This window comes from Aeromicrobium panaciterrae, assembly GCF_039537165.1.
GTDB classification, from domain to species: Bacteria; Actinomycetota; Actinomycetes; order Propionibacteriales; family Nocardioidaceae; genus Aeromicrobium; species Aeromicrobium panaciterrae.
Genome location: NZ_BAAAZZ010000002.1, coordinates 2,373,082 through 2,429,996 on the forward strand (window position 1 = coordinate 2,373,082; position 56,915 = coordinate 2,429,996).

Annotated in this window: 54 protein-coding genes (1 of these 54 running past the window's edge); 31 read left to right on the top strand and 23 right to left on the bottom strand. The window is 68.0% G+C overall.

All coding sequences use genetic code 11. From position 1 onward, the window contains the following. The 3 genes from ABD683_RS12530 to guaA form a co-directional block, all read left to right on the top strand. Positions 1 to 753, top strand: partial view of a succinic semialdehyde dehydrogenase gene (locus ABD683_RS12530; RefSeq protein ID WP_344770287.1) — the final stretch only. It extends 822 nt beyond the left edge of the window; only the last 753 of its 1,575 coding nucleotides appear in the window; the start codon falls outside the window, past its left edge; the stop codon is at positions 751 to 753. Next, positions 750 to 2,444, top strand: a complete 1,695-nt coding sequence (locus ABD683_RS12535; protein WP_344770288.1) for a GMC oxidoreductase — start codon at positions 750 to 752, stop codon at positions 2,442 to 2,444. Before ABD683_RS12530 ends, ABD683_RS12535 begins: the two co-directional genes overlap by 4 nt. A 213-nt stretch (positions 2,445 to 2,657) precedes the next feature. Further along, positions 2,658 to 4,217: a glutamine-hydrolyzing GMP synthase gene (guaA, locus tag ABD683_RS12540; protein WP_344770289.1), complete on the top strand. Its 1,560-nt coding sequence runs from the start codon at positions 2,658 to 2,660 to the stop codon at positions 4,215 to 4,217. A 3-nt stretch (positions 4,218 to 4,220) separates the two neighbouring features. Here the strand turns inward: guaA and ABD683_RS12545 are convergent, their stop codons facing one another. Then, on the bottom strand, positions 4,221 to 4,763 hold the full coding sequence (locus tag ABD683_RS12545; RefSeq protein ID WP_344770290.1) for a sugar O-acetyltransferase: 543 nt from the start codon (positions 4,761 to 4,763) through the stop codon (positions 4,221 to 4,223). Between the two features lie 95 nt (positions 4,764 to 4,858). On the opposite strand from ABD683_RS12545, the gene ABD683_RS12550 reads away from it, so the two are divergent. From ABD683_RS12550 to ABD683_RS12560, 3 genes are read left to right on the top strand one after another with little or no spacing between them, the layout of a single operon-like run. Next, positions 4,859 to 5,485, top strand: coding sequence for a hypothetical protein (locus ABD683_RS12550; protein ID WP_344770291.1), 627 nt, complete (start codon positions 4,859 to 4,861; stop codon positions 5,483 to 5,485). Between the two features lie 36 nt (positions 5,486 to 5,521). Next, positions 5,522 to 5,668: a hypothetical protein gene (locus ABD683_RS12555; protein WP_344770292.1), complete on the top strand. Its 147-nt coding sequence runs from the start codon at positions 5,522 to 5,524 to the stop codon at positions 5,666 to 5,668. Then, entirely contained in the window at positions 5,665 to 6,099 is a 435-nt protein-coding gene (locus ABD683_RS12560) for an SRPBCC family protein (RefSeq protein WP_344770293.1), read from the top strand. Before ABD683_RS12555 ends, ABD683_RS12560 begins: the two co-directional genes overlap by 4 nt. 1 nt (position 6,100) lies before the next feature. On the opposite strand, the gene ABD683_RS12565 is transcribed toward ABD683_RS12560, so the two are convergent. Beyond that, complete coding sequence (locus ABD683_RS12565) at positions 6,101 to 6,979, bottom strand: hypothetical protein (protein ID WP_344770294.1); 879 nt, start codon at positions 6,977 to 6,979, stop codon at positions 6,101 to 6,103. Between the two features lie 53 nt (positions 6,980 to 7,032). On the opposite strand from ABD683_RS12565, the gene ABD683_RS12570 reads away from it, so the two are divergent. Next, entirely contained in the window at positions 7,033 to 8,508 is a 1,476-nt protein-coding gene (locus ABD683_RS12570; RefSeq protein ID WP_344770295.1) for an FAD-dependent oxidoreductase, read from the top strand. Between the two features lie 64 nt (positions 8,509 to 8,572). Here the strand turns inward: ABD683_RS12570 and nhaA are convergent, their stop codons facing one another. Next, a complete protein-coding gene (gene nhaA, locus ABD683_RS12575; RefSeq protein ID WP_344770296.1) occupies positions 8,573 to 9,829 on the bottom strand; it encodes a Na+/H+ antiporter NhaA in 1,257 nt (418 codons plus the stop codon). A gap of 59 nt (positions 9,830 to 9,888) precedes the next feature. Between nhaA and ABD683_RS12580 the strand changes: the two genes are divergently transcribed. From ABD683_RS12580 to ABD683_RS12590, 3 genes are read left to right on the top strand one after another with little or no spacing between them, the layout of a single operon-like run. Next, positions 9,889 to 10,398 carry a VOC family protein gene (locus tag ABD683_RS12580; RefSeq protein ID WP_344770297.1) on the top strand — a complete coding sequence of 170 codons (510 nt, stop codon included), beginning with the start codon at positions 9,889 to 9,891 and terminating at the stop codon, positions 10,396 to 10,398. 17 nt (positions 10,399 to 10,415) lie between these two features. Next, positions 10,416 to 11,885 (top strand): gamma-glutamyltransferase, encoded by a 1,470-nt coding sequence (locus ABD683_RS12585; protein WP_344770298.1) that lies wholly within the window; start codon positions 10,416 to 10,418, stop codon positions 11,883 to 11,885. Between the two features lie 10 nt (positions 11,886 to 11,895). Then, positions 11,896 to 12,882: a glycerophosphodiester phosphodiesterase gene (locus ABD683_RS12590; protein WP_344771600.1), complete on the top strand. Its 987-nt coding sequence runs from the start codon at positions 11,896 to 11,898 to the stop codon at positions 12,880 to 12,882. On the opposite strand, the gene ABD683_RS12595 is transcribed toward ABD683_RS12590, so the two are convergent. Genes ABD683_RS12595 through ABD683_RS12605 form a run of 3 tightly spaced genes read right to left on the bottom strand, consistent with a single transcriptional unit; the run spans position 12,833 to position 14,485 of the window. Further along, positions 12,833 to 13,093 carry a PspC domain-containing protein gene (locus ABD683_RS12595; protein ID WP_344770299.1) on the bottom strand — a complete coding sequence of 87 codons (261 nt, stop codon included), beginning with the start codon at positions 13,091 to 13,093 and terminating at the stop codon, positions 12,833 to 12,835. The two genes, ABD683_RS12590 and ABD683_RS12595, sit on opposite strands and share 50 nt — an antisense overlap. After that, positions 13,068 to 13,331: a hypothetical protein gene (locus ABD683_RS12600; RefSeq protein ID WP_344770300.1), complete on the bottom strand. Its 264-nt coding sequence runs from the start codon at positions 13,329 to 13,331 to the stop codon at positions 13,068 to 13,070. Before ABD683_RS12600 ends, ABD683_RS12595 begins: the two co-directional genes overlap by 26 nt. After that, complete coding sequence (locus ABD683_RS12605) at positions 13,328 to 14,485, bottom strand: PspC domain-containing protein (RefSeq protein WP_344770301.1); 1,158 nt, start codon at positions 14,483 to 14,485, stop codon at positions 13,328 to 13,330. The genes ABD683_RS12600 and ABD683_RS12605 overlap by 4 nt, the downstream gene beginning before the upstream one ends. 130 nt (positions 14,486 to 14,615) lie before the next feature. Here ABD683_RS12605 and ABD683_RS12610 point away from each other — a divergent pair, with 130 nt between their 5' ends. After that, positions 14,616 to 15,869, top strand: coding sequence for a PspC domain-containing protein (locus tag ABD683_RS12610; protein WP_344770302.1), 1,254 nt, complete (start codon positions 14,616 to 14,618; stop codon positions 15,867 to 15,869). Next, on the top strand, positions 15,866 to 16,507 hold the full coding sequence (locus ABD683_RS12615) for a response regulator (protein WP_344770303.1): 642 nt from the start codon (positions 15,866 to 15,868) through the stop codon (positions 16,505 to 16,507). Before ABD683_RS12610 ends, ABD683_RS12615 begins: the two co-directional genes overlap by 4 nt. Before the next feature lie 66 nt (positions 16,508 to 16,573). Here ABD683_RS12615 and ABD683_RS12620 read toward each other — a convergent pair whose 3' ends face one another. Next, a complete protein-coding gene (locus tag ABD683_RS12620) occupies positions 16,574 to 17,002 on the bottom strand; it encodes a DUF2000 family protein (RefSeq protein WP_344770304.1) in 429 nt (142 codons plus the stop codon). A gap of 49 nt (positions 17,003 to 17,051) precedes the next feature. Between ABD683_RS12620 and ABD683_RS12625 the strand changes: the two genes are divergently transcribed. Continuing rightward, the gene (locus ABD683_RS12625) at positions 17,052 to 17,849 is read left to right on the top strand and encodes a helix-turn-helix transcriptional regulator (protein WP_344770305.1); all 798 of its coding nucleotides are present in this window, start codon (positions 17,052 to 17,054) and stop codon (positions 17,847 to 17,849) included. A 32-nt stretch (positions 17,850 to 17,881) separates the two neighbouring features. Next, complete coding sequence (locus tag ABD683_RS12630; protein ID WP_344770306.1) at positions 17,882 to 20,968, top strand: AfsR/SARP family transcriptional regulator; 3,087 nt, start codon at positions 17,882 to 17,884, stop codon at positions 20,966 to 20,968. Here ABD683_RS12630 and ABD683_RS12635 read toward each other — a convergent pair. Continuing rightward, a complete protein-coding gene (locus ABD683_RS12635; protein ID WP_344770307.1) occupies positions 20,965 to 21,786 on the bottom strand; it encodes an ABC transporter permease in 822 nt (273 codons plus the stop codon). The genes ABD683_RS12630 and ABD683_RS12635 overlap by 4 nt on opposite strands. Beyond that, entirely contained in the window at positions 21,783 to 22,757 is a 975-nt protein-coding gene (locus ABD683_RS12640) for an ATP-binding cassette domain-containing protein (RefSeq protein ID WP_344770308.1), read from the bottom strand. The genes ABD683_RS12635 and ABD683_RS12640 overlap by 4 nt, the downstream gene beginning before the upstream one ends. Before the next feature lie 103 nt (positions 22,758 to 22,860). Between ABD683_RS12640 and ABD683_RS12645 the strand changes: the two genes are divergently transcribed. Next, positions 22,861 to 24,564 carry a cation:proton antiporter gene (locus ABD683_RS12645; RefSeq protein ID WP_344770309.1) on the top strand — a complete coding sequence of 568 codons (1,704 nt, stop codon included), beginning with the start codon at positions 22,861 to 22,863 and terminating at the stop codon, positions 24,562 to 24,564. Positions 24,565 to 24,612: 48 nt separating this feature from the next. Further along, entirely contained in the window at positions 24,613 to 26,049 is a 1,437-nt protein-coding gene (gene zwf / locus ABD683_RS12650) for a glucose-6-phosphate dehydrogenase (protein WP_344770310.1), read from the top strand. Here zwf and ABD683_RS12655 read toward each other — a convergent pair whose 3' ends face one another. After that, on the bottom strand, positions 26,050 to 26,400 hold the full coding sequence (locus ABD683_RS12655) for a GntR family transcriptional regulator (RefSeq protein WP_344770311.1): 351 nt from the start codon (positions 26,398 to 26,400) through the stop codon (positions 26,050 to 26,052). 64 nt (positions 26,401 to 26,464) lie between these two features. Between ABD683_RS12655 and pcrA the strand changes: the two genes are divergently transcribed. Beyond that, positions 26,465 to 28,801, top strand: coding sequence for a DNA helicase PcrA (gene pcrA / locus ABD683_RS12660; RefSeq protein ID WP_344770312.1), 2,337 nt, complete (start codon positions 26,465 to 26,467; stop codon positions 28,799 to 28,801). A 58-nt stretch (positions 28,802 to 28,859) separates the two neighbouring features. Here pcrA and ABD683_RS12665 read toward each other — a convergent pair whose 3' ends face one another. Beyond that, entirely contained in the window at positions 28,860 to 29,789 is a 930-nt protein-coding gene (locus ABD683_RS12665) for a hypothetical protein (RefSeq protein ID WP_344770313.1), read from the bottom strand. Positions 29,790 to 29,925: 136 nt separating this feature from the next. After that, the gene (locus ABD683_RS12670; protein WP_344770314.1) at positions 29,926 to 30,711 is read right to left on the bottom strand and encodes a M23 family metallopeptidase; all 786 of its coding nucleotides are present in this window, start codon (positions 30,709 to 30,711) and stop codon (positions 29,926 to 29,928) included. Positions 30,712 to 30,869: 158 nt separating this feature from the next. Here ABD683_RS12670 and ABD683_RS12675 point away from each other — a divergent pair, with 158 nt between their 5' ends. From ABD683_RS12675 to sucD, 3 genes are all read left to right on the top strand, one after another. Continuing rightward, positions 30,870 to 31,157: a hypothetical protein gene (locus ABD683_RS12675; protein ID WP_344770315.1), complete on the top strand. Its 288-nt coding sequence runs from the start codon at positions 30,870 to 30,872 to the stop codon at positions 31,155 to 31,157. Between the two features lie 85 nt (positions 31,158 to 31,242). Next, the gene (gene sucC, locus ABD683_RS12680) at positions 31,243 to 32,415 is read left to right on the top strand and encodes an ADP-forming succinate--CoA ligase subunit beta (protein WP_344770316.1); all 1,173 of its coding nucleotides are present in this window, start codon (positions 31,243 to 31,245) and stop codon (positions 32,413 to 32,415) included. 2 nt (positions 32,416 to 32,417) lie between these two features. Then, the gene (gene sucD / locus ABD683_RS12685; protein WP_344770317.1) at positions 32,418 to 33,314 is read left to right on the top strand and encodes a succinate--CoA ligase subunit alpha; all 897 of its coding nucleotides are present in this window, start codon (positions 32,418 to 32,420) and stop codon (positions 33,312 to 33,314) included. Between the two features lie 55 nt (positions 33,315 to 33,369). On the opposite strand, the gene ABD683_RS12690 is transcribed toward sucD, so the two are convergent. Next, a complete protein-coding gene (locus ABD683_RS12690) occupies positions 33,370 to 35,181 on the bottom strand; it encodes a SigE family RNA polymerase sigma factor (RefSeq protein ID WP_344770318.1) in 1,812 nt (603 codons plus the stop codon). 81 nt (positions 35,182 to 35,262) lie between these two features. Here ABD683_RS12690 and ABD683_RS12695 point away from each other — a divergent pair, with 81 nt between their 5' ends. The 4 genes from ABD683_RS12695 to ABD683_RS12710 are packed head-to-tail and all read left to right on the top strand — an operon-like array spanning position 35,263 to position 39,458. Further along, positions 35,263 to 36,474: a cell division protein PerM gene (locus ABD683_RS12695; protein WP_344770319.1), complete on the top strand. Its 1,212-nt coding sequence runs from the start codon at positions 35,263 to 35,265 to the stop codon at positions 36,472 to 36,474. After that, positions 36,410 to 37,012, top strand: a complete 603-nt coding sequence (purN, locus tag ABD683_RS12700) for a phosphoribosylglycinamide formyltransferase (protein WP_344770320.1) — start codon at positions 36,410 to 36,412, stop codon at positions 37,010 to 37,012. The genes ABD683_RS12695 and purN overlap by 65 nt, the downstream gene beginning before the upstream one ends. Further along, entirely contained in the window at positions 37,009 to 38,559 is a 1,551-nt protein-coding gene (purH, locus tag ABD683_RS12705) for a bifunctional phosphoribosylaminoimidazolecarboxamide formyltransferase/IMP cyclohydrolase (protein WP_344770321.1), read from the top strand. The genes purN and purH overlap by 4 nt, the downstream gene beginning before the upstream one ends. 2 nt (positions 38,560 to 38,561) lie before the next feature. Then, a complete protein-coding gene (locus ABD683_RS12710; RefSeq protein ID WP_344770322.1) occupies positions 38,562 to 39,458 on the top strand; it encodes a DMT family transporter in 897 nt (298 codons plus the stop codon). 26 nt (positions 39,459 to 39,484) lie between these two features. Here ABD683_RS12710 and ABD683_RS12715 read toward each other — a convergent pair whose 3' ends face one another. Further along, positions 39,485 to 39,661, bottom strand: coding sequence for a hypothetical protein (locus ABD683_RS12715; protein WP_344770323.1), 177 nt, complete (start codon positions 39,659 to 39,661; stop codon positions 39,485 to 39,487). A gap of 99 nt (positions 39,662 to 39,760) precedes the next feature. On the opposite strand from ABD683_RS12715, the gene ABD683_RS12720 reads away from it, so the two are divergent. Beyond that, positions 39,761 to 40,108, top strand: a complete 348-nt coding sequence (locus ABD683_RS12720) for a hypothetical protein (protein WP_344770324.1) — start codon at positions 39,761 to 39,763, stop codon at positions 40,106 to 40,108. Here the strand turns inward: ABD683_RS12720 and ABD683_RS12725 are convergent. After that, positions 40,094 to 40,639, bottom strand: coding sequence for a YbaK/EbsC family protein (locus ABD683_RS12725; protein ID WP_344770325.1), 546 nt, complete (start codon positions 40,637 to 40,639; stop codon positions 40,094 to 40,096). The genes ABD683_RS12720 and ABD683_RS12725 overlap by 15 nt on opposite strands. 36 nt (positions 40,640 to 40,675) lie before the next feature. Here ABD683_RS12725 and ABD683_RS12730 point away from each other — a divergent pair, with 36 nt between their 5' ends. Continuing rightward, a complete protein-coding gene (locus ABD683_RS12730; RefSeq protein ID WP_344770326.1) occupies positions 40,676 to 41,527 on the top strand; it encodes a bifunctional methylenetetrahydrofolate dehydrogenase/methenyltetrahydrofolate cyclohydrolase in 852 nt (283 codons plus the stop codon). After that, positions 41,524 to 41,802 (top strand): DUF3017 domain-containing protein, encoded by a 279-nt coding sequence (locus ABD683_RS12735; protein ID WP_344770327.1) that lies wholly within the window; start codon positions 41,524 to 41,526, stop codon positions 41,800 to 41,802. The genes ABD683_RS12730 and ABD683_RS12735 overlap by 4 nt, the downstream gene beginning before the upstream one ends. 105 nt (positions 41,803 to 41,907) lie before the next feature. Here ABD683_RS12735 and ABD683_RS12740 read toward each other — a convergent pair whose 3' ends face one another. Then, positions 41,908 to 42,897 (bottom strand): malate dehydrogenase, encoded by a 990-nt coding sequence (locus ABD683_RS12740; protein ID WP_344770328.1) that lies wholly within the window; start codon positions 42,895 to 42,897, stop codon positions 41,908 to 41,910. Positions 42,898 to 43,016: 119 nt separating this feature from the next. Here ABD683_RS12740 and ABD683_RS12745 point away from each other — a divergent pair, with 119 nt between their 5' ends. Both ABD683_RS12745 and katG read left to right on the top strand, forming a co-directional pair. Then, positions 43,017 to 43,457, top strand: coding sequence for a Fur family transcriptional regulator (locus ABD683_RS12745; RefSeq protein ID WP_344770329.1), 441 nt, complete (start codon positions 43,017 to 43,019; stop codon positions 43,455 to 43,457). Between the two features lie 34 nt (positions 43,458 to 43,491). Then, complete coding sequence (katG, locus tag ABD683_RS12750; RefSeq protein ID WP_344770330.1) at positions 43,492 to 45,726, top strand: catalase/peroxidase HPI; 2,235 nt, start codon at positions 43,492 to 43,494, stop codon at positions 45,724 to 45,726. A gap of 175 nt (positions 45,727 to 45,901) precedes the next feature. On the opposite strand, the gene aqpZ is transcribed toward katG, so the two are convergent. Beyond that, complete coding sequence (aqpZ, locus tag ABD683_RS12755) at positions 45,902 to 46,636, bottom strand: aquaporin Z (RefSeq protein ID WP_344770331.1); 735 nt, start codon at positions 46,634 to 46,636, stop codon at positions 45,902 to 45,904. 137 nt (positions 46,637 to 46,773) lie between these two features. Here aqpZ and ABD683_RS12760 point away from each other — a divergent pair, with 137 nt between their 5' ends. Continuing rightward, entirely contained in the window at positions 46,774 to 48,999 is a 2,226-nt protein-coding gene (locus ABD683_RS12760; protein ID WP_344770332.1) for an NADP-dependent isocitrate dehydrogenase, read from the top strand. Between the two features lie 124 nt (positions 49,000 to 49,123). Here ABD683_RS12760 and ABD683_RS12765 read toward each other — a convergent pair whose 3' ends face one another. Beyond that, complete coding sequence (locus ABD683_RS12765; RefSeq protein WP_344770333.1) at positions 49,124 to 50,308, bottom strand: winged helix DNA-binding domain-containing protein; 1,185 nt, start codon at positions 50,306 to 50,308, stop codon at positions 49,124 to 49,126. A 70-nt stretch (positions 50,309 to 50,378) separates the two neighbouring features. Between ABD683_RS12765 and ABD683_RS12770 the strand changes: the two genes are divergently transcribed. Next, a complete protein-coding gene (locus tag ABD683_RS12770) occupies positions 50,379 to 51,599 on the top strand; it encodes an MFS transporter (RefSeq protein ID WP_344770334.1) in 1,221 nt (406 codons plus the stop codon). Here the strand turns inward: ABD683_RS12770 and ABD683_RS12775 are convergent. From ABD683_RS12775 to ABD683_RS12795, 5 genes are all read right to left on the bottom strand, one after another. Further along, on the bottom strand, positions 51,561 to 52,526 hold the full coding sequence (locus ABD683_RS12775; RefSeq protein WP_344770335.1) for a sulfate/molybdate ABC transporter ATP-binding protein: 966 nt from the start codon (positions 52,524 to 52,526) through the stop codon (positions 51,561 to 51,563). The genes ABD683_RS12770 and ABD683_RS12775 overlap by 39 nt on opposite strands. Next, on the bottom strand, positions 52,523 to 53,374 hold the full coding sequence (locus ABD683_RS12780) for a sulfate ABC transporter permease (RefSeq protein ID WP_344770336.1): 852 nt from the start codon (positions 53,372 to 53,374) through the stop codon (positions 52,523 to 52,525). Before ABD683_RS12780 ends, ABD683_RS12775 begins: the two co-directional genes overlap by 4 nt. Beyond that, complete coding sequence (gene cysT / locus ABD683_RS12785) at positions 53,367 to 54,206, bottom strand: sulfate ABC transporter permease subunit CysT (RefSeq protein ID WP_344770337.1); 840 nt, start codon at positions 54,204 to 54,206, stop codon at positions 53,367 to 53,369. Before cysT ends, ABD683_RS12780 begins: the two co-directional genes overlap by 8 nt. Before the next feature lie 18 nt (positions 54,207 to 54,224). Then, positions 54,225 to 55,283 (bottom strand): sulfate ABC transporter substrate-binding protein, encoded by a 1,059-nt coding sequence (locus ABD683_RS12790; RefSeq protein WP_344770338.1) that lies wholly within the window; start codon positions 55,281 to 55,283, stop codon positions 54,225 to 54,227. A 129-nt stretch (positions 55,284 to 55,412) separates the two neighbouring features. Next, positions 55,413 to 56,915: a DHA2 family efflux MFS transporter permease subunit gene (locus ABD683_RS12795; RefSeq protein ID WP_344770339.1), complete on the bottom strand. Its 1,503-nt coding sequence runs from the start codon at positions 56,913 to 56,915 to the stop codon at positions 55,413 to 55,415.

Here is a 56,915-nt window from a genome sequence, read left to right on the forward strand (position 1 = left end):
GCCGACATCGACAAGGCCGCCGCCGGTGCCGTCGAGGCATGCTTCTCGTCGGCCGGTCAGCTGTGTGTCTCGATCGAGCGCCTGTACGTTCCCGAGGACCGTTTCGAGGAGTTCAAGACGGCCTTCGTGTCACGGGTGCAACACCTGGCGCTGGGTGCCGCGCTCGACTGGGATGCCGACCTGGGCTCGCTGGTGTCGCAGTCCCAGCTCGAGACCGTCACGGCACACGTCAAGGACGCTGTCGCCAACGGAGCGACGGTGCTCGCCGGAGGCAAGGCTCGCCCGGACCTCGGTCCGTACTTCTACGAGCCCACAGTTCTCGAAGGCGTCACCGAGTCAGCGGAGTGCTTTGCCGGAGAGACCTTCGGGCCGCTGGTGTCGCTCTACCCCTACAAGACGACAGAGGAGGCCATCGCGCTCGCCAATCAGGGCGAGTACGGCCTCAACGCCAGCCTGTGGGGCAAGCCCCGCGAGGCCAAGGCGATCGCCACTCGCATCAAGGCAGGCACAGTCAACATCAACGAGGGCTTCGCGGCGACGTTCGGCAGCGTCGATGCGCCCATGGGTGGCATGCGCCAGTCCGGTCTCGGCCGTCGCCAGGGCGCCGAGGGCATCCTGCGCTACACAGAGCCGCAGTCGATCGGCGTCCAGCGTCTGATGCCGATGACCGGTCCGAGCGCGCTGCAAGCCCGTACGTGGGCCAAGCTGCTGACGCTGGGCCTCAAGGTCCTCCGCAGGACGCCGCGCGCATGAGCAAGGCGTACGACTACGACGTCCTGGTCATCGGCTCCGGGTTCGGTGGCAGCGTCTCGGCGCTGCGGCTGACTGAGAAGGGCTACAAGGTCGCCGTGCTGGAGGCGGGCAAGCGCTACTCCGATGACGACTTCGCCAAGAGCTCGTGGCGCCTGCGCAAGTTCCTGTGGCTCCCGCAGCTCGGCTGCTACGGCATCCAGCGCATCGACAAGCTCAAGGACGTGCTGATCCTGTCGGGTGCCGGCGTCGGCGGCGGCTCGCTGGTCTACGCCAACACCCTGTACGAACCCCTCGACCCGTTCTACAAGGATCCGGCGTGGGGTCACATCACCGACTGGAAGACCGAGCTCGCGCCCTACTACGACCAGGCGAAGCGGATGCTGGGCGTCACGGTCTACCCCTACACGTCCCCGGCCGACGAGGTCGTCAAGAAGGTCGCCGAGCGCATGGGCGTCGGCGGCACGTTCCACCACACGCCGGTCGGCGTGTTCTTCGGCGAGCCGGGGGAGCGGGTCGACGATCCGTTCTTCGGAGGCGCCGGGCCCGAGCGCAACGCGTGCCTCAACTGCGGCGAGTGCATGACGGGTTGTCGCCACAACGCCAAGAACACCCTGGTCAAGAACTACCTCCACCTCGCCGAGAACGCCGGAGCCGAGGTGCACCCGCTCACGACGGCCACCGCCGTACGTCCGCTGCCGGGTGGCGGCTACGAGATCGAGACGCGCCGCACCAACAAGCGGTTCCGCCGACGCAAGACGATCACCGCCGAGCAGGTCGTGTTCTCCGCCAGCACGATGGGCACCCAGAAGCTGCTACACAAGATGAAGGACACAGGCCACCTGTCCGGGATCTCCGACCGGCTGGGACTGCTGACGCGTACCAACTCCGAGGCACTCCTCGGGTCGATCGCGGACGGCAAGGACATCGACTACAGCGAGGGCGTCGCGATCACCTCGTCGTTCCACCCCGACGAGTTCACCCACATCGAGCCCACCCGCTACGGCAAGGGCTCCAACGCGATGTCGCTGATGCAGACCGTGCTCACCGACGGCAGCAGCGACAAGCCGCGCTGGCGCGTCTGGCTCAAGGAGATGTGGACCCAGAAACGCAACCTGTTCAAGCTGTACGACCTGCGCCACTGGTCGGAGCGCACGGTGATCGCCCTCGTCATGCAGACGCACGACAACTCGATCACGACCTACACCAAGCGCGGCATCACCGGCCGGCGCAAGCTGACCTCGAAGCAGGGTCACGGCGCCCCCAACCCGGCGTTCATCGAGCCAGGGCACCGCGCGGTGCAGATGATGGCCGAGGAGATGGGTGGCACGCCCGGCGGCACGATCGGAGAGCCGTTCAACGTCCCGCTGACGGCGCACTTCATGGGTGGCTGTGCGATTGGCGAGACACCAGAGAACGGCGTCGTGGACCCCTACCAGCGACTCTTCGGCCACGAGGGCCTGCACGTCGCCGACGGCTCCACGATCAGCGCCAACCTCGGCGTCAACCCGTCACTGACGATCACGGCGCAGGCGGAGCGGGCGATGTCCTACTGGCCCAACAAGGGCGAGGCGGATCCGCGCCCCGCGGTCGGCGAGAAGTACCGCAAGATCGCGCCGATCGCGCCCCAGAACCCCGTCGTGCCCGCGGACGCCCCAGCAGCGCTTCGCTTGCCGATCATCGGAGTCAGCTGAAGCAGGCGTTTCCCCTGCAATGGCAGGGGAAAGTGTCCGTAACGCACAGAACCCGACCGGGAGGGAGCTCACGGGTCGGGCCCTGTTGTGCCAACTAGAAACCGGCACATGATCTAACGGGAGGGAGTTTTGTTAGATCCACCCTGTAAAACGAGGCGATACACGCATGGTTACGTCGTTACTCAACTATTTTTCCGCCGATAGACTGGGCGCGTGACCCCCGAACATGACCTTGTCCTTGTCGTTGATTTCGGGGCGCAGTACGCGCAGCTGATCGCCCGTCGCGTACGTGAGGCGAGGGTCTATTCCGAGATCGTCCCGCACACCATGCCGGCGGCCGAGATCCTGGCCCGCAAGCCCGCCGCGATCATCCTTTCGGGCGGCCCTTCCTCGGTCTACGAAGCCGGCGCTCCGAGCCTGGATCCGGAGTTGCTCAAGGGCGACGTTCCCGTGTTCGGCATCTGCTACGGCTTCATGGCGATGGCCCAGGCACTGGGCGGCAACGTCGCCAAGACGGGTCAGCGGGAGTACGGACGTACGGCGGTCTCGGTCCTCGAGCCCGGCACGCTCCTCGCCGGCCTGCCCGAGACGCTGACGTCCTGGATGTCGCACGGTGACGAGGTCATCGGCGCTCCCGAGGGGTTCACGGTCAACGCCAACTCCCCGCGAGCCACGGTCGCCGCGTTCGAGGACACCGGCCGCCGCCTCGCCGGCGTGCAATGGCACCCCGAGGTCATGCACAGCGAGCACGGCCAGCGCATTCTCGAGCAGTTCCTGGTCGAGATCGCCGGCTGCCGGCAGACCTGGACCAGCAGCAACATCGTCGAGGAGCAGGTCGAGCTCATCCGCCAGCAGGTCGGCGACTCGCGAGTCATCTCCGCGCTCTCAGGTGGCGTCGACTCCGCCGTGTCCACTGCGCTGGTGCAGCGCGCCATCGGCGACCAGCTGACCGCGGTGTTCGTCGACCACGGACTGCTCCGCGAGGGCGAGGCCGAGCAGGTCGAGAAGGACTACGTGAAGGCCACCGGCGTCGACCTGAAGGTCGTCGACGCCAAGGACCAGTTCCTCGGCTTCCTCGCCGGTGTCTCCGACCCCGAGGAGAAGCGCAAGATCATCGGCCGCGAGTTCATCCGGGTGTTCGAGGCCGCGGAGCGCGAGGTTCTTGCGACACCCGGCCCGCCGGTGAAGTTCCTCGTGCAGGGCACGCTCTATCCCGATGTCGTCGAGTCAGGTGGGGGAGCGGGTGCCTCCAACATCAAGAGCCATCACAATGTCGGTGGCCTGCCCGAGGATCTCGAGTTCAGCCTGATCGAGCCGCTGCGCACGCTGTTCAAGGACGAGGTGCGCGACGTCGGCCGCCAGCTCGGCATCCCCGAGGCCATCGTGGGCCGTCACCCGTTCCCCGGTCCGGGACTCGCGATACGCATCGTCGGCGCCATCGACGCCGATCGGCTGCGCATCCTCCGCGCGGCCGATCTGATCGTCCGCGAGGAGACCACGGCGGCCGGCCTTGACGGAGACATCTGGCAGTTCCCGGTCGTCCTGCTCGCCGACGTCCGCTCGGTCGGCGTCCAGGGCGACGGGCGTACGTACGGTCACCCGATCGTGCTGCGACCGGTCTCCAGCGAGGACGCCATGACGGCCGACTGGAGCCGCCTGCCGTACGACGTGCTGGAGCGCATCTCCACACGCATCACCAACGAGGTCGACGAGGTCAACCGCGTGGTCCTCGACATCACCAGCAAGCCCCCCGGCACGATCGAGTGGGAGTAGGTCTCACCAGCTCCGGATGACGGCGCCCTTCGGGCCCGCCACGAGGGTCTGGGCCGGCACGTCCTCGGCGACAACTGCGCCAGCGGCGATCACCGAGTCGCGGCCGATCGTGACGCCGGGCAGGATCGTTGCGCCGGCGCCAATCCACACGTTCTCCTCGACGTCGATCGGCTCGCCCGTCAGCCAGATGCGCCGATCGTCGGTGTCGACCGGGTGTCCGCCGGTGATGAATGTGACCTTCGGAGCAATCATCGTGCGCGAAGCGATGCGAATGCCGGCGTAGTCGAGGAATGTGCACCCCTGGTTGATGAACACATGCTCCGCAAGATCGAGATTGCGGCCGTGATCGGTGAAGAACGGCGGATAGATGGTCACGCGATCCGGCAGTGGCCTCCCGAGGATCTGCTCGAACAGTGCCGACTTGCCTGCCTCGTCCTCAAACGGGAGCACGTTCAGGCGAGAGGTCAGCGCGGTGACCTCAAGAACCCTCTCGGACATGGCCTTGAACTCGGGACTGTGGATGCGGATGAGGAAGTCGTTGGGCATCCCACGATGGTCTCCCGATGTCCGTGAGCCGAGTGGAAGACACGCTCCATCCGAGGCCTTGTTAGGCTCGAAGGAGTCAATCGGAGGGCAACAACGTGAGTGGAACGGCTTCGCCGCAGCAGAAAAAGCTGCTGATCGGGCTGCTTGCTGTCGCCGTCCTGGCCGTGGGCGGGTTCGCCGCCTGGCGGCTGACCAGCGGCGACAGTGGCGACGACGACAAGGTCACCCCTGAGACGAGCTCGGTGACCCAGCTGCCGACCGAGGACCCGTCGCCCGCCCCGTCGCCGACGGCAACACCGCGCTGTGAGGGGCCCGACACCTCGTTGCAGAACGCTCCGGAGACCAGCCTGCTCCCCGACTGCGGTGAGCCTGTCGTGACGCATGACGAACAGAAGAAGTCCGGTCTCGGCCTGGGCTGCGGCGGCACCTACCCCGTGATCCTCTACAAGACCACGACAAGTGGCGCCAAGACGTCGATCTGCGGCACCGACGCCACCGGCGAGAAGTTCCGCATGGTGACCCAGGAACGGGGCGGACCGGTCCTCGACATGGCTGCCAGCTACGACTCGCAGCGCGATGCCTTCGTCGCACGCAAGGACGGCACGTCATACTCCGTGCTGGCCTACAACGGGTCGCTCGTCGTCACCAAGAACGGTCAGTCCACGACCCAGACGTCCGACAACGACTGGATCTCGCTCGACAACGAGAGTGACGATCTGTGACGGTTTCGGCGTCGCCCCGGCGGGTACGTCTCGTGCATGACGAACGATCCCGGTTCGACCAACCCTGACACGAGCTCAGATCCTGCGCTCGACGACGGCGACTCCGACTGGTCGTCCGAAGGCGGTGCGACCGAGCGCGGCCCGGCGACCGATCATGACGCCCATGATGACGACGACTCATGACGACCAACAGTCGGCTCGTGGATGCGACGCCGGCCCAGGTCTGGGACGTGCTGTCCGACGGTTGGCTCTACCCCGTCTGGGTCGTCGGAGCCGCCCGTATGCGCGAGGTCACCGAGGACTGGCCCGGCGTCGGCGCCAAGCTGCACCACTCGGTCGGGATGTGGCCGGTCATGCTCGACGACAACACGGAAGTCCTCGACTCGTCGGTCGGACGCCGGCTGAGGCTCAAGGCCCGCGCCTTCCCGGCCGGCGCCGCCGAGGTGGAGATCCGGTTGGCGGCTGAAGGCGCCCGGACCCGCGTGACGATCACCGAGAAGGTCGTCGACGGGCCGGCAAGGCTCGTCCCTCCGCCGGTCGAGTCGGCGGCGATGAAGTGGCGCAACACCGAGACACTCAGACGCCTCGCCTACGTCGTCGAGGGCCGCCGCTGACTCAGCTCAGCCGGTCGAGGCGTTCCTTGGCGCGGGCCAGCTCCTTGTGAGCGGTGTCGCGGGCCTTCGTCGCCTGTGTGACGGCACGCTGGAGTCCGCGTGAGTCGGCATCCGCCTCCGCCACGTCGTCTTGCAGGACGTTGAGCTCCTCCTTGAGATCGCGGATGCGCTGGTGCAGCTCGGCTCGGGCGAGCTCGTTGGCCTCGTACGCTGACTCGCTCTCCTTGAGCTCGGCGTCCGCCCGGTTGGCGGCATCGGCTGCCTCGGCGACCAGGTCGCGGGCCTCCTCCGTACGGGCGGCACGCGGATCGGGAAGGTCCGGCACGGACTTCAGGCGGCGCTCCCGGGGCCGGGAGTCACGGGGCTCGAGCTCGACGTCGGGCAGTGCGACGCTGTCGGACAGGTCGATGAACCCCATACCGGCGCCGGACAGTGCGCTGACCAGCAGGCCTGCTTGTACGGCTCTCGCCGCGTCGGGGTCCGCCAGGGCTGCCTTGATCGTCTCGTCGACGCCGTTCATGACTGCCGGTGCATGTGACAGGTCGTGCTCCTCGGCGAGCTCGACGGTCTCGGCGGCGATGCGACGCAACAACGTCTTGCGCTCGGCGTTGAGCTCCCTCAGCCGCCCGCCATCGCCCTGCTCCTGGGCCTCACGGAGATCCTCGCCGAGCTCGACGACCTCCTGCAGGAGCTCGTCGGCCTCGCGCGCCAGCAGGTTGACCAGCGCCGCCGCGGCGCTGGGCTTGCGCAGCTCGCCGATCGCCTTGCTCAGGGCCAGGTCACCCGCCGCCCGGGCGGCGGCGACGCGCTCCTTGCGTGCCGCGACGAACTCCCCCAGAGGCACGGAGTAGAGGTCGTGGGCGATCGAACCGAGATCCATGACGCCACCTTAGGGCTGGTTTGCGGCTGACCCGCTCGGGTACGTCTCCTCGTATGACCTCGCTGTGGCTGGACCGTTCCCAACCCGTTGCCGATGACCTCCTTCCGGCAGATGGCCGCGTCGACGTGCTCGTCGTGGGTGGTGGCATCACCGGGCTGACGACCGCCCTGTTCCTCGCGCGTTCGGGTGAGCACGTCGCACTGGTGGAGGCACGGACGATCGGCGCGGTCACGACGGGCAACACCACCGCCAAGGTCTCGCTGCTCCAGGGCACCCGGCTGTCCACGATCCTGCAGCGACAGTCGAGGCAAGTCGCCCAGGCGTACGTCGATGCCAACCTCGAGGGGCAGCAGTGGTTGCTGCGGTTCTGCGAGGACCACGACGTGCCCTTCCAGGTGCGCGACGCCATCACGTACGCCGGGACGGCCGACGACGTCGATGCGGTTCGTGCCGAGCACGAGGCTGCGGGCTCGCTTGGCCTGGACGTCGGTTGGGCCGACTCCCTGGACGTACCGTTCCCCGTGCATGGCGCCGCCGTGCTGCCGAACCAGGCGCAGCTCGATCCCATGGACGTCCTCTCTGCGCTCGCGGCGCAGGTGAAGTCGCACGGCGGAACGATCCACCAGCAGTGTCGTGTGGTCGCAGTCTCGAAGACCGGAAGCCCGCGTGTCGAGCTCGACAGCGGTGAGTCCCTTCAGGCCGGGACGGTCGTGCTGGCCACGGGCACACCGATCCTCGATCGGGGCCTCTACTTCGCCAAGCTCGAGCCGCAGCGCTCGTACGCGCTCGCCTTCACGCATCCCAGTCCGCCCACCGCGATGTATCTGTCGGCCGGCAGCTCGACCCGGTCGCTCCGCGATGCTCCCGGGCTGGAAGGGGACTTCCTGCTGGTCGGAGGCAGCGGTCACACGGTGGGACGGGGTGGCTCCGAGCTGGCGCACGTCGACGAGCTGCGTGGTTGGACGGCGCGTCATTTCCCGGAGGCCGTGGAGACCCATGTCTGGTCGGCGCAGGACTACGGGTCGCACGACGCGATCCCGTACGTCGGGAAGCTGCCGCGAGGTCTGGGCAACATCCATGTCGCGACCGGCTACGGCAAGTGGGGCATGACGAACGGAGTCGCCGCCGCGCGCAGCATCTCCGGGCAGATCCTGGGCAGCACTCCGTCATGGTCGAAGGTTCTCCGGCGCCGGATCACGCGACCCGCTGGGGTGCTGCACGGCGCGTCGATCAATGTCGGAGTCGCGGTGGCGGGGACGAAGGGTTTGGTGTCCGCCGAGCTCCACAGGTCACCCGACTCGACGGCCGAGGGAGATGGCGAGGTCGGCAGGCGGGGACTCGTACCCACCGGCACGTCCACCGTGGACGGCCGTACGCGCAAGGTCGCCGCGATCTGCACCCACCTCGGGGGCATCCTCGAGTGGAACGACGCCGAGTGCACGTGGGACTGCCCGCTCCACGGTTCGCGTTTCTCACCCGATGGCGAGGTGCTCGAGGGCCCGGCCACGCGGCCGTTGCGGCGGCGGTAGTTCAGACTGTTCCCACAGGGATTTTCACACGTGTGCACACTTCCTTCGGACTAGTCACATCTGGTCACTGGAACAAGTCGGGGACGCCGTCGCCGTCAGCGTCGATGTGCTCGCGCGCGTCGATGTCGCGATAGCGACGGTTGCGGGCGGTCAGCACGATCGCGGCGGCCAGCGCGGAGATCACGGAGCCGACCAGCACGCCGATCTTGACGTGCTCATCGGCGACGTTGCCCACGCCGTACGCCAGCTCGCCGATCAGCAGCGACACCGTGAACCCGACGCCGCCGAGCATCGCGACACCGAACACATCAGGCCAGCCGAGGTCCTCGTCGAGCTGTGCGCCGGTGAACGTCGACATCAACCAGGTGGCCAGGAAGATGCCAACCGTCTTGCCGATGAACAGGCCCGCAATGATGCCCAGCGTGATCGGCTCGGTCATGGCGTCCGTGAAACCCTGCCAGCCCTCGACGTGCACGCCGGCGGCAAAGAACGCGAACACTGGCACGGCCACGGCAGCTGACAGCGGGCGGAACTGGTGCTCGAAGTGCTCGGCGAGCCCGACACCGTCGCCGCCGTCGCTGCGCAGGACCGGTACGGCGAAGGCCAGCAGGACGCCCGCGACCGTCGCATGCACGCCGGAGGCGTGAACCAGCGCCCAGGTGACCCCGGCGAGTGGCAGCAGGATCCACCACGATCGGACGCGGCGTTGGACCAGGACGGTGAACGCGGCCAGGGGGAGCAGTGCGAGCAGCAGGTAGCCGAGGTGCAACGACGAGGTGTAGAAGACCGCGATGATGATGATCGCGATGAGGTCGTCGACGACGGCGAGCGTGAGCAGGAACGTACGCAGGCCGCTGGGCAGGTGACTGCTGATCACCGCCAGGACGGCCAGTGCGAAGGCGATGTCGGTCGCGGTCGGGATGGCCCAGCCCCGCAGCGACTCCCCGAGGTTGAACAGGACAAAGACGACTGCGGGTACCGCCATGCCGCCGAGCGCCGCGACGACGGGGAGCGCTGCACGCTGCGGGTCGCGGAGGTCGCCGGCGACGAACTCGCGCTTGAGCTCGAGACCCGCGACGAAGAAGAAGATGGCCAGCAGGCCGTCGGAGGCCCACCCGCCGACGGTCAGGTGGAGGTGCAGCGACTCCGGCCCGAACGCCGTGTCACGAAGGTTGGCGTAGGAGTCTCCGACATTGGCGGCGATGATCGCGGCCGCCGCGGCCACCAGCAGCAGCACCCCGCCGAGGGTCTCCTGACGCAGGATCTCAGCTATTCGTGAAGCCTCAGGCCACGAGCGCCTTCCGAACAGTCGAGAGACCATGCGATCACTCTAACGTCGTGCTAAGATAGGTGAAGATTCAACTATATAGGAGACCGATCATGCCCGTCACCCGCCTCAACCACGCGGTCCTCTACGTCCGTGACGTGGACGCCAGCGTCGCGTTCTACGCCAAGACCCTCGGGTTCACGACGGTCATGTCGTTCCCCGGTGCGGCCTTCCTCCAGGCCAGCGGAAGCACCAACGACCACGACCTCGGGCTGTTCCAGATCGGCGCGCAGGCCGGACCGTCAGGCGCCGGGCGTACGACCGTCGGGCTCTACCACCTGGCGTGGGAGGTCGACACGCTCGACGAGCTCGCCGCCACCCGCCAGCGCCTCGCGGACGCGGGCGCCCTGGCCGGTGCCACGGACCACGGCACGACCAAGGCGTTGTATGCCAAGGACCCCGATGGCATCGAGTTCGAGGTCAGCTGGCTGGTGCCCGCCAACCAGCTCACCCAAGACGTGCTCGACTCGCGCACGACCATGAACCCGCTCGACCTCGAGGCCGAGATCGCCCGCTTCGGCGGGCAGACCCTCGGCGGGATCGGTGTCTCGATCAACGCCTGACCGATAGCCTTCCGCTCATGCCGGATGTCGCGATCGCCGCGCCCAACGAGGCAGCCGCAGACGCCGGTGAGCGGATCGCCCATGCGGGCGGCAACGCGACCGACGCCGCGATCGCGGCCGCCTTGGTGACGATGGTCAACGAGGTCGGCATCGTCTCGCTGAGCTCCGGCGGTTTCATCACGGTGCAGCCGGCAGACGGCAGCGACCCGCACACCGTCGACGGCTGGATGGACATGCCGGGACGTGATCGTACGCTCGGCGGCGGCACGTGGGACATCGACACCGACTACGGCGGTGGGGTGACCGTCACGATCGGTGCGGGATCAGTCGCGTGCCACGGGTCGGTCGCAGCCTTCGGCGAGGCTCACGCGCGGTGGGGGAGCGTGCCGTGGCGAGAGCTCGTGGCGCCGGCGATCGAGGTTGCTCGTGGCGGGTTCCAGCTCGGCTCGGCGTCGCGCTACTACCTCGAGTACGTCCACGACGACATCTTCGGCTGGGACGAGCAGAGCCGAGCCGCCGTGCACGATGACGACGGTGCGATCACGGAGGGGCTCATCGAGCTGCCTGACCTCGTCGGCGCCCTCGAGCTGATCGTCCAGGAAGGCCCGTCGGCGCTCCATACCGGTGACCTGGCGCGGTTGATCAGCGACGACGTGATCGACCGCGGCGGCATCCTCGGCCCCGACGACCTCGCGGCCTACCGTCCACGTGTCCGCCCATCGCTGACGTCGACGGTGGGTGAGTGGCAGCTCGGCACCAATCCGCCGCCGTCGGTGGGCGGAGTCTGCGTCGCGGCGATGCTGCGGCTGCTCGAGGGTCACCCCAGCGCCGACGTCGAGCACCTCGTACGCGTGCAGCGCGCCGTGCTCGGACACCGCCTTGACACCCTCGACCACAGCGACGACCTCGAACGGGACGCCGCAGCGTTCCTCGACCTCGTCGACCGCGACCACCTCGCCGTGCTCGAGTCAGGCTCGACCGCACATGTCTCGGCGACCGACAGCGACGGCGGCGCCTGTGCCGTGACCGTCTCGTCGGGCTACAGCTCCGGCATGATCGCCAAGGGCACCGGCATCTGGCTCAACAACTGCCTCGGCGAGCAGGAGCTCAACGCCAAGGGGCTTCACGGGCTCGAACCCGGCACCCGGCTGCTCTCCAACATGGCACCGACCGTGGGCCACCACCCCGACGGCTCGTCGATCGCGATCGGGTCGCCGGGTGCCGACCGCATCACCACGGCGATCGTTCAGGTGCTGGCGGGCTTCATCAACGGCGGGCTCGGCCTGCAGGATGCCGTCAACCATCCGCGCGTCCATGTGCACCGAGCCGGCCGGCCCGACGAGGACGTCAAGGTCGAGCGCACGCCGACGATGTACTTCGGCGGTGTCGGTGTGACCCTCCGCAAGCCCGACGGGCGACTGGTCGCCGCGGCCGATCCGCGACGCGACGGAGCCGTACGCCTCATCCATGGCCGCGATGGTGTGTGATGGACACGTGATGCTGCCACTCGTGATTGCCCACCGGGGCGTGCCGGGCGAACGCCTCGAGCACACCCGCCCGTCCTACCTCCTCGCGATCGAGCAGGGCGCCGACTTCATCGAGCCCGATGTCGTCAGCACCAGCGACGGGATCCTCGTCGTACGCCACGAGAACGAGATCGACGGCACGACCGACGTCGCCGACCGGCCGGAGTTCGCCGACCGCAAGGCGACCAAGATCGTCGACGGGGTCTCGCACACCGGCTGGTTCACCGAGGACTTCACGCTCGCCGAGCTCAAGACCCTGCGCTGCAAGGAACGCATCCCCGACCTGCGACCCGGCAACGTGGCGCTGGCCGGCACCGAGGAGATCCTCACCCTCGACGAGGTGCTCGACATCGCCGAGACGGCGGGCGGCGAAGCACCGGTCGGTGTCTACATCGAGACCAAGCACCCGAGCTACTTCGAGAGCATCGGCATCAGCCTCAACGACATGCTGATCGAGACGCTGGAGCGACGCGGGTTCAACGACGAGGACTCGACTGTCGTGATCCAGTCGTTCGAGTCGGCCAACCTGCGCGCGCTGCGGCCGCGTACCCCCGCAATGCTCGTGCAGCTGATGTCGGTCGAGGGCCAGCCGGCGGACTTCACGGTCGCCGGCGACGCGCGGACGTACGACAACTTGCGCAGCGACGAAGGGCTCGCGTTCGTGGCGGAGTACGCCGACGCGATCGGGCCGTTCAAGGAGCTCGTGGTCAAGCCCGGCGCCGGCCCGACCGGGCTCGTCGAACGTGCGCACGCGGCAGGGCTGGACGTGCATGTCTGGACGATGCGCAACGAGAACGCGTTCCTTCCGCCCGCCATGCGGGTGGGCACAGAAAAGCTCGCCCACGGCGATGCCGTGAGCGAGCTCCTTCAGTTCTTCGACGCCGGCATTGACGGCGCCTTCTCCGACTTCACGTCGACTGCGGTGCAGGCTCGCTCCCAGTGGTTGCAGAGTCAGTAGCCTCGGCCCACACGGTCTGGGCCGCCGCCGGTCGAGCCGGCATGAGCACCCAGGCGACGATGTAGGCCAGGATGAGCGTCCCGGCGCCGAGCAGGGTGCACACGGCGACGACGAGACGGATCAGGTTGGCGTCGATGCCGGTGTAGTCGGCGATGCCTCCGCAGACGCCTCCCAGCCACTTGTCGTCAGGATTGCGGGTGAGCTTCTTCATGGTCACTTCTTTCTGAGGAGGACGGGTCGTCCTCGATGTGTGGGGTGGTGAGCTGCTTGGGCTTCCAGAACGTCGCGATGACGCCGAGGAGGCCAAGTCCGATGAGTACGGCCGAGGAGGCCAGGCTGAGCTCGCGCGGGGTGAGCCAGTCCTGCTTCCAGACGGCCCACTGGCCGACGCCGGCGAGGAACATCAGGCCGAAGGCGAGGCTGCTCCAGCGGAACGGATGACGTGTCATGACCGGATCACCTCGACATTGCCGATGTTCTGGTCGATCTCGATCGTCAGGGCCGAGCCGGCTCCCGTCGCCGGGAACAGGATCTCGTTGTCGGTGCCGTGCTCCTTGCGGCCGAACACCGAGAGCTCGCCGAGCCTGAGCTCGCCGTCGATCACGACGTTGAGTCCCTCGGGCACGATGACCTTGGTCTGACCGATGCCGTTGTCGAGCGTGATCGTGCGGCCCAGCAGCGCGGTCGGATCCGTGACCTCGGTGAGATCGAGCTCGAGGAGCCCGACGCCATGGTTGTACGAGGAGTGGACGCCCGCTGCCGTCGTGGGGGTGGGGCTCTGCTCACCGATACGTCCGTTGGGGAGCGCCGAGCCGACCGCCAGCACGAGACCGAGCACGAGGCCCAGGAAGATCAGCGGTCCGCCATAGCCCCAGAAGGTGCCGATGACCAGGCCGACGCCGGTGATGGCAAGGGCCACCGCGACGTACGACGTCCACTCGATGCCGTCATGCGTGTCGGCGTAGATGCGGGTGACGGCGACGCCGATCGCGATGAGCGACAGGGTCAGGAGCGGGAGCGCCTTCGACTTCGGCTGTTTGGCGTGGGCGATCTTCTCGGCGACCTTCTTGTCGATCTTGGCCTGGACCTCGGCGGTGATCGACTCACTCGTCGGCATCTCGGCCATGACCTGCGCCTTGATGGCCTCCTTGTCGCTCTTGCGGGGCCGTACGACGAAGACGTAGTAGAGCGCTGCCAGCGGGATCACGATCCAGCCGATGCCCCACCAGTTGCCCCAGTCGCCCAGGAGTCCGAAGACGGCGATGATGCCGGCCGCGATGAGGCCGATCCGGCGGACCTGCTCCTCGTTGTCGTCGAGCTTGAACCACTCGGCGGCGATGCTCTTGTCCTCGTCCTCGGACGGCATGAGCAGCCACGCCGCGGCATACAGGATGGCGCCCGCGAAGCCGGCGAGCGCGAGCACCACGATGACGATGCGCACGATGACGGGGTCGATGTTGAGGTACTTCGCGACACCGGAGCACACACCAGCGACCCAACGGTCGTCGGTGGAGCGCTCGACATCGGTGATGGTGCGCAGCTTGTGTGGATCGAACTCGTCGTCCGGGCCCGCGGTGCGGGGCGTTTCCTGTGTGTCGTTCATACATCCATCGTGGCTGAACGTGGACTGCCTCACCATCGGGTACGACCCTGAAACCGCTGGAACGACGATCAGGGTGGACAAGGGTCGTCCCTGGTAGCGCCTGCGCGCGCGTACGTGTGACGATCTTTGGGTGACCCAGACCAGCGCGCCCCGCTATCGCCGCGCCTACCGGCCGGCAGACCGCCGCATGGTGGGCGGCGTGGCGATGGGTCTCGCCGACCATTTGGGTGTCGGGGTGCTCTACGTGCGCCTCGCGTTCGTCGTGCTCACCTGGCTCAACGGCATCGGCATCATCGCCTACCTGCTGCTGTGGCGCTTCCTGCCGCTGCGCCAGCCCGAGCTGTCGCCGGGCCTCGAGGCCGCGACCCGCCAGGGCCTGCGCACCAGCCCCAACCGGGCAGGATCTGCCGAGATCCTCCAGACGCTGGCGATCGGCACGGTCGGGGTCGGCGTGCTGCTGTTCCTGCAGGTCACCGGTCGCGGCATCAGTGACGCGCTCGTCGGTCCCGCTCTGGTCGCAGTCGTCGGCCTGACCGTCATCTGGCGCCAGTTCGACGACGTCGCCTGGCGGCGCTGGATGCGCCAGACGAGTGGCATGGGCTTCGCGGTCCGCATCGCCGCCGGTGGTGTGCTCATCGCGCTGGCCGGAATCTTCTTCCTCACGCAGGAGCGCGGCTGGGGGGCGATGCTCGACCTGGCGTCCGCCCTCGGCGTCGCGCTGATCGGCCTCGCACTGATCCTCGGGCCGTGGATCAGCAAGCTGCTCGGCGACCTCACGGAGGAACGCCGCGCGCTCGTACGCTCGCAGGAGCGTGCCGACGTCGCCGCCCACCTGCACGACTCGGTGCTCCAGACCCTCGCGCTGCTGCAGAAGAACGCCGGCGACCAGGCCACCGTGGCGACGCTCGCCCGGCGCCAGGAGCGTGAGCTGCGGGCCTGGCTCTACGGCACCGACGAGCAGGCCGGCGACTCGCTCGTCGCGGCACTGCGGGCCTCGGCGGCCGACGTCGAGGACGCGCATCGCGTACCCGTCGAGGTCATCGCGGTCGGTGACGCACCGCTCGACCCCGACGTCAGCGCGGTCGCCAAGGCAGCGCGCGAAGCCATGATCAATGCCGCCAAGCACGCCAAGGTCGACCGCATCGACGTCTACGCCGAGGCCAACGCCGAGACCGTCCAGGTGTTCGTCCGCGACCGTGGCGTCGGGTTCGACGCCGACAAGATCGCGGAGGACCGGATGGGCGTACGCGGCTCGATCGTCGATCGCGTCGAACGCCACGGGGGTACCGTGACGATTCGCAGCAATCCCGGCCAGGGCACCGAGGTGGCCATGTCCGTGCCGGTACGCCACGCCGAACCCGTACCCGAGGAGACCAAGCAATGACCACCCTGCGCGTCGCGATCGTCGACGACCACGCGATGTTCCGGCGCGGAGTCCGCGCCGAGATCGACGGACCCGTCGAGATCGTCGCGGAGGCCGAGGACGTCGAGAGTGCCGTCGAGGTGCTGGTCGAGTCCAAGCCCGACGTCGTGCTGCTCGACGTGCACATGCCCGGCGGGGGAGGCCTCGAGGTCATCCGTCGCCTGCATGTGCGTCATCCCGACATGAAGTTCCTGGCCCTGTCCGTCAGCGATGCCGCCGAGGACGTCATCGGCATCATCCGTGCCGGCGCCCGTGGCTATGTCACCAAGAACATCTCGGGTCCGGAGCTGCTCGACGCGATCGACCGGGTCGCGGCGGGTGATGCGGTGTTCTCGCCGCGTCTTGCGGGGTTCGTCCTCGATGCGTTCGCCGGGACGATCGAGGTCGCCCAGATCGACGAGGACTTCGACCGGCTCACCGAGCGCGAGCGCGAGGTCATGCGGCTCATCGCCCGCGGCTATGCCTACAAGGAAGTCGCCAAGGAGCTCTTCATCTCGATCAAGACCGTCGAGACCCACGTCTCGAGCGTGCTGCGCAAGCTGCAGCTGTCGAGCCGTCACGAACTGACCCGCTGGGCCAACGACCGCCGCCTCATCTGACGCGATTTGTGACGTTCTAGGCGCTTCGCGCCCCGGATAGCGCCTTGAACGTCACAAATCGCGGAGTCAGCGGTGGAGTGCTGCGCCCTTGAACGACTTGTCGACGGCATTCCTGGCACCGCGTACGGCGATGCCGACCAGGTCGAGGTCCGCGGTCGCGACCTTGCGTACCGCTGCCCGGTTGTCGCGGTCGTTGCCGGTCGCGAACATGTCGCGGGTGTAGACCGCGATCGCCATGCCCCGGGCGAGCAGCTTGCCGTGCGTCGTCGTGAGGCGCTCGCTGTCGCCGGAGAGCACGACGACGGGCTGACGGATCAGCGGCAGGTACGTCTGCCCGTCGGCGTCCTCGTACGGCTCACCGATGAGCTCGGGGTCGGCCGAAGCGATGCCGCTGATGAGGAACGCGGTGACGTTGAGCGCCTGCCACGGCTCGAGGTCCTCGTGCAGCAGCACGGCGATCTTGGTGTCGAAGCGGATGGGTTCGAGGTCGTCCATGCGTCAAGCATCGGCCGCGCGGCCGCGCCCGGTCTTGTACGTTTCTGACATGTCGACCGGCGAGCGGGTCCGCGCCTGGCGTCCGGACGTGCCAGGCGTCGACGAGGTGCTGCACGCACACTTCACCGAGCACGCCTATCCGGCACACACGCACGACCACTGGACCCTGCTGCTGGTCGACACCGGTGGGGTTGAGTACGACCTGGCACATCACCACCATCAGGCTGCTCCCGGGTCACTCACGGTGCTCCCGCCGCACGTCCCGCACGACGGTCGCGCCGCCATCGCTGGCGGATTCGACAAGCGCGTCGTCTATGTCGATGACCGCTGGCTCTCGAGCGAGCTGGTCGGCGCTGCCGTACGTCAGCCGTCCCTGCGTGACGACTCGTTGACGCGTGCGATGGCTCGACTCCACGACGCGCTGACCTCACCCGGCGACGAGCTCGAGGCGGAGTCGCGACTGGCGTTCCTGAGCGAACGCATCACGCAACACCTCGACCACTCCGCGGAGCCGTTGTCGACGCGCCGCGAGTCGCGGCTTGCCCGGCTCATCCGTGACCGGCTCGACTGCGCGCCGGAGTCGACGCCGACGTTGGCGTCGATCGCGGCGGACCTCGGTGTCCACGCGTCACACGCCGTACGCGTGTTCAGCCGCGAGTACGGCATGCCGCCGCACCGGTACGTCACGGGGCGGCGCATCGACCGGGCCCGCCACCTCTTGCTCGACGGCACGCCGGTGGCCGGCGTCGCCGCGGCGGTCGGGTTCTACGACCAGGCACACCTGACGCGGCACTTCCGGCGGGTCCTGGGCGTGACGCCCGGCGCGTACGTTCGCCACGCCGCCTGACCCTGCCTGGTGCAGGGGGCACAATGAACGTCGTGCAGGTTGACGTCCTCGGGCCGGTCAGGGTGCTCGTCGAAGATCGCGAGGTCGATCTCGGCGGGCCGCGCAGCCGCGCCCTCGTCGCCCGCCTCGCAATCGACGCGGGTCATCCCGTGAGCGCGTCAGCACTGATCGACGACCTGTGGGGTGCCGACGTGCCCGCAGACGCGGTCAACGCACTCCAGTCGGTCGTGTCACGCACCCGGCGCAAGCTGCCCGACGGGTCACTGGAGTCGACGTCCGCCGGCTACGTGCTGCGCTGCGACGCGGTCGACTCCGCGGAGTTCGAACGACTCGTCGCCGCAGGTCAGGCCGGCCAGGCGCTCACGCTGTGGCGTGGAGAGGCGTTCGCCGACGTGCTCACGTTCCCGTTCGCCCAGAGCGCCGCCGGACGACTCAACGAGCTGCGCCTGTCGGCCGTCGAGGCGAGCCTCGAGGGCCGATCCGACGCCGGCGTCATCGCCGAGCTCGGCGAGCTGACCGCGGCGCATCCCTACCGCGACGGGTTCTGGCGACTCTACCTGTCTGCACTCGCATCCCACGGTCGCGCCAACGAGGCGCTGACGGCGTACGAGGAGCTCCGGGCCATGCTCGCCGATGAGCTCGGCGCCGACCCTTCGGCGGAGCTGCAAGACCTGCACGTGTCGATCCTGCGAGGAGAGGCGGCGCGACCACGGCGTACGACCTCGTCGCTGCCGGTCGGCGTGACGACCTTCGTGGGCCGCGACAAGGCGATGGCCGATCTGACCGCGGCACTCGGCACGCATCGCCTGGTGACGATCATGGGCCCCGGCGGAGTGGGCAAGACCCGCTTGTCGATCGAGACCGCCCGTCGGGCGGCCGACGCGTTCGACGAGATCTGCCTGGTCGAGCTCGCACCCGTGACCGGCGGTGACGACATCGTCTCGACGATCCTGTCGGCACTCGGCCTGCTGGAGATCTCGGTGACCGACCGTCGCACCTCGGGCGGGCCCACCGACGAGCGCACGCGGCTGATCGACGCGCTGTCCTCGCTTCGGATGCTGCTGATCCTCGACAACTGCGAGCACCTGATCGACGACGTGGCGGCGGTGACCGAGGACCTGCTCACGCACGCCGCCAAGCTGGTCGTGATCACGACGAGTCGCGAACCGCTGCGGATCCTCGGCGAATACGTCTACCCGGTCGACCCCCTGACGCATCCGGAGTCGACCGCGACCCCTGCCGAGGCGCTGGAGTTCAGTGCGGTGCAGCTGTTCGTGCAGCGAGCCCAGGCGGCTGACCCGGCATTCACGCTGGACTCGACGACCCTGCCGGGTGTGCTCGAGATCTGCTCGCGTCTCGACGGTCAGCCCCTGGCGCTCGAGCTGGCAGCGGCCCGGCTGCGTTCGTTGACGGTGGAGCAGATCGCGCACCGGCTCTCCGACCGGTTCAGGCTCCTGACGGGCGGAAGCCGTACGGCCCTGCCGCGTCATCGCACCCTGCGCGCCGTCGTCGAGTGGAGCTGGGACCTGCTCGAGGACGACGAGCGTGACCTCGCCGAGCGGATCGCGGTCTTCCCCGGGGGCGTCACGGCGGCCAGCGCAGCGGCGGTGTTCGACGAGTCAGAACGGACGATCGAGCTGCTCGAGTCGCTCGCCGACAAGTCGCTGCTGATGCCGATCAAGGCCGAGACGCCGCGCTTTCGGATGCTCGAGACGCTCCGTGAGTACGGCATCGAGCAGCTGATCGAGCGTGGCATCGTGCAGAAGGTACGTACGGCTCACGTCGACTACTTCCTCGCGTTCGCCCAGGAGCACGAGCTCGACCTGCGCGGACCTCGCCAGCTCGAGGCGTTCGCCGCCTTCGACACCGAACGAGGCAACATCAGCGCTGCCCTCCGCTTCGCAGTCGACCAGCAGGACCGTGATCGCGCGGCCCGGATGCTGGCGACTCACGGGTGGTACTGGGCGACGCGCAACCAGGACGCCGAGGTGCTGTCCTGGGCCGCCACGGTCGGCGCGCTTCCCGGCCGGTCCGATCCGACCAGTGAGATCGGCGTACGCGTCCTGCAGATCGTCGCCGCAATGGCATCGGAGAACCGTGACCTGGTCGGCGAGTACGTCGACGAGATCCTTGAGCTGTGGGACACCGGTGAGGCCAAGGGCCCTTACGTCGACATGGCGATGGCGACGATCGACTACTTCGGCAAGCTCGGGGATCGCCAGCTGGTGCCGCCGAAGGACCCGTGGACTGCGGCGGCGATCAAGCTGATGCGCGTGGTCCTCATGGACAACGCCGGAACCCTCGGAGGTGTGGCCGACACGCTCGACGAGGCGATCGAGGGCTTTCGGTCGGTGGGCGACCGCTGGGGAATTGCCACGTCGCTGGGGCAGCGGGCGACCCTCGAGGCGTATGGCGGCGATGCGGAGGCGGCGCTCAGGACGCTTGAGGAGACTGTCCCGTCGCTCGAAGCCCTCGGGGCGACGGAAGATCTCGAGTTCACCCGGATGAAGATGGTCGGGCTGCGGCTCTCGGCGGCCACCCCCGATGACCTGCCGGAGCTCAGGACGATGCTCGAGGAGCAGCTGGCCTCGGCCGAGGCCGCAGGTGTGCACCGGGCGACCTACATCGCGCGACTCTCGATGGCCAACCTCGACCGGATTGACGGCAACCCCCAGGCGGCGGTCGCGGCGATCGAGTCGTTGATCGGCGAGTGGGACGATCCTGATGACCAGATCATCGGCAGCCGGCAGATGAAGGCGACCGTGATCGCGGCCCTCGTCCTGGCGAAGACTGCTGCAGGTGATCTCGGGGGAGCGGCATCGAGCCTGGCTGAGGCAGCAGTTCATGGCCGGGCCAGCGACGACATGCCGGTCGTCTCGCACGTTGCCGTGGCGTCCGCCGTCCTGGCGGGTGCCACGGGTGATCTCGAGCTGGCGGCGCGACGCATGGGCGCGGCCGACTCGATCCGCGGCGTCGTCGATGCGATGCACCGTGATGCCCGGGAGCTGATCGTGATGCTGCGCGAGCAGATGGGCGATGTGGCCTACGAGCGCGCGTACGCCGAAGGCCTCGCCCTGGAGCAGGACGAGGCCATCGGGCTGACGCTGGGACCGGCCTAGGCCTTGCGGCGGTAGGCGCGCACGGCCAGCGGCGCGAAGATCGCCAGGATGATTCCGGCAGTGCCCAGTGCGATGAACGCGTCGTGGGCGACGGGTCCACCGGTCAGCAGACCGCGTACGGCGTCGGTGAGGTGCGTGACGGGATTGACCTTCACGAACGCCTCCAGCCAGCCCGGCATGGTGTCCGCTGACGCGAACATGCTCGAGCCGAACGTCAGCGGGAACAGCGCGAGGAACGCGAAGCCCTGCACCGATCCGGCCTCTCGGGCGATCATGCCGAGCCAGATCGCGATCCAGCACAGGCACCAGGCGAACACCAGGACCAGCAGCGCCGCGGTCAGGACCGACAGCACCGAGGTGGTCGGGCGGTAGCCGATGATGAACCCGAACACCAGGCTCACCGTGATGGTGATGGCGTAGCGCAGGCACTCGGCGATCGTTGCGCCGACGAGGGGCGCCGACCGGGGGATGGGCAGAGCCCGGAACCGGTCGAAGACGCCCTCCTTGATGTCGGTGTTGAGATTGACTCCGATGCTCATGGTGCTGAACAGCACGGTCTGGATCATGATGCCGGGGAGCACGAACTGCAGGTAGTCGTGCGTGTTGCCGGCGATCGCGCCGCCCAGGACGTACACGAAGATCAGCAGGAACAGCGCAGGCTGCAGCGTCACGTCGAAGAACTGTTCGGGATGGCGCATCATCTTCTTGATCGAGCGTCCGGCGAGGACCAGTGCGTGGCGGAGCCACGGGAACCAGCTGGCGGTCTCGTAGTCGGACGCCGACGGGGTCAGCTGCGGGGCAGCGGTGGCGGTGCTCATGGAACCAGCTCCAGTTCGTCGGTGGCGTCGTCCGCCGGGGCGGGCTTGCCGGTGAGGGTGAAGAAGACCTCGTCGAGGTCGGGCAGCTTGAGCGCGAGCTCGGTGACCGCGATGCCGCGCTGGCCGAGGCCCGCGACGACCTCGGTAAGGGCGCTGCCGTCCGTGACGGGTACGGCGAGGAGTCCCTTGGCGGGCTGTTCGACCGGGCGTCCGGTGATGTTCGTCAGCAGGGCGGTGACGTCGGCGAAGTCACGCTCATGCGTCGGGCGGACCTGCAGGGAGCGGCCGCCGACGATGCGCTTGAGCTCCTCGGGCGTGCCTTCCGCGATGACCAGTCCGTTGTCGATCACCGCGATCGAGTCGGCCAGGGCGTCGGCCTCGTCGAGGTACTGCGTCGTCATCAGGACGGTCGTCCCCTGGTCGGTGAGCGACCGTACGACATTCCACATGTCGTCGCGCTTGCTCGGGTCGAGGCCGGTCGTCGGCTCGTCGAGGTAGATCACCTGAGGCCGACCGACCAGGCTCGCGGCCAGGTCGAGCCGGCGACGCATGCCGCCGGAGTAGGTCCGCGTACGGCGATCCGCCGCCTCGGTGAGTCCGAACTGCTCGAGGAGCTCCTCGGCGCGCTGGGCGGCCGAGGCGCGGGTCAGGTCGAGCAGACGGGCGACCAGGACGAGGTTCTCGCGGCCGGTCAGCTGCTCGTCGACCGAGGCGTACTGCCCCGTGAGGCCGATCGAGCGACGTACCCCGTCGGGGTCCGTGGCGAGGTCGTGGCCCGCGATGGTCGCGTGACCCGCATCGGGCTGCAGCAGGGTGGCGAGGATGCGTACGGCGGTGGTCTTGCCGGCTCCGTTGGGGCCGAGGACACCGAGCACGGATCCTTCGGGGACGGCAATGTCGATGCCGTCGAGGGCTTTGGTGTCGCCGAAATGCTTGACGAGCCCTTCGGCGTGAATGGCGTAGTTGTTCATGTCTCCACGATGGACGGACCCGCTGGCATCGCCCTGTCATCCCGCTGACAGCCCTGATCGCCGCTGACAGGGTCTCGACGACCGGCGGTGCCACGATGCTCGTATGGACCTGACTCTCCTCGCCATCGTCGGTGTGCTCGTCGTCGTCGCCGTGTCCGGCTTGTCGCCGCGGCTGGGCATCGCTGCGCCGTTGCTCCTGGTCGCCGCGGGTGTCGCGCTGTCGTACGCGCCGGGCGTACCGACGTTCGAGGTCGAACCCGAGATCATCCTCGCCGGGGTGCTGCCGCCCCTGCTCTACGCGTCCGCGGTGAACATGCCGATGCTGGACTTCCGCCGCGACCTGAAGTCGATCGGCGGGCTGTCAGTCGTCGTCGTGGCCGGTTCGGCGGTGCTGCTCGGGCTGATCTTCGACCGCATCATCCCCGACATCGGCCTGGCGGAGGGCATCGCGCTCGGAGCGGTCCTGAGCCCGACCGATGCCGTGGCCACCTCGATCGTCAAGCGCACCGGGGTCGCGCCCCGCCTCGTCACGGTGCTCGAGGGCGAGAGCATGCTCAACGACGCGTCCGCCCTGGTACTGCTTCGCTCGGCGATCGCGGCGACCGGCGTCACGGTGTCCCTGGGCGGCGTGGCCTGGGACTTCGTCGTCGCGGTGGTCGGCGCGGTCGCGATCGGTTGGGTCATCGGCCTGGTGAGCGTCGTCGTACGGTCACGGTTGTCCGACGCGACGCTCAACACCGCGCTCTCGTTCGTCGTGCCGTTTGCCGCGTACGCGCCGGCCGAGCACTTCGGGGTGTCCGGGCTCGTCGCGGTCGTGACGACCGGGCTGATCACGGGCTACCTCGGCCCGGAGGTCCTGCCCGCGCAGGCCAGGGGCGCCGAGACGGTCAACTGGAAGACGATCGCGTTCCTCCTTGAAGGCGGGGTCTTCCTTCTGGTCGGGCTCGAGGCGCCGGGGCTGGTGGAGGACTTCCAGGACGGTGACGGCGAGTGGGGGACGCTCGCGCTCGCGACGGTGATCGCTGTCGCGGTCCTGCTCGCCGTACGAGTCGTGTACGTCGTGATGCTCATCTTCGGCCTGCGCCAGGACATCGAGCAGACCGAGCGGCGGCTCCCGCGCGTTGACCGCATCGCCGAGACGCTCGGGACGCCACGGGGACAACAGATGCCGGAGCGTCGGCGCAAGCGCATCGAGATGATGGTGGAGCGAAGCCGCGCGGACCTCGCGTTCTACAAGAAGGAACGGCTCGGCTTCCGCGACGGAGCAGTCCTGACCTGGGCGGGCATGCGTGGCGTCGTCACGCTCGCCGCGGCCCAGACGCTGCCGTCGGACACCCCGCAGCGGCCACTGCTGATCCTGATCGCGTTCTCGGTCGCCGTGGCGACCCTGGTGATCCAGGGCGGAACCCTCAGCTGGGTTGTCCGCAGCCTGGGCGTGGAGGCCGACCGCGAAGGCCAACGGCGTGAGGAGCTGCTGGCCCTGGGTGAGATCCTCAACGACGTCGCCTCGTCGCGGTGCGACGACGCCGAGACCGAGGGCCTGGACGGAGCGCTCGTCGACCCGCTGGTGCTGACCGAGACGCGCAAGCAGAGCCGGCCCGACAAGTTCACTGCATGGGCTGGCACGGATGACGAGACCCGCTCCGAACGGCTGCGCGAATACCGCCGGCTCCGGCTGGCGATCCTCGCCGACCAGCGCGGCGCCCTGCTCGAGGCGAGGTCGACGGGGCGCTTCGACTCCACCGTGCTGGCTGCCGTCCTCAGTCGCGTCGACGCCGCAGAGATGTCGCTCAACCAGATCGAATGAGCTTCTCGATTTCACCTGTGCGCAACCTGGCGGGTCTAGCCTGAGACCGTGAACGAGCCACATCTGATCGTGCTCTTCGGTGCCACGGGCGATCTCGCCCGGCGCAAGCTGCTGCCCGGGCTGATGCACCTGCTGCAGTCGGGTCTCGTGCCCGACTCGCGGATCATCGGCGTCTCGCTCGACGAGCTCGACGACGAGTCGTTCAGGGCGTTCGCGGAGGAAGCCTGCCGTGAGTTCAGCCCGCGTACCGTCAAGGACGAGCAGTGGGCTGCCTTCGCGCCCAAGCTCTCGTACGTCAACGTCAAGGACGGGTCAGAGGCGCTGGCAAAGGCCGCAGCCGCGCACGAGGCCGAGCTCGGCGGCGAGCCGCGCCGCCTCCACTACCTGAGCGTCCCGCCGAAGTCAGCGCTCGACGTGGTGCACACGCTGCGTGACGCGCACCTGGTCGATCGCGCGCGCATCATCATGGAGAAGCCGTTCGGCACCGATCTCGCCAGCGCGAAGTCGCTCAACGCCCAGATCCACGAGGTCTTCGCCGAGGAGCAGATCTTCCGCATCGACCACTTCCTCGGCAAGGAGGCGGCCCTCAACATCCTGGCGTTCCGGTTTGCCAACGGGCTGTTCGAACCGATCTGGAACCGCAACTTCATCGACCACGTGCAGATCGACGTACCCGAGACGCTCTCCCTGGAGGGACGGTCGGGCTTCTACGAGGGCACCGGCGCGTTCAAGGACATGGTCGTCACGCATCTGTTCCAGGTGCTGGCGTTCATGGCGATGGAGCCGCCGACGTCGCTCGACTCCGACTCGATCAGCGAGGAGAAGAACAAGGTCTTCCGCTCGATGCTGCCGCTCGACCCCAAGCACGTCGTACGCGGTCAGTACGACGGCTACCGCGACGAACCGGGAGTGGCCGCCGACTCCGAGACCGAGACGTTCGTCGCGCTCAGGGCCGAGATCGACAACTGGCGCTGGGCCGGCGTGCCGTTCTTCCTGCGCACCGGCAAGAAGATGGCCGAAGGTGCCCGCATCATCTCGATCGCGTTCCGTGAACCGCCCAAGAGCATGTTCCCGACCGGTTCGGGTGTCGGGCTGTCCGGGCCCGACCACCTGACGTTCGACCTCGCGGACGCCTCGAAGATGTCGTTGTCGTTCTATGGCAAGCGTCCAGGTCCCGGCATGCGGCTCGACAAGCTCAGCATGCAGTTCGCGATGCAGGAGACCGAGCGGGCGGGCGACGTGCTGGAGGCGTACGAGCGGCTGATCCACGATGCTATGCGGGGCGAGCGCACGTTGTTCACGACGGCCGAGGGCATCGAGCGGTTGTGGGAGATCTCCGAGCCCCTGCTCGCCGATGCGCCACCCGTACGGCCCTATCCGTCGGCGACCTGGGGGCCCAACGCGGTGCACCAGCTGATCGCGCCCCGTGCGTGGCGGCTGCCGTTCGAGCGCAGCTGGCGCAAGCCCAACACGATGGCGGAGTAGCTACCAGTTCTTCTCCACCAGCCGGATCGCCTCGTCGACCGAGAGCCCCTGACGGCGGGCGATGCGAACGTACGTCTCGGCGGCCGCGTCTGCTTCGGCGTCGCCGATCCTGCGCGTGGCGATGAGCGTGCCGCCGCGGCCATGCGTCTCGATGATCCCGTCGGCCTCGAGCGCGCGGTAAGCCTTGGCGACGGTGTTGACGGCAAGGCCGAGATCGGTCGCGAGCCGTCGCACGGGCGGCAGCTTGTGCCCCGGTGAGAGCGTTCCCGTGGCAGCGCCTTCGGCGATCTGTCGACGTACCTGCTCGTACGGCGGCTCCGCGGCGTCGGCGTCGATCGTGACGAGGTCCATGTGTTCATTGTCGCGCGATGCGACGGCGCCGATGTCGTTGGCGGCAACTAGGCTGGAGAGCCTGATGACATCGCCATTCCCCGTGCCCCAAACCGCGGAGAAGAAGTCTGCCCAGGAGGCAGAAAAGAAACGTGCGCGCTCCGACATCCTGCTCGACGGGCTCAACGACGCGCAGCGCGAAGCGGTGTCACATCCCGGCGGTCCGCTCCTGGTCGTGGCGGGTGCCGGATCGGGCAAGACGCGGGTGCTGACCCGTCGCATCGCCTGGTTGATTGCCGCCCGAGGAGCCCATCCGGGGTCGATCCTGGCGATCACGTTCACCAACAAGGCCGCCGCCGAGATGCGCGAACGCGTCGCCGAGCTGGTGGGCCCGCGCGCCCGGATGATGTGGGTGTCGACGTTCCACTCCGCCTGCGTACGCATCCTGCGCCGCGAGGCGACGAAGTTCGGCTTCACCTCGACGTTCACGATCTACGACTCCGCCGACCAGCGTCGCCTCATGACGCAGGTGTGCCGCGACATGGATCTCGACCCCAAGCGGGTCAACCCCCGCGCGGTGCTCAACTGGATCTCCAACCTCAAGAACGAGCTCGTCGATCACGAGGCTGCTGCGGGCAAGGCGGCCAACCCGACCGAGGAGCTCTACGCCGAGGCCTACACGACCTATCAGGCGAGGCTCCGCGCCGCCAACGCGATGGACTTCGACGACCTGATCATGAACACGGTGCACCTGTTCCAGGGCTGGCCCGACGTCGCCGAGACCTACCGGCGCCGATTCCGGCACATCCTGGTCGACGAATATCAAGACACCAACCACGCGCAATACCAGCTGATCAAGGAGCTCACCGACGCCGACTCCGATCTGCTGGTCGTCGGCGACTCCGATCAGTCGATCTATGCGTTCCGCGGCGCCAACATCCGCAACATCCTCGAGTTCGAGGACGACTTCCCCAATGCACAGGCGATCCTGCTGGAGCAGAACTACCGCTCGACCCAGACGATCCTGTCGGCGGCCAATGCCGTGATCAGCCGCAACGCCGGCCGCAAGGACAAGCAGCTGTGGTCCGCCGAGGGCGATGGCGAAAAGATCGTCGGCTATGTCGGAGACGACGAGCGAGACGAGGCACAGTTCATCGCCGAGGAGATCGACAAGCTCTCCGACGAGGGCGACGTCGCCGCCAAGGACGTCGCGATCTTCTATCGCACCAATGCCCAAAGCCGCGTGTTTGAAGAAGTCTTCATCCGGGTCGGCCTGCCCTATCGCGTGGTCGGCGGAGTCAGGTTCTACGAACGCAAGGAGATCAAGGACGCGCTGGCCTACGTACGCGTCCTCGTCAACCCGCGCGACGCCGTGTCCCTCCGTCGCATTCTCAACGAGCCCAAGCGAGGCATCGGCGATCGCGCCGAGGCGGCGATCCAGCGTCTCGCCGACCGTCGCGAGATCAGCTTCTGGGAGGCGATGACCCGCGCCGACGAGGCCGATGACCTGGCGACGCGCTCCCTCAACGCGATCCAGGCGTTCACCCAGACGATGTCGGAGCTGATGGCGATGGCCGAGAGCGGTGCGCCTGCTGACGCCGTGCTCGAGGCAGCACTGACTCGCAGTGGCTACCTCGGTGCCCTCGAGCAGAGCACCGACCCGCAGGACGAGACCCGCGTCGAGAACCTCGCCGAGCTCGTCGCGGTGGCGCGCGAGTTCGTCGTGGGCGCCAGCACGATCGCCGATGACGCCGAGGCGGAGGCCGTCGCCGACGCCGCGGCCGATCTCGCACCCGGGTCGCTGTCGGCGTTCCTCGAACAGGTTGCACTGGTCGCCGACGCCGACCAGATCCCCGACGAGGGCGACGGCGTCGTCACCCTGATGACGCTGCACACCGCCAAGGGCCTGGAGTTCCCCGTCGTGTTCCTCACCGGACTCGAGGACGGCGTCTTCCCCCACATGCGATCGCTCGCCGACACCACCGAGCTCGAGGAGGAGCGCCGGCTCGCCTATGTCGGCATCACCCGGGCTCGTACCCGCCTCTACGTCACCCGCGCCCAGACCCGTGCCGCGTGGGGCGCGCCCTCCTACAACCCGCCATCACGCTTCCTCGACGAGCTGCCGGAGGCGCTGGTCGACTGGCGCCGGGTTGCTTCGTCACCGACGCAGTGGACTCCGAGCAGCCCCTCGGTCACGGCGCAGTCGTCGTTCCGTTCCACCAACGTGGCCGCGAGGTCCAAGCGCGCGACCCGCGAGGTCGTGTCGCTGTCACCCGGCGACCGGGTGTCGCACGACAGCTTCGGCCTCGGCACCGTGGTGGCGGTCGACGGTCAGGGCGACAAGGCCCAGGCATCGGTCGACTTCGGCTCCCAGGGCGTCAAACGTCTCCTCCTGAGATACGCCCCAGTCGAAAAGCTCTAACGCCCCCCGCGATTTGTGACCTTTAAGGCGTCATTCGTCGCGCATGGCGCCTCCAAGGTCACAAATTGCGGGCGATTTGGTGCCATTCGCGGCCGAGGTCCGGAGGATGGCCGCGGTATCCCCGCCGAGCCATGGCTTCATACACGCGCGCGACGATGGATGTCGGGTGGAGGAAGTCCGCGGCCGTGACGACGATGAGGATCCATCCGGCCGCTTCGATGCGTTCACGGCGAAGATGATCCTTCTGTCGCTGCGACGCGTCCCTCTCGTGGTGCCAACCGTCATGTTCGACGACGATGCGGAGATCCTCGATGACCAGGTCACCGCGTGCGAGCCAGCTGCCGTCCGGCGCGTGGACATCGACGTTGACGGCAGGCTCCGGCAAGCCCGCAGTCACGAGGAGAAGGCGTACGTCGGTCTCTCGGAACGAGTCGACGCGTTCACGGATCAGCATCGCCGCCTGTCGCGCGCGTACGACGCCGTCGAGGTGGCTCGAGACGACGTACTCGAGCAGGGTCTCGACGGTGGTGCTGCCGAGACGAACCAGTGCGTCGCCAGCACGCACCAGGTCGCGCAGACTCAAGATGGTGGCGCTGTCCACGAACGACCGGTCGGGCCCCAGGACCTCGATCCCGCGGATCTGAGATGAGCTGAGCCGGTGGCCGCGGCGATGTAGCACGATGTCGTGCTTGACCTGGCTGGCCTTGTTCGTCGAGAAGTGCACCGGCGCCGTTCGGCCGACATCCACTCCGTGCCACTGCAGGGCCGACACATGGCTGAGGATCGCATCTGCGGGCAGGGCGAGCGCGGCAGCGCGTACGCGGAGCTCGAACGTGAGCTCTGTCGTCTGCAGGCACCAGACCCCGCGATGCAGCGAGTGAAAATGCTTGCCGCGCAGCATCGACGGGCTCACGCCGGCTGCGCGTGCCTGGGCGGAGGTGAAGACGGTCCCGATCAGGGATGCAGGGATCGAAGGTGGCCGCGACATTCACCCACGGTCACCGAGCAGGCACCCTGACGCACGCGGTCCGCCGAAAGGTGTGGACAGACGTACGCGATGTGTTGCCTTGTGGGCGTCATCTGACGCGAATGACGCCTAGAGGGTCACAAATCGCGGGGGAGGGTTACGGGCGGACGCCGTGGGCCACGAGGGCGGTGTAGGGGTCGACCGGGCCGCCGCCACCGGGGTGCACCTCGAGGTGCAGGTGGGGACCGGTCACGTTGCCGGTGGAGCCGGTGTAGCCGATCACGTCACGCACGTCGACCTTCTGGCCGGGGTGGACGATGATGCGGCTCTGGTGGCAGTACCAGATGTCGGTGCCGTCCTCGAGCGTGATGATCGTGCGGTTGCCGTAGGCGCCTTCGTAGCCCGTCGACTTGACCGTGCCGCGGGCGACCGAGCTGATCGTCGAGCCCGAGGGTCCGGCGAAGTCGAGGCCGGTGTGCATGCGTGACCAGAGTCCGCTGCGCTGCCCGAAGCGGGCCGACAGGTGATAGCCCGTCACCGGGAGCACCCACTGGTTCTTGCGAGCCTCGGCTGACACCTTCTGGGTGTCGTTCTTGAGCTCGGTGATCGCGATGAGGTATTGCTCCGCCTGTGCCTTGCCCTGCTTGTCGAGGTTGCGGTCGAAGTCTCGGCTGACCTCGACACCATCGACCTCGTCGCCGGTGTAGGTCTCCGAGATCGTCTGGTAGTTGCTGGCCGACAGCGCGGAGCTGTCGACGTGGCCACCGACGACGGCAGAACCAAAACCAGCCATGATCAGCGCAAATGCGCCGGCCATGGCTGGGGTCAGACGGAAGGAGCGCTTCTTGGCGCGGCGCCTCTCGGCTACCCGCTTGCCACTCGTGGTGCGCTTCGGGGTCTCCTGGCGTACATCCAGTCGGCGTTTAGGCGCAGACGAAGACACGCAAAAACCTCCGAAATGGGGACAGCAGGACCCGACGAGCCTAGCCCACACGGGGGTTCGGACGAAACCGAATCCACACATTTGTTGTTTGCCACGCGGGAAAAGTCGACAAACTGTGACGACCTTCACCCTGAGCGCTCCGTGCGACGATGGGGCGTATGGCGAGGCAGCGCACGGTCGTGGGTGCCAACGGAGACGGCAAGAATGCGCTGACGGTCGCTCGTACGCTGCGCGACGAAGGTCATGAGGTCGTCCTCGTCGGGGGAGGCCAGACCGCCGAGCAGCTCGTCCGCGCGGCGCTCGCCGAGGACGCTGCCGAGCTCGTCGTCGCTGACGACGATGTCGACCTGGTCGAGCTGGAGTCCGTACGGCGGCGACTGGGCGCCGACGAGCTGCAGGTGACGGCCCGTGGTGTGACCGACCTGACACGTCAGGACCCCCGGTGAGCGGGTAGAGTCGCCACGCTCAATTTTTGTGGCCCATAGGCCGATATCTGAGCCAATCAGGACGTCAACAAAGGACGGACACACCGTGGATTTGATGGAATATCAGGCGAAGGAGCTCTTCGCCAAGCATGGCGTCACGACGACGCTCGGCATCGTCGTGCAGACGCCCGAGGAGGCCAAGGCCGCCGCTGAGCAGCTCGGCGGCGTGACCGTCGTCAAGGCGCAGGTCAAGGCCGGCGGCCGCGGCAAGGCCGGCGGCGTCAAGATCGCCAAGACGCCCGACGAGGCGTTCGAGCACGCGACCAACATCCTCGCGCTCGAGATCAAGGGCCTTCCCGTCAACCGCGTGCTGGTCACCCCGGCCACGCCGCCGATCGAGGAGTACTACTTCTCGTTCCTGCTCGACCGGTCCAACCGCAGCTACCTCTGCATCGCGAGCGTCGAGGGCGGTGTGGAGATCGAAGAGGTCGCCAAGACCAATCCCGAGGCCGTGCGCCAGATCCCGGTGGACGCCGGTGTCGGTGTCGACGAGGCCAAGGCCCGCGCGATCGTCGAGGAGGCGAAGTTCCCGGCCGAGCTCACCGAGCAGGCCGTGACGCTGGTCCAGGCACTGTGGAAGGTCTTCGTCGAGGAGGACGCGACGCTCGTCGAGGTCAACCCGCTCGCCCGTCTCGAGGGCGACAAGCTCGAGGCGCTCGACGGCAAGGTGTCGCTCGACGACAACGCGTCCGAGGTGCGTCACCCCGAGCACGAGGACTTCGTCATCCACGAGGAGGCGGACCCGCTCGAGGCCAAGGCCAAGGAGAAGGGCCTCAACTACGTCAAGCTCGACGGCGAGGTCGGCATCATCGGCAACGGTGCGGGGCTCGTCATGAGCACGCTCGACGTCGTCGCGTACGCCGGCGAGAACCACGGTGGCGTCAAGCCCGCCAACTTCCTCGACATCGGTGGAGGCGCCTCGGCGCAGGTCATGGCCGACGGCCTCGACGTCATCCTCGGTGACGAGCAGGTCAAGTCGGTGTTCGTCAACGTCTTCGGCGGCATCACGTCGTGTGACGCCGTGGCCAACGGCATCAAGGGCGCTCTCGAGCTCCTCGGTGACAGCGCCACGAAGCCGCTGGTCGTACGTCTCGACGGCAACAACGTCGACGAGGGCCGCGCGATCCTCAACGAGCTCAACCACCCGCTCGTGACCCAGGTCGAGACCATGGACGGTGCTGCCGACAAGGCTGCCCAGTTCGCACACGAAGGAGTCTGAGCATGTCGATTTTCCTCAACAAGGACTCCAAGGTCATCGTCCAGGGCATCACCGGCGGTGAGGGCTCCAAGCACACCGCCCGCATGCTCGCCGCCGGCACCCAGGTCGTCGGTGGCGTCAACGCCCGCAAGGCCGGCACGACCGTCGAGCACGTCGACGCGTCCGGCACCAAGATCGAGCTGCCCGTGTTCGGGTCGGTCGCCGAGGCCATCGAAAAGACGGGTGCCGACGTGTCGGTGGCGTTCGTGCCGCCGGCGTTCACCAAGGATGCCGTCGTCGAGGCCATCGATGCCGAGATCGGCCTCCTGGTGATCATCACCGAAGGTGTTCCGGTGCAGGACAGCGCCGAGTTCTGGGCCTACGCCCAGGGCAAGAAGACGCGCATCATCGGTCCCAACTGCCCCGGCATCATCACGCCGGGTGAGGCACTCGCAGGCATCACGCCGGCCAACATCGCCGGAACCGGTCCGATCGGCCTCGTCTCCAAGTCGGGCACGCTGACCTACCAGATGATGTTCGAGCTGCGCGACTTCGGCTTCTCGACCGCGATCGGCATCGGTGGTGACCCCATCATCGGTACGACGCACATCGACGCCCTCGAGGCGTTCGAGGCTGACCCCGACACCTTGGCGATCGTCATGATCGGCGAGATCGGTGGCGACGCCGAGGAGAAGGCAGCCGCCTACATCAAGGAGCACGTCACGAAGCCGGTCGTCGGCTACGTTGCCGGCTTCACCGCTCCCGAGGGCAAGACGATGGGCCACGCCGGCGCCATCGTGTCCGACGGTGCGGGCACGGCCCAGGGCAAGAAGGAAGCCCTCGAGGCCGCAGGCGTCAAGGTCGGCAAGACGCCGTCCGAGACCGCCGAGCTGATGCGAGCCATCTTGAAGGACATCTAGCCTCCGAGCAGCTCGCGTACCAAGCCCCTCTTCCGCCTGGCGGGAGAGGGGCTTGCTACTGCCCGATGAAGCGCAACCTTGCGCCCGCGCGGATCGCGAGGGCGTCGAACGTCTTCTGCGGAACGTCGTAGGCGCCGGTCGGCGTGAACGTGACCTGGGCGATGTCGCGGCCGCGACGCAGGATGGCGACCCGGAAGTAGGCGTTCCTGCCGTTGGAGACCTCGAGGCCGATGCGCCAGGTCTTGCCGGAGTAGGCGGCGGTCTTGACCGAGCTGCGCTGGTCGACGGTGGCCGACACCTTCTTCTCGGCGCAGTCCTCCACGCGGAGCGCGATCGTCTTGACGAACTCCTTGGCGAGCTTCTCGTTGGGGAAACGGGCCACCGTCTCGGCGACGCCGAACTCCTTGGGCAGGTCCTTGACCTGTGGGATCACGAACACCTTCGAGCGCGCCGTCGGGATCGCGGTGAAGTCGGCGGCGTCGCACTCGGTCGCCGCGGGATTGGTCTTGGAGGCGAACGCCGGGACCCCGACCCACACGCGGTCGATCTCGGCGATCGGCGGGAGGTCGACGATGCCGAGGAACGAGGGATCCTTGGTCGTACGGGGTGGCTCCGCGCGCATCACGGCGATCTGGTCGGTGCAGCGACCGCCGGTGTCGGCGCACAGGCGTGACACGGAGTCGTTGAGCGTACGGGCGAAGGCTTCGATCTCGGGTCCTTGCGCGCCGTCGATCTCGTGGACCAGTGTGCTGGTGACGTTGCCCGAGTGGCTGAAGCCGACCGTGAACGTACGCACGGGGGTGGACTGCGAACGCAGCAGCAGGATGCGGAAGTCGCCGGCCGGGCGCTGGACCGTGAACGAGTCGACGAGCTGCACGCGCGGGTGCTGGCAATCGGAGTACCACCGTACGAGGCGGCGATAGGCCTCATCGGCGATCTTGGCGCTGCGCGACACCTCGATGGACTGGGCGACGCGCTCCTTGCCCGCGCCGCTGGCGGAATAGGTGCGCACCAGCACCTTGAGCGGGTCGGTGTCGGAGAACCGCTTGGTGGGACAGGTGGCGTACGGGGTGGTGTTGTCGATGTCGTCATCGGTGTTGTCCACCGACCACTTGCGTTGGACGTCGAGCGCGTTGACCTGGGCGATCGTGAGGAGGTTGCCGCTGTCGATCTTCTCGGCGTCGAGCACGACGTCGGAGCGTTCGGCGCCGATCTTCTCGCGGTAGGGCAGTGACGCCCGGCTGTCGAGCGCTTCGCCCTCTGTCACGACGAACCCACCACCGACCACGAGCGCGATGGCGGTCGCGACCAGGATGACGGTGTTGCGCTGGCGTCCGCGCTTGGCCGCCTTGCGGATCGTCGCCGGTGAGGGCTCGGCGAACGACTCGGTGGCCTGGCCGAGCCCGTTCATGCGTCGCTCGATCTGGTCGATCGTCTGGCCGAGCTTGCCCTCGAGTGACGCCAGCGCGTTGGTGACGCTCTCGATGCCCTCCTCGGCGGGGAGGTTGACCTCGTTGGAGGCCTCTTCGAGGTCGGTGTTGCCCAGTGTCATGAGCACGATCAGCCGGCGGTCGGTGACCGACAGCTCGGCGAGGGCATCGAGCAGCTGGGTGTCGCTGTCCTCCTCGTGCCTGCGGCGCAGGGGGTGGGTGCCTCGGCTGATGCCGGTCAGCTTCCAGGCCTCGTTGCGGACGTACGCGAGCGCGTTGCCGTCGCGGATCTTGGACCAGTCACGCCAGGCCCGGCGATAGGCGTCGACGGTCGACTCGAACGCCACCTGTCGATCACCCGTGACGGCGTAGGTGACCTGCAGCGCTTGGCGGAAGGTCGAGGTGTAGAAGCTGTTGAACTCGTCGACGCGAGTCATGTCAGCCTCCCATTTCCCATGCGATCCAGCGTCCCGGCGTGCCTGTCTGCAACGCCGCAACTTTACAGGGAGGATGAAGTGGTGCCTGAGCCGTCCACACCGTCGTTCCTGAGGCCGGCGTTTCTCACGGCGCTCCTGGCGGCGCTCGGCTCGCTGGCGGTCGCCGCGGTGTTCGTGCTGGCTGCGCGTGGCTCGGCGGATCAGTCGTTCGCCGGTTTTGCCAGATCTGCCACGCGTACGTGGCTGGTCTCGCTCGGATCCGGCCTGGAGGCGGGTGACATCTCGCTGGGTCTGGTGCCGATCGGCGCGACGCTGATCTGCATCACCGTGGTCGCGCTGACCGCGAGCTGGATCGTCGTCGACCCGGTCGAGCTGCCGGCCTTTGCGGCGACCGCTGCGGGCGCGTCAGGGGTGATTGCCGGCATCGGCTCGGCTGCCTCCAACGCCGGCGACATCCACACCTCCGTCGTACGCGCAGCGGTCGGCGCATTCGTCGTCGGCGGCCTCGGGTCGGCGATCGGTGCGGCGCTGCGGCACCGGGCCACCGCCGACCTGTGGCCGACACCGAACGCCGACGTGCGCGCGGTCGTCCGGGCGTCCGTCCCCGGGGTGCTGGCGGTGCTGGCGGCGTCGGCGGTGATCGTCCTGGCTCTCCTGATCGTCCACATCGCACGGGCGGGTGACCTCTGGGCCGTGCTCGATCCAGGCTTCGGAGGCGGATTCGCGCTCGCACTGGGCTGCGTGCTCGCGATCCCGACACTGGTCCTCTGGACTGCGTCGGCGCTGATCGGGCCGGGCTTCGCGCTCGGCACCGACACCAGCGTCGACCTCTCGGGTGCTCATCTCGGCGAGGTGCCGGGCCTTCCCGTGCTGGCTGCACTTCCCGCGCCCGGACAGTTCGCCGGCTGGGTGTTCGTCCTCGGACTTGTCCCGCTGGCCGCCGGGGCGCTCGCCGGGTGGAAGGTTGATCCGGGTGAACGCGAGGACCTGCTGACCCGGGTCGGACTCGGCGCCGGGGCTGGTGGACTGGCCGGTCTCGTGCTGGGCCTGCTGATCGCCGTGTCGGGCGGCGCGGTCGGCCCCGGACGTATGGCCGATGCGGGGCCGCCGATGCTGACACCGCTGCTGGTCGCGGTACCCGTGATGGCGCTGGGCGGAGTCATCGGCGCGTTGCTCGGCCACTATCGTGGTGCCCGTGCCACACAGCCCGAGGACGCCAGCACGAGTCGTGGTCCTCGTCTCTGGAAGCGGCACCAACCTCCAAGCCCTGATCGACGCGTCGACGAGTCCTGACTACGGCGTCGAGATCGTCGCGGTCGGCTCCGACCGGCCGGGCATCCTCGCGCTCGAGCGTGCCGAGAAGCACGGCGTCGAGACGTTCGTCCTCGAGACGTCGTCGTACGCCGACCGCGCCTCCTGGGACATCGACCTGGCCGCGAAGGTCGAGGGCTTCGACCCGGACCTCGTCGTTCTGGCCGGTTTCATGAAGCTCGCGGGACCGGCGTTCCTCGCCCTCTTCGGCGGCCGCACTCTCAACACGCACCCGGCTCTGTCGCCGTCGTTCCCGGGGATGCACGGGCCGAGAGATGCGCTGGCGTACGGCGTCAAGATCACCGGCGCAACGTTGTTCGTCGTCGACGAGGGTGTCGACACCGGACCGATCGTCGCGCAGGTCGCCGTACCGGTGCTCGACGACGACGACGAGGACACCCTGCACGAACGCATCAAGGCCAGCGAACGCGCCATGCTGGTCGAGTGGGTCGGCAAGCTGGCGCGCGAAAATTTCCACATCGACGACCGGGCCGTGCGCCTCGGAGGAGCCCCCACATGACAACCCGTCCCCTCAAGCGAGCCCTGATCTCGGTCTATGACAAGACCGGACTCGACGAGCTTGCCCGTGACCTGCACGCCGCCGGCGTCTCGATCGTGTCGACCGGATCGACCGCCAAGACCATCGAGGCGGCGGGTGTTCCGGTGACACCTGTCGAACAGCTCACAGAGTTCCCCGAGTGCCTCGACGGACGGGTCAAGACCCTGCACCCCCGGGTGCACGCCGGCATCCTCGCCGACCTCCGGCTCGACTCCCACGTCGCGCAGCTCGCCGACCTGGGCATCGAGCCGTTCGACCTGGTCATCGTCAACCTCTACCCGTTCCGTGACACCGTGCTCTCCGGCGCGACCCCCGACGAGTGCGTCGAGCAGATCGACATCGGCGGACCGTCGATGGTTCGCGCCGCGGCCAAGAACCACCCCAGCGTGGCAGTTGTCGTCTCGCCGACCGCGTACGACGAGGTGCGGGCGGCTCTGGCCGCCGGCGGCTTCACGATGGAGCAGCGCAAGCGACTCGCGGCCCAGGCCTTCGCCCACACCGCGGCATACGACGTCGCCGTCGCATCCTGGTTCGCCTCCGCCTATGCGCCGTCAGAGGACGGATGGCCCGAGTTCACGGGTGCGACGTGGGACAAGTCCGCCGTGCTGCGCTACGGCGAGAACCCGCACCAGCCGGCCGCGCTCTACCAGCACTGGCGCGGGGGCCTGGCCGCTGCCGAGCAGCTGCACGGCAAGGAGATGTCCTACAACAACTACGTCGACACCGATGCCGCGCGCCGGGCCGCGTACGACTTCGATCGTCCGGCCGTTGCGATCATCAAGCACGCGAATCCCTGCGGCATCGCGGTCGGTGCGGATGTCGCCGAGGCGCACGCCCGCGCCCACGACTGCGACCCGGTCTCGGCGTTCGGTGGCGTCATCGCCGCCAACCGCCCGGTCAGCGTGGCCATGGCCGAGCAGGTCGCCGAGGTGTTCACCGAGGTCATCGTGGCCCCCGACTACGAGCCCGGCGCCGTCGAGGTGCTGCAGGGCAAGAAGAACATCCGCATCCTCCGTGTCCCGGCGGACGCGCATGCAGACCCGATCGAGTTCCGCGGCATCAGCGGGGGAGTGCTCGTGCAGCGCGTCGACCACGTCGACGCGGAAGGCGACGACCCCACGACCTGGACCCTGGTCGCCGGCGCACCGGCCGACGAGGAGACCCTCGCCGATCTGGCCTTCGCGTGGACGGCGTGCCGCGCCGTGAAGTCCAACGCGATCCTGCTCGCCAAGGACGGCGCTTCGGTCGGCGTCGGCATGGGACAGGTCAACCGCGTCGACTCGTGCAAGCTGGCCGTCGAGCGGGCGGGCGCCGAGCGGGCCACCGGCTCGGTCGCCGCATCGGACGCGTTCTTCCCGTTCCCCGACGGACCCGAGATCCTGATGGCCGCCGGCGTACGCGCGATCGTGCAGCCCGGCGGATCCATCCGTGACGACTCGGTCATCGAGGCCGCCAACGCCGCGGGCGTCACGATGTACGTCACCGGCACCCGGCACTTCTTCCACTAGCCATGTCTGAACGCATGCTGGGGGCGCTGCTGGTCGCGGCATCCGCTGCTGCGTTCGGATCGATGGCGCTGTTCGGCAGGTGGGCACAGGAGTCGGGGGCGACGACCCCCGGGCTGATCCTGGTGAGATTCGTCCTGGCGGCAGTCATCCTCGTCGGGTTCATGCGGGTGCGCGACATCTCGTTTCCTCCCACTCGTCAGTGGGTGCCGATCGCCGCGATGGGTGGCTTTGGGTACGTCGGCCAGGCCTACTGCTACTTCCTGGCGCTGGAGCATGCCGACGCGAGCCTGGTGGCCCTGCTGCTGTACCTCTACCCGGCGTTCGTGGCGATCCTCGCGGCGATCTTCCTGCGTGAACGGATCGGTCTGGTCACCGCCGCAGCCCTGGTCCTTGCGCTGGCGGGGACGGCGCTGGTGGTCGGTGGTGGATCTGGCCGGCCACTCGGGATCGCCCTCGGGATCGGTGCCGCGATCGTCTACTCGATCTACATCACGGTGGGGGCGGTGGTCACCCGCGGTCTTGACGCAATCGCCGTGTCGACGGTCGTGTGCATTGCGGCTGCCGGGTCGAGTGCGCTGATCGTCGCGGTCCTGCTCCTCACGGGTCACGACGTGTCGGTTGCCGGGTCGCCCCGCGGCTGGGTGTCGCTCGGTGCCATCGCGGTCGTGTGCACGGCGGTGGCGATCCTCGCGTTCTTCGCGGGACTGCGCCTGCTCGGTCCGACCTCGACCTCGGTGCTGTCGACCCTCGAGCCCGTCGTCACGGTCGGCCTCGCGACGACGCTGTTGGGCGAGTCGCTCGGTGCCGTGCAAGCGATCGGCGCTGCCCTCGTACTGGCCGCCGTGATCTGGCTGGCCCTGAGCCAACGCCCGGCTCCCGCCGAGGTCCCGCCGGTATGAGTCATCCGCTGGCTGAGCTGATCGCCTCAGCCGCTGACGGCTCCTTCCCGCCGGTCGACGGCGGATGGCATCGCGTGCCGGTATGGCGCGCGGGACTGGAAGCGGTTGTCGCCTTCACGGGTCACGCCGTGATGGCGGTGGAGCCGGGGGTCAGCGACACACGACTGGTCGAGCTGGGAGCCGACGGTTTCGGTGGGGCCCATGACCCCCGGCTCCTGATCGATCTTGCTGGACCTGACGGCTGGATCGACAGCTTGGACGTCTTGATGGTGGCAAAGGGAACGGGGAAAGGATCCAGACTCGTGTCCAGACCCGATCTGGCGTCTCATCCCCGCGCACAGCTCGCAGCCAGGCTGCGCGACGATGTCGTCGTCCTCGGGTACGCGGATCGTGCCCCAACCACGATCGTGCTGCTGAGCCGAGGCATTGCAGGACTTTCCGAGCTCAGTTTTGAGGTCGATGCCGAGCTGCGTGGCGGTGCTGGCGCAGGCATCATCCGCGAGGCGCTGGACGAGGTCCCTGCTGGGAGACTCGTCGTCGCCGCCTGTGCTCCGGGAAATGCCGCCAGTCTGCGATCGCTCGTGGCTGGCGGCTTCAAGCCGATCGGATCGATCCAGCTGTTCTGCAGAACCGGTCTAGGTGGCGGGTAGTCCGAGCCCTTCGAGCACCAGTGCGCCGGAGAGGTCAGCGAGTGAGGCGCCGGGCAGGGCGAGCTTGGAGCGACGCATGCCGCTGCCCAGCAGCACCCACGGCTGCTCGATCACGGCGGAGTCCACCAGGATCGGCCAGCCTGCCGGTACGCCGACGGGCGTGATGCCGCCGTACTCCATCCCGGTCTCCGACACCGCCCAGTCCTGGGGTGCGAACGAGATCTTGCGCACGTCGATCGTGCGACGGACCAGGCCGTTGACGTCGGCGCGGGAGTTGGCGAGGACGACGCAGGCCGCTGCGCGCTGCTCGCCGCTGCGCTTGCCGAGCACGACGACGCAGTTGGCCGAGACCTCCGGGGGTATGTCGTGCTCGGCCGCGAGCGACGCGGTGTCGGCGAGGGCAGGGTCGATCGCGACCGTATGAGCGTGCTCCGCAACGCCGGGCAGGGCCCTGAGCGCATCCGCGACCGGGGGCGCGAGCAATGACAGGTCGGCAGGCCCGAGCTCCAGCGTGCCGAGGGTGACGGTCATGACGAAATGGTACGAGCGCCGTGAAAGACTCGTGTCGTGACTGCGCAGATCCTCGACGGCAAGGCGGCCGCCGCCGCGATCAAGACCGAGCTCCGCGAGCGGGTGAGCGCACTGGCGGCCCGGGGTGTCGTACCGGGACTCGGCACGATCCTGGTCGGCGACGACCCGGGAAGCCAGTGGTACGTCAACGGCAAGCACAAGGACTGTGCCGAGGTCGGCATCAACTCGATCCGCATCGACCTGCCCGAGACCGCGACCCAGGCCGATGTCGAGGCGGCGGTCGACCAGCTCAACGCCGATCCCGCCTGCACGGGCTACATCGTGCAGCTGCCACTGCCCAAGGGCCTTGACGAGAACGCCGTGATCGGGCGCATCGACCCGGCCAAGGACGCCGACGGCCTGCACCCCACCAATCTCGGCTGGCTCGTGCTGGGCAAGGAGGCGCCGCTGCCGTGCACACCGCGCGGCATCATCGAGCTCCTGCGTCGCCACGACGTACCCATCGCCGGCCAGCACGTCGTGGTCGTCGGCCGCGGCATCACGGTCGGACGCCCGATGGGCCTGCTGCTGACCCGTCGCAGCGAGAACGCCACCGTGACGCTCTGCCACACCGGCACCCGTGACCTCGGCGCCGAGGTGCGTCGAGCCGACATCGTCATCGCCGCGGCCGGCGTACCGGGCATCATCTCCGCCGACATGGTCAAGCCCGGCGCCGCGCTGCTCGACGTCGGCGTGAGCCGCGACGAGACCGGCATCGTCGGTGACGTCGATCCTGCGGCCCACGAGGTGGCCGGCTGGATCTCACCCAACCCGGGCGGAGTGGGCCCGATGACCCGCGCAATGCTGCTGTCGAACGTCGTCGACACGGTCGAGCGGCTCACCCCGTGAAGGGTCCTCGCAGCCGCGGGTCACAGATCTATCTGGTGCAGCTGCTCGTCGTGCTCGTGGGGCTCGGGATGGTCGTGGCCGGTCCGTGGCGCGGAGGTGTTGCGGTGGTCGGCAGCGCTTTCATCCTCGGCGCGGTCTCCCGTTCGGTCGTGCCGGTGAGCCACACGGGCATGCTCCGCGTACGAGGCAAGTTCTTCGACATGCTCTGGATGACGCTGCTCGGCGTCGCACTCATCGTGCTGGCTCTGGTCATCCCCGACCAACCAGGCCGCTGACCCCCAACCCCCAACCGCCCAGATTTGATCGAAAATGGCCCGTTCTCATCACGAGAACGGGCCATTTTCGATCAAATCTGGGCAGGTAAGCCCTTGGATCAAGCCTTAGATCAGGCCGAGCTCCTTGACGGCGTCGCGCTCCTCGATGAGCTCGGCGGCGGTGGCGTCCATGCGGGCGCGGGAGAACTCGTCGATCTCCAGGCCCTGGACGATCGACCAGTCGCCGTCCTTGGTCGTGACGGGGAACGAGTAGATCAGGCCCTCGGGGACGTCGTACGAACCGTCCGACACGACAGCCATCGACGCCCAGTCACCCTCGGGCGTGCCGAACAGCCAGTCATGTGCGGCGTCGATCGTGGCCGAGGCAGCGGACGCCGCCGACGACGAACCGCGTGCCTCGATGATCGCGGCGCCGCGCTTGGCGACGGTCGGGATGAAGTCGTTCTCGATCCAGGCCTGGTCGTTGACCGTCTCGGCGGCGTTCTTGCCGCCGACCTCGGCGTGGAAGATGTCGGGGTACTGGGTCGCCGAGTGGTTGCCCCAGATCGTCATCTTCTTGATGTCGGTGACGCTGGCACCGGTCTTGGCAGCGAGCTGCGAGATGGCGCGGTTGTGGTCGAGACGGGTCAGGGCGCTGAAGCGCTCCTTGGGGATGTCGGGCGCGTTGCTCATGGCGATCAGCGCGTTGGTGTTGGCCGGGTTGCCCGTGACACCGATGCGTACGTCGTCTGCCGCGACCTTGTTGAGCGCCTTGCCCTGGGCCGTGAAGATCGCGCCGTTGGCCTCAAGGAGGTCACCGCGCTCCATGCCCGGTCCGCGGGGGCGGGCGCCGACGAGGAGGGCGAGGTTGACACCGTCGAAGATCTTTTCGGCGTCATCGCCGATCTCGACGCCGGCGAGCGTCGGGAACGCGCAGTCGTCGAGCTCCATGACGACACCTTCGAGCGCCTTCAGGGCCGGCGTGATCTCGAGCAGCTGGAGCTGGATCGGGGTGTCCGGCCCGAGCAGCGATCCGCTGGCGAGTCGAAAAAGCAAGCTGTAGCCGATCTGACCGGCAGCTCCGGTGACGGCGACCTTGACGGGGGTTGTGCTCACGAATGTGCTCCTTGGTGCATGGGGGACTCAATCGAAAATAGCCCACCGTCGCAGGGTGACTTCGTGCGGGTCGGTACCCCAATCTTGAATGATTCCAGAAAGGATGGTTCGATGTGGGCATGCTCGTTGCCGAGGACCCCATCGCGCTGCTGCGCGACGCAGGTCTTCGCGTCACGCGCCCCCGCGTCGCGGTGATCACGGCGCTCTCCAAGGCTCCGCACTCCGACGTCGACCGCATCGCCGCGGACGTACGAGCCGAGCTCGGCGCCGTCTCGACACAGGCCGTCTATGACGTGCTGCGTGCACTGACCGAGGTCGGCCTCGCCCGTCGGATCGAGCCTGCCGGCTCGGCCGCGCTGTTCGAGATGCGCGTCGGCGACAACCACCACCACGTCGTGTGCCGACAGTGCGGCGCGGTTGCCGACGTCGACTGCGCACACGGCAGCGCTCCCTGTCTCACGGCATCGGACGATCACGGATTCGTGATCGACGAGGCCGAGGTGACGTACTGGGGCATCTGCCCTGACTGCGCCACCACTGCACTTCACCCATCCAGCTGATCCGGAACCCTCTGTTTCCCCGAAAGGAAGCCACATGACTGAGAACCACGACGCCGTCGTAGGCGACATGAATGACGAGACGAACGAGGGCCAGGGTCAGTGTCCCGTCTCGCACGGCGGACGGGTGCACCCGACCGAGGGCTCGGCCAACCAGGAGTGGTGGCCCAACCAGCTCAACCTCAAGATCCTGCGCAAGCACACCGACGTCGCCAACCCGATGGACGCCGACTTCGACTACGCCGCGGCGTTCAACACCCTCGACCTCGACGCCGTGCGCGCCGATCTTGCGGCCCTCATGACCGACTCGCAGGACTGGTGGCCGGCAGACTTCGGCCACTACGGACCGTTCTTCATCCGCATGGCGTGGCACAGCGCGGGCACCTACCGTGTGCGCGACGGTCGTGGCGGTGCCGGTGCCGGTATGCAGCGCTTCGCCCCGCTCAACAGCTGGCCCGACAACGGCAACCTCGACAAGGCACGCCGCCTGCTCTGGCCCATCAAGAAGAAGTACGGCGCCGCCATCTCGTGGGCTGACCTGATGATCCTGACGGGCAACGTCGCTCTGGAGACCATGGGCTTCAAGACGTTCGGCTTCGCCGGCGGTCGTCCCGACGTGTGGGAGCCGGACGAGGACGTCTACTGGGGACCCGAGGACGAGTGGCTCGGCGGCGACAAGGGCGGCGAGCAGCGCTACACCGGCGACCGCGAGCTGGAGAACCCCCTCGCCGCCGTCCAGATGGGCTTGATCTACGTGAACCCGGAGGGTCCTGAAGGCAACCCGGATCCGCTCGGTTCCGCGCGCGACATCCGCGAGACCTTCAAGCGCATGGCGATGAACGACGAGGAGACCGTCGCGCTGATCGCCGGTGGCCATACGTTCGGCAAGGCGCACGGGGCGGCTGATCCCCAGCAGTACGTCGGCCCGGAGCCCGAGGGCGCCCCGATCGAGGAGCAGGGGCTCGGTTGGAAGCAGTCGTTCGGCAGCGGCAAGGGCCGTGACGTCATCACCAGCGGCCTCGAGGTCACCTGGACTGCAACCCCGACGACCTGGGACAACAGCTTCTTCGAGACGCTGTTCGCGCACGAGTGGGAGCTCACCAAGAGCCCCGCCGGCGCGCATCAGTGGCAGCCCAAGGACGGTGCCGCGGCCAACACGGTGCCCGATCCGCAGGACGGTTCGCTGTCGCGTCCGCCGACGATGCTGACGTCGGACCTCGCGCTGCGCTTCGACCCGATCTATGAGCCGATCTCGCGTCGCTTCCTCGAGAACCCCGATCAGCTCGCCGACGCGTTCGCGCGTGCCTGGTACAAGCTGACGCACCGCGACATGGGACCGATCCAGCGCTACCTCGGCCCCCTGGTCCCGCAGGAGGAGCTGCTCTGGCAGGATCCGCTCCCCGCTGGCGGCGTGGCGCTCTCGGCCGCTGACGTCACCGAGCTCAAGGCGCAGATCCTCGCCTCGGGCCTGACGGTCTCGCAGCTCGTGTCAACGGCGTGGGCGGCGGCATCGTCGTTCCGCATCAGCGACAAGCGTGGTGGCGCCAACGGTGCGCGCATCCGTCTTGAGCCGCAGAACGGCTGGGAGGTCAACAACCCCGACCAGCTCGCGACGGTGCTGCGTACGCTCGAGGGCGTTCAGCAAGCCTTCGGCAAGGGCGTCTCGCTCGCCGACGTGATCGTCGCCGGCGGCGCAGCTGCGATCGAGAAGGCGGCCAAGGATGCCGACCACGACGTCACCGTGCCGTTCACCCCGGGTCGCACGGATGCCACCCAGGAGCAGACCGATGTCGAGTCCTTCGCGGCGCTCGAGCCGGTGGCCGACGGATTCCGCAACTACTACGGCAAGGGCAACCGCCTTCCCGCGGAGTACCTGCTGATCGACAAGGCCAACCTGCTCAACCTCAGCGCACCTGAGATGACGGTGCTGGTCGGCGGACTCCGCGTACTGCAGGCCAACTACGACAACTCGAACGTTGGTGTGCTGACCGACAGGCCGGGAGCGTTGACGAACGACTTCTTCGCCAACCTGCTCGACCTCGGTACGACGTGGACGGCAACATCAGCCGACTCCTCGACGTACGAGGCGCGAGATACCTCGGGTGCCGTGAAGTGGACGGGCAGCCGTGCTGACCTGGTGTTCGGCTCCAACTCCGAGCTGCGCGCGATCGCCGAGGTGTACGCCAGCGACGATGCGGCCGGCAAGTTCGTGAACGACTTCGTGGCCGCGTGGGCCAAGGTCATGGACCTCGACCGGTACGACGTCGGCTAAGGCCGCTGGCGGCCGTGCCCCACGGCGCGCCAGCGAAGCGTGAGCGCGTCACGCCGAAGGCGTCAGACTGCGAGGCGGGGTGAGGTGCGTTCCCAAAGCTGGGAGCACCACTCACCCCGCCTCGCTTCGCTCACAGTCGGCTGCGGGCGGCCTCATTGGCGAGCGAGGTCTGGAATCAGCGAGTGGCCTTGCCCTCGATGTCGACACCGGAACGGGCGCCTCCGGTGATCGCGGTGTAGGCGAGTCCGCCGACGATGCCGCCGACGAGCGGCGCGACGATGAACGCCCACAGCTGCTCGAGGCTGTCACCGCCGGCGAGCAGGGCGGCGCCGATCGAGCGGGCCGGGTTGACCGAGGTGTTGTCGATCGGGATCGTCACGAGGTGGATCAGCGTCAGCCCCAGGCCGATCGCGATGGGTGCGAACCCGTCGGGGGTCCTGCCGGATGTCACGCCGGCGATGATGAACACGAACAACGCCGTGAAGATGATCTCGGTCAGCAGGACCGCCAGCAGCGAGTAGCCGCCGATCGTGTCGCCCCACCCGTTGGATGCGCCCGCGAACGACGCCTTGCGATCGAAGTCGGCGTTGCCCGAGCCGATCGCCCAGATGACGAGGCCGCCCAGGATGCCGCCGACGACCTGCGCGCTGACGTACGGGCCGACGTCGCGCCACTCGAAGCGCTTGCCCGCGGCGAGCCCGACCGTGACGGCGGGATTGAAGTGGCCGCCTGAGATGGGCCCGACCGCGAACGCCATCGTGAGCACCGTGAGGCCGAACGCGAGTGCGACGCCGGGGATGCCGATTGCCTTGCCGGCGAGGATGGCGCTGCCGACTCCGCCGAGGACGAGCACGAACGTGCCGACTCCTTCGGCTGCGAGCCGGGATGACATCGGGGTTGGTGTAGCCATGTGAGGACTCCTCCAATAGTGGGCCGCCCCCTGCGACCACACCTGAGTCTAGGGCTGACAAGGGCTCGTCAGGGTGTCGCGATTCGTGAGATATCTTGATGTCGAACGAATTTTTCCGCGCCGAGGAGGCTGGCCACATGGCCAAGATCATCTACACCCACACCGACGAGGCGCCCCTGCTGGCGACCTACTCGTTCCTCCCCGTCATCGAGGCGTATGCCTCCACGGCGGGCGTCGAGGTCGAGACGCGTGACATCTCCCTGGCGGGCCGCATCATCGCCCAGTTCGGTGACCGGCTGACAGCCGAGCAGCAGATCCCCGACGCCCTCTCAGAGCTCGGTGACCTTGCCAAGACGCCCGAGGCCAACATCATCAAGCTGCCCAACATCAGCGCCTCGGTGCCGCAGCTGAAGGCCGCGATCGCCGAGCTGCAGAGCCAGGGCTATGCACTGCCCGACTTCCCGGACGACCCGCAGACCGACGAGGACAAGGACGTACGAGCGCGCTACGACAAGGTCAAGGGCAGCGCCGTCAACCCGGTCCTGCGCGAGGGCAACTCCGACCGTCGCGCACCCGCATCGGTCAAGAGCTACGCGCGCAAGCACCCGCACTCGATGGGCGCCTGGACGGCCGATTCCAAGACCAACGTCGCCACGATGGGAGCCGATGACTTCCGTGCCAACGAGAAGTCCGTCGTCATCGAGGCCGACGACGCCCTGACGATCCAGCTCGTACGTGCCGACGGCTCGACCACCGTGCTCAAGCCGGCGTTCCCCGTGCTCGCCGGTGAGGTCGTCGACGGCACGGTGATGCGCGCCGCGGCACTCGACGCATTCCTCGCCGCCCAGGTCGAGCGGGCCAAGGCCGATGGCGTGCTGTTCTCGGTCCACCTCAAGGCCACCATGATGAAGGTCTCCGACCCGATCATCTTCGGCCATGTCGTCAAGGCGTTCCTGCCAGACGTGTTCGCGACCTACGGCGCCGACCTCGACGCGGCAGGCCTCAGCCCGAGCAACGGCCTCGGCTCGATCATCGCCGGACTCGACGCGCTGCCCAACGGTGCCGAGATCAAGGCAGCGATCGACGCCGCCATCGCCGCCGGTCCGCCGCTCGCGATGGTCGACTCCGACAAGGGCATCACCAACCTCCACGTGCCGAGCGATGTCATCGTCGACGCGTCGATGCCGGCCATGATCCGCACCTCAGGGCACATGTGGGGCCCCGATGGCGCGGAGGCCGACACGCTCGCGGTGATCCCCGACAGCTCGTACGCGGGCGTCTACCAGGTCGTGATCGACGACTGCCGGGCCAACGGTGCCTACGACCCCACGACGATGGGCTCGGTTCCCAACGTCGGACTCATGGCCCAGGCGGCCGAGGAGTACGGCAGCCACGACAAGACGTTCGAGATCGCTGCAGCTGGAACGGTGCAGGTCGTCAACCAGGCCGGTGACGTGCTGATCGAGCACGCCGTCGAGCCGGGTGACATCTGGCGAGCCTGCCAGACCAAGGACGTGCCGATCCGCGACTGGGTCAAGCTCGCCGTCACGCGTGCCCGGGCATCGTCGACCCCTGCGGTGTTCTGGCTCGACCCGACGCGTGCACACGACAACAACATCCGGGCGAAGGTCGAGACCTACTTGCACGACCACGACACAGAAGGTCTTCAGATCGAGATCATGTCGCCGGTCGAGGCGACGCAGTTCTCGGTCGACCGCATCCGCAAGGGCGAAGACACCATCTCGGTGACCGGCAACGTGCTGCGCGACTACAACACCGACCTGTTCCCGATCCTCGAGCTGGGCACCAGCGCCAAGATGCTGTCGATCGTCCCGCTGATCAACGGTGGTGGACTGTTCGAGACCGGTGCCGGCGGTTCGGCGCCCAAGCACGTCCAGCAGCTCGTCAAGGAGAACTACCTCCGCTGGGACAGCCTCGGCGAGTTCCTCGCGCTGGCCTCGAGCTTCGAGCACATGGCCACGACGACGGGCAACGCGCGCGCGCAGATCCTCGCCGACACGCTCGACCGGGCGACCGGCACGTTCCTCAACGAGAACAAGTCGCCCGGACGCAAGCTGGGCACGATCGACAACCGCGGCAGCCACTTCTATCTCGCGCTCTACTGGGCGCAGGAGCTCGCGGCGCAGGCCGACGACGCGGAGCTCGCCTCCGGCTTCGCGGAGATCGCGGCAGCGCTGGAGTCGAACGAGCGCACGATCGTTGACGAGCTGCTGTCCGTGCAGGGATCGCCCGCCGACATCGGTGGCTACTTCCGACCCGACGAAGCCAAGACGAACGCCGTGATGCGTCCGTCGACGACGTTCACCGGGATCCTCGAGGACCTCGTCGACAAGCTCGGCTGACGTCACCAGATTCCCAGCAGGTCCCTCGAATCGGCACCCGCTGCCAGAAACCTGGCACTCCACCCCTGTTGCAACGAGGGTGGAGTGCCAGGTTCAGGGGTGCTGCTGGGAATCCTGTGACCAGCTAGGCCCGCAGCTGCTTCTCTGACGGGGTCCAGCCCCGGGCGCGAGCCTTGAGGCGTACGTCGCCGAGCATCGACGTGAGTGACTCGGCGACGACGTCGACGGCGTGGGTCGCCTCGGAGCCGATGTCGGTCAGGAGGTTGACCACGACCTCGCCGGAGTCGAGCTGCGCCCAGCCGCCGACGACCTGGCCGTCGGACCACACGGTGGGCCCGGCGTTGCCGTTGACGTCGAACAGCAGCGAGCGGTGCGGTCCGAGGTGGAAGTCGCGATGCTTCCAGCCCATGATCGTCGGATCGAGCGCCGGCAGCAGTGCGACCCACGGATCGACGTCCGCAGCCGGTGGCTCGTCGTCGCCGGGCAGGATGTAGCCGACCTGGCCGTCGAGGTCGACCTCGACGACGTTGCAGCGGGCCAGGGCGGCACGCGTACGCGTCTTGGTCCAGCCGGCCCACCAGGCCAGATCGTCCTCGGTCGCCGGTCCGTATGACGCCAGCCAACGCCGGGCCAGCTCGGCTGCGGCGTCACCGGCGGAAAGCGGTGCGACGGCGTTGGGCTGCCAGGTCTCGAGCGTGCTCCAGCGGAACTGCGTCGACGTCCAGGTGCCACGCGGCCGCACCCGTACGAGCTCGCCCTCGGCCGACATCAGGGTGAGGATGCGGCTGGCCACCGCTTGCGTCGTCTCGTACTTGGTGCCGGGAGCGAGGACAAAGCGGGTCGCCAGTCGCTCGTCGAGCTTGGCCAGCTCGGTGCTGGTGATCTCGCCGGCCTCGGCGACCGCTTCTACGGCCACGCGCTCGACCTCGCGGAGCCACCCGGCAGGGTCCTCTGTGACCTCGGCCTCGGCGAGCATCTTTTCGAGCAGTCGACGCTGCTCGCGTGCCACGGTGTCAGCCGCCCCTGCGAGGCAGGCGGCGACCAGATCGACGGGGACTGCGAACACGGTGCGGCGCATCGCCAGCACCCTGATCAGCGAGCGGTCGTCGTACAACGCCTTCTCGATGTCGACGATCGATCCGTCGGCCATGCGGGCGAGCGCAGCAAGGAACGTCGTTGCAGGGTCCGTGCCGTGCAGTGCGACCACGGCGCGAGCGGCGGCTACGGGATCGTCGACACGGTAGGAGGGGGAGAGCGCATGGCGCTGGCCCAACCGGGTTCGTCGCTCGGCAGCGCTGAAGGATCGCACGGCTTCAGCCTTGCACGAGGGTCTGACACCACGGGGAACAGACGACAGGCCCACCGGCTTGAATGGGTACGTGAGTACTCCCGAGATCACGGTCTCCACCAAGCACCTGTCACTCGCGCTGCTGGCACTGGCGCTGGGCGGATTCGCGATCGGCACGACCGAGTTCGTGACGATGGGACTGCTTCCCGACATCGCGGAGGGCATCGACGAGTCGATCCCCACGACGGGTCACCTGATCACGGCGTACGCGTTCGGCGTCGTCATCGGAGCCCCGGTCATCGTGTCGCTCGGTGCGCGGCTGCCCAAGAAGGAGCTGGCGATCGGGCTGATCCTGGCGCTCGGCATCGGCAATGCGCTGACCGCCGTCTCGAGCGGCTACCTGCCGGTGATGGCGGCGCGCTTCGTCGCGGGGCTCCCGCACGGCGCCTACTTCGGGGTCGCGTCCCTGCTCGCGGCGTCGCTCGTACGGCCGGAGTACCGCGGGCGCGCTGTCAGCTCCGTCATGCTCGGCCTCTCCGTCGCGCTCGTCGCGGGCGTGCCGGTCTCCAACCTGCTGGGCCAGCAGCTCGGTTGGCGCAGCGCCTACTGGGCCGTCCTCGGGATCGCGGCGCTCGCCGCGGCGATGATCGTCGCGTTCGTGCCGCATTCACCGGCCAACCGCGACGCGACGCTGCGCGGTGAGCTCGCCGCGCTCAAGCGGCCACAGGTGCTGTTCGCGGTGGGCGCGGGTCTCGTCGGCTTCGGCGGGCTGTTCGCGATGTACAGCTACATCGCGCCGATCGTCACCGACGTGACCGACCTGTCACGCGGCTGGATCAACGTGTTCCTCCTGGTGTTCGGCATCGGCTCGGTGTTCGGCTCCTGGGCCGCGGGCCTGCTCGCCGACTGGGACGTCGAGAGATCCGTGCTCGGTGGCTTCGCGGCAACCGTGCTGGTGCTGGCCCTGTTCTACGTCTCGGCCGGCGTCACAGCGCCGGCCCTGGTGCTCGTCTTCTTCGTCGGCAGCCTCGGATCGATCGTCGCGATCACGCTGCAGATGCGGCTGATGGACGCTGCCGGGGACGCGCAGATGCTCGGAGCGGCGCTCAACCACTCGGCACTCAACATCGCCAACGGCCTCGGAGCGTGGTTGGGCGGCGTCGTGATCACGGCAGGCCACGGCTACCGGGCCACCAGCCTCGTCGGAATCGCACTGGCGGGTGGCGGCCTGCTGATCTTCGCGATCGGCGTCTGGGCGGGTCGTCGTACGCGCTCAGTGCACGACGCTGTCGGCGCCGACCTTCACACGTAGCCACACCCGATCGCCCTCGTGGAGCCCGAGCGCTGTCGCCTCGGAGCGGGTCACGGCGACCTGGATGGGAGCCGTGTCGCCGTCCTCGGGGGTGACCTCGAGGCGGATCTCGAAGCCGACCCGCGTCCAGCGAGTGATCGTGCCGACCGCGGTGGCCGCCTGCTCGTAGCGGGAGATCTCGATGTCGTGCGGACGTACGAGCTTGTCGCCCAGCGTCGTGACCGGACCCAGGAACGAGAGCACGAAGTCGCTGGCCGGGCGGTCGTAGAGGTCGTCCGGCGAGCCGATCTGCTCGATGCGCCCCTCGTTGATGATGACCAGGCTGTCGGCAACCTCGAGGGCTTCCTCCTGGTCGTGCGTCACGAACACCGTCGTCACGTGCATCTCGTCGTGCAGACGACGCAGCCAGTCGCGGAGCTCCTTGCGAACCTTGGCGTCGAGGGCGCCGAAGGGCTCGTCGAGCAGCAGGACGGTCGGCTCGATGGCGAGCGCACGAGCGAGCGCCATGCGCTGACGCTGGCCACCCGACAGCTGCGACGGCAGGCGCTGGGACCACTGCTCGAGGTGTACCAGCTCGAGGAGCTCCTGTACGCGGCGCTTCACCTCGTCCTTGGGGCGCTTGCGGATCTCGAGGCCGAACGCGACGTTCTTGGCGACCGTCATGTGCTTGAAGGCTGCGTAGTGCTGGAACACGAACCCGACGTTCCGCTTTTGCACCGGCAGGGCTGTCGCATTCGTGCCCTCGATCTCGATCGTTCCGGTGTCCGCCTCCTCGAGTCCCGCGATGATGCGCAGAAGCGTCGTCTTGCCGCCGCCGCTGGGCCCGAGCAGAGCTGTGAGGCCACCTGTGGGGATGGTGAGGTTGATGTCGTCGAGCGCGACGAAGTCGCCGAAACGCTTGGTCACCCCGGAAACCACGATGCTCATGCTGAACCCTTCGGATATCCGCGCCGATTGCCGCGCGCACGCAATGTGTAGACGATGACGATGCTGATCACCGAGACGCTGGCCAGCAGGAACGCGATGGCGTACGCGCCCTCCTGATCGAAGTTCAGGTATTTCTCCTCGACCGCGAGGGTGGCCGTACGGGTCTCGCCGAGCACGTTGCCGGAGACGACCTTGACCGCGCCGAACTCGCCGAGTGACCGTGCCATCGTGAGCACGACGCCGTACACGACTGCCCACTTGATCCCGGGCAACGTCACGCGCCAGAACGTCTGCCACGAGTTGGCGCCGAGGCTGCGGGCCGCCTGGTCCTGCTCGGTGCCGATCTCCTTGAGCACGGGAACCACCTCGCGGATCACGAGAGGCAGCGAGACGAAGGCCGTGGCGAGGATGATGCCCGGCGTCGAGAAGATGATCCGCAGTCCCCAGCTCTCAAGGGTCGGGCCGAACCAGCCGCCGCGGCCGCCGTAGACCAGGACGAGGGCCAGACCGACGACGATCGGGGAGACCGAGAGCGGCAGGTCGAGCAGGGCGCTGAACAGCCGCTTGCCGGGGAACTCGTTGCGTACGAGCAGCAACGAGACACCGACGCCGAACAGCGTGTTGAGGGCGGTGGCGATGATCGCAGCGACGGCGCTCAGCTTGAGCGCCGAGACGAGGTCGGGATCGCTGAACACCGCCTGGAGCGCGTCGAAGCCGTGCTCGAACGTGTTTGTGACGACCAGGGACACCGGCCAGGCCACGAGCAGGACGAGGTAGAGGATCACGAAGATGCGGACGACGTACTTCACGGGCCCGCGCGACTGACGTGTCACGTGGGAGCTAGCCACGGTCGGCGATCCTTCGCTGGAGGAGGTCGAGGACCACGATGACGGCCAGGGAGATGACCAGGAGGAGCGTGGCGACGGAGGCGGCGCCGGCGGGGTTGTCGTTCTCGATCGCGCTGAGGATGCGCACGGATGCGACCTCCGACTTGAACGGGAGGTTGCCCGACAACAGCACGAGCGATCCGTACTCGCCGACACCGCGGGCGAATGACAGGGCGGCACCGGCGGCAATGGCGGGCGCGAGGCTCGGCAGGATGATGCGTCTGAACGTGGTGAATCGACTCGCACCGAGCGCCGCCGCGGCCTCCTCGACCTCGAGGTCGAGCTCCTCGAGTACGGGCTGCACCATGCGTACGACGAACGGCAGCGTGACGAACAGGAACGCCAGGTAGACCGACGCAGACGTGTTGGCCACGTTGATGCCAAGTGGGCTCTCGTTGCCGTAGAGCGAGAGCAGGACGAGCCCGGCGACGATCGTCGGGAGCGCGAACGGGATGTCGATGACGAGCTCGAGGAGGGCTTTGCCGAAGAACCGGTCGCGCACCAGCACCCAGGCGATGGCCGTACCGGCGAAGACGTTGATCACGGTGACGACAGCCGCGGCGAGCAGCGTCAGGTTGATCGCGTGGGCCGTCTGCTCGTTCGTGATGGTGCGCCAGAAGTTCGCCCAGCCACCTTCGGAGGCAGTGACGATGACTGCGGTCAGGGGGATGAGCACGAGCAGGCTGAACCACAGCATCGCGATGCCGAGCCCGATGCCGGATCCGGTGGTCAGGGTGCTCGACAGAGCCGGCCGGGAGCGTCCCGGCCGGCTCTGCGTCGAGTTTTCACTCACGGTTGTCGATCGTCCTTGCTACGAGGATGCCTTGCCGGACTTCTCAATGGCGATCGTAACGATGCCCTTGGGGGCGCCATCCTTGCCATCGCCGAACAGCGAGTCCTTGACGCCGGCCCAACCGCCGAAGTCATTCTCGAGGGTGAGCAGGTGGTTCACCTTCGGGAAGGGGTCGCTCTCGTCCTTGGCGCCCTTGACCTTGCCGCCGAAGTCGACGTCGTCGCGGATCGGACGGAATCCCTTGAGCGCGAACTGCTTCTGACCCGCGTCGCTGATGACGAAGTCCAGCCAGTCCTTCGCGACCGGGGTCGCGGTCTTGGTCAGCGCACCCGGGTTCTCGATCAGGACCGTGGTGTCGGGGATGATGTAGTCGAATCCCTGACCGTTCTGCGCCGCGAGGATGGCCTCGTTCTCGTACGCGAGCAGGACGTCACCGGTGCCACCGAGGAACGCGGTCGTCGCATCGCGGCCGCTGTTGGTCAGCGAGACGACGTTCTTGAACAGCTTGCCGATGTACGTGGTTGCGTCGGCTTCGCTGCCACCGTTCTTGGTGATGTGGCCCCAGGCGGCGAGGGCGTTCCAGCGCGCCGCACCCGAGGACGCAGGGTTGGCCGTCACGATCTTCACACCGGGCTTGACCAGGTCGTCCCAGCCCTTGATGTTCTTGGGGTTGCCCTTGCGCACGCCGAGAACGACGATCGAGCGCGAGACGATGCCCTTGTTCTCGCCCTTGTCCCACGATGCGTCGACGAGACCGGCCTTGACCAGACGATCGACGTCGGTGCCCACCGAGAAGTGGACGTAGTCGGCCTTGAGGCCGCCCTCGACGGCGCGGCTCTGGTCGCCGGAGGCGCCGTACGACGTCTTGAACTTGACGCCCTTGCCCTCATCGGTCTTGTTGAACTCGGTGGCGATGGCCTTGTTGGCTGCCTCGGGCACGGCGAAGCCGACGATGTTGATCGTCTCGTTCGAGCCGGAGCCGCCGGCGGAATCGCTGGAGCCGCACGCGGCAAGCAGGGCTGCACTCGTGGCCAAGGCCAGCGACGCGGCGACGCGCTTGCGGGTAAAGATCTTCATGTTCCTGCCTCTGGATCAGGCACGCCACGGCGCGTGCTCTGCGCATCAAGTTAGGGCCAGAAGCACCGGGTTTTGCACATGCCCGCAATGTGGACAGTGCATCCAAAGTACGAGATCGACGCTATGCGACTATGCAGCAACCGCCGGCTCGACCGCCTTGGCGCCGCCGTGGCCCGCGTGCGACGGACGCTGGAAGAACAGCACCAGCACGATGCCGATGACGAATGCGATGACCGGCAGCCACAGCGACTCGGCCATCGCGTCCGAGAACGGACCCTGCACGGCAGCGGGCATCGCCTTGTCGGTGGACTGGATCGTGTCCGACGATCCGGGCAGACCGTTGGCCGTGAGGCGTGCCTGGATGATCGCGGCGATCGCAGCGCTGCCGAGGACGGCGCCAACCTGGCGGGTCGTGTTGTAGACGCCGGCGCCCGCTCCCGCCGAGCTCATCGGGAGATTGCGAGTCGCCGTGGCACCCAGCGGGGCCCAGAGGCAGGCGTTGGAGACTCCGAAGAGTGCCATCGGCAGGACGAGCTGCCACACCGGCGCGTCTGGCGTGATCAGGCGGGAGAGCCAGAACATCGCGATGGCGGCCGTGCCGAATCCGACGACGACGATGTTGCGGGGATGGACCCGGTCGACCAGCTTGCCGACGAACGGGGAGAGCACCATGAGGACGATGGCCATCGGTGCCATCAGAAGGGCCGACTCGGTCGGGCTCCAGCCGCGTACGCCCTGGGCGTAGAAGAACACCGGCAGCGACATCGACGTGATGGCGAGCGAGACCATCGCGATGCCGGCGTTGCCGAGCGAGAAGTTGCGGTCGCGGAACAGGCCGAGGGGTACGAGCGGCTCGGCCTTGATGCGGCTCTGCCACCAGAGGAACCCGGCGATCACGAGCAGGCCGACGACGATCAGCGCCGGGACCGAGATGATGCCCTCGATCTGGCCCCAGTCGTACTTCTCTCCCTCCTGGATGCCGAACACCAGCAGGAACATGCCGATCGCGCTCAGGGCGACGCCGATCCAGTCGAAGCTGTGCGAGTGGGTCGCCAGCGTGGGGACCAGGCGCCAGGCGAGCACGAAGCCGACGATGCCCACCGGGACGTTGATGAAGAAGATCCACTCCCAGCCGAGGGTGTCGACCAGCACGCCGCCGAGGATCGGACCGACCAGGGTGGCGACTCCAGCCGTGGCACCCCACAGCGCCATCGCGCTGCCGCGGTTGGCCGGTGCGAACGTACGCGTGATGACCGCCATGGTCTGCGGCGTCATCAGGGAGGCACCGACGCCCTGCACGACCCGGGCCACGATCAGCATCTCGATGTCGTTGGTCAGGCCGCACCACAGGGAGGCGAGCGTGAAGATGGTGAGACCGATCAGGTAGACGTTCTTGGGGCCGAACCGGTCGCCCAGGCGTCCCGTCACCAGCAGTGGCACGGCATAGGCGAGGAGGTAGGCACTCGTCACCCAGATGACGGTGCTGACGTCGGCCCGGAGCTCGCGCGCGATGGCCGGTGTCGCGACGGACACGATCGTGTTGTCGACGAGGATCATGAAGAAGCCGATGACCATGGCCCACAGCGCCGGCCAGGGCTTGTAGTCGGCGGGCAGGTCGGTCTGTGTGCTCAT

Coding starts and splice junctions, on each gene's coding strand:
- ABD683_RS12535 (WP_344770288.1), top strand. CDS start 750: ATGAGCAAGGCGTACGACTACGACGTCCTGGTCATCGGCTCCGGGTTC.
- ABD683_RS12545 (WP_344770290.1), bottom strand. CDS start 4,763: ATGCCCAACGACTTCCTCATCCGCATCCACAGTCCCGAGTTCAAGGCC.
- ABD683_RS12555 (WP_344770292.1), top strand. CDS start 5,522: ATGACGAACGATCCCGGTTCGACCAACCCTGACACGAGCTCAGATCCT.
- ABD683_RS12560 (WP_344770293.1), top strand. CDS start 5,665: ATGACGACCAACAGTCGGCTCGTGGATGCGACGCCGGCCCAGGTCTGG.
- ABD683_RS12565 (WP_344770294.1), bottom strand. CDS start 6,979: ATGGATCTCGGTTCGATCGCCCACGACCTCTACTCCGTGCCTCTGGGG.
- ABD683_RS12570 (WP_344770295.1), top strand. CDS start 7,033: ATGACCTCGCTGTGGCTGGACCGTTCCCAACCCGTTGCCGATGACCTC.
- nhaA (WP_344770296.1), bottom strand. CDS start 9,829: ATGGTCTCTCGACTGTTCGGAAGGCGCTCGTGGCCTGAGGCTTCACGA.
- ABD683_RS12580 (WP_344770297.1), top strand. CDS start 9,889: ATGCCCGTCACCCGCCTCAACCACGCGGTCCTCTACGTCCGTGACGTG.
- ABD683_RS12585 (WP_344770298.1), top strand. CDS start 10,416: ATGCCGGATGTCGCGATCGCCGCGCCCAACGAGGCAGCCGCAGACGCC.
- ABD683_RS12590 (WP_344771600.1), top strand. CDS start 11,896: ATGCTGCCACTCGTGATTGCCCACCGGGGCGTGCCGGGCGAACGCCTC.
- ABD683_RS12595 (WP_344770299.1), bottom strand. CDS start 13,093: ATGAAGAAGCTCACCCGCAATCCTGACGACAAGTGGCTGGGAGGCGTC.
- ABD683_RS12600 (WP_344770300.1), bottom strand. CDS start 13,331: ATGACACGTCATCCGTTCCGCTGGAGCAGCCTCGCCTTCGGCCTGATG.
- ABD683_RS12605 (WP_344770301.1), bottom strand. CDS start 14,485: ATGAACGACACACAGGAAACGCCCCGCACCGCGGGCCCGGACGACGAG.
- ABD683_RS12615 (WP_344770303.1), top strand. CDS start 15,866: ATGACCACCCTGCGCGTCGCGATCGTCGACGACCACGCGATGTTCCGG.
- ABD683_RS12620 (WP_344770304.1), bottom strand. CDS start 17,002: ATGGACGACCTCGAACCCATCCGCTTCGACACCAAGATCGCCGTGCTG.
- ABD683_RS12625 (WP_344770305.1), top strand. CDS start 17,052: ATGTCGACCGGCGAGCGGGTCCGCGCCTGGCGTCCGGACGTGCCAGGC.
- ABD683_RS12635 (WP_344770307.1), bottom strand. CDS start 21,786: ATGAGCACCGCCACCGCTGCCCCGCAGCTGACCCCGTCGGCGTCCGAC.
- ABD683_RS12640 (WP_344770308.1), bottom strand. CDS start 22,757: ATGAACAACTACGCCATTCACGCCGAAGGGCTCGTCAAGCATTTCGGC.
- ABD683_RS12645 (WP_344770309.1), top strand. CDS start 22,861: ATGGACCTGACTCTCCTCGCCATCGTCGGTGTGCTCGTCGTCGTCGCC.
- ABD683_RS12655 (WP_344770311.1), bottom strand. CDS start 26,400: ATGGACCTCGTCACGATCGACGCCGACGCCGCGGAGCCGCCGTACGAG.
- pcrA (WP_344770312.1), top strand. CDS start 26,465: ATGACATCGCCATTCCCCGTGCCCCAAACCGCGGAGAAGAAGTCTGCC.
- ABD683_RS12665 (WP_344770313.1), bottom strand. CDS start 29,789: ATGTCGCGGCCACCTTCGATCCCTGCATCCCTGATCGGGACCGTCTTC.
- ABD683_RS12675 (WP_344770315.1), top strand. CDS start 30,870: ATGGCGAGGCAGCGCACGGTCGTGGGTGCCAACGGAGACGGCAAGAAT.
- sucD (WP_344770317.1), top strand. CDS start 32,418: ATGTCGATTTTCCTCAACAAGGACTCCAAGGTCATCGTCCAGGGCATC.
- ABD683_RS12690 (WP_344770318.1), bottom strand. CDS start 35,181: ATGACTCGCGTCGACGAGTTCAACAGCTTCTACACCTCGACCTTCCGC.
- purH (WP_344770321.1), top strand. CDS start 37,009: ATGACAACCCGTCCCCTCAAGCGAGCCCTGATCTCGGTCTATGACAAG.
- ABD683_RS12710 (WP_344770322.1), top strand. CDS start 38,562: ATGTCTGAACGCATGCTGGGGGCGCTGCTGGTCGCGGCATCCGCTGCT.
- ABD683_RS12715 (WP_344770323.1), bottom strand. CDS start 39,661: ATGGGCCCCACCGAAACCGTCGGCTCCCAGCTCGACCAGTCGTGTGTC.
- ABD683_RS12725 (WP_344770325.1), bottom strand. CDS start 40,639: ATGACCGTCACCCTCGGCACGCTGGAGCTCGGGCCTGCCGACCTGTCA.
- ABD683_RS12745 (WP_344770329.1), top strand. CDS start 43,017: ATGCTCGTTGCCGAGGACCCCATCGCGCTGCTGCGCGACGCAGGTCTT.
- katG (WP_344770330.1), top strand. CDS start 43,492: ATGACTGAGAACCACGACGCCGTCGTAGGCGACATGAATGACGAGACG.
- aqpZ (WP_344770331.1), bottom strand. CDS start 46,636: ATGGCTACACCAACCCCGATGTCATCCCGGCTCGCAGCCGAAGGAGTC.
- ABD683_RS12760 (WP_344770332.1), top strand. CDS start 46,774: ATGGCCAAGATCATCTACACCCACACCGACGAGGCGCCCCTGCTGGCG.
- ABD683_RS12775 (WP_344770335.1), bottom strand. CDS start 52,526: ATGAGCATCGTGGTTTCCGGGGTGACCAAGCGTTTCGGCGACTTCGTC.
- ABD683_RS12790 (WP_344770338.1), bottom strand. CDS start 55,283: ATGAAGATCTTTACCCGCAAGCGCGTCGCCGCGTCGCTGGCCTTGGCC.
- ABD683_RS12795 (WP_344770339.1), bottom strand. CDS start 56,915: ATGAGCACACAGACCGACCTGCCCGCCGACTACAAGCCCTGGCCGGCG.